Annotated in this window: 50 protein-coding genes (1 of these 50 cut by a window edge); 23 read left to right on the top strand and 27 right to left on the bottom strand. The window is 68.0% G+C overall.

Going from position 1 to position 57,258, the window contains the following annotated elements; translation table 11 throughout:
• From ABZ345_RS25375 to ABZ345_RS25355, 5 genes are all read right to left on the bottom strand, one after another.
• Positions 1–350, bottom strand: partial view of an MFS transporter gene (locus ABZ345_RS25375; RefSeq protein ID WP_359853421.1) — the 5' end (the start) only. The gene continues 856 nt to the left of window position 1, outside the view; 350 of the gene's 1,206 nt are visible here — the first part of the coding sequence; its start codon is at positions 348–350; its stop codon lies beyond the left edge, outside the window.
• A gap of 28 nt (positions 351–378) precedes the next feature.
• On the bottom strand, positions 379–957 hold the full coding sequence (locus ABZ345_RS25370) for a Pr6Pr family membrane protein (RefSeq protein WP_359853418.1): 579 nt from the start codon (positions 955–957) through the stop codon (positions 379–381).
• A 7-nt stretch (positions 958–964) separates the two neighbouring features.
• Positions 965–2,083, bottom strand: a complete 1,119-nt coding sequence (locus ABZ345_RS25365; protein ID WP_359853416.1) for an FAD-dependent oxidoreductase — start codon at positions 2,081–2,083, stop codon at positions 965–967.
• 82 nt (positions 2,084–2,165) lie between these two features.
• On the bottom strand, positions 2,166–3,101 hold the full coding sequence (gene sigJ / locus ABZ345_RS25360) for an RNA polymerase sigma factor SigJ (protein WP_359853413.1): 936 nt from the start codon (positions 3,099–3,101) through the stop codon (positions 2,166–2,168).
• A 13-nt stretch (positions 3,102–3,114) separates the two neighbouring features.
• Positions 3,115–3,513, bottom strand: a complete 399-nt coding sequence (locus ABZ345_RS25355) for a DUF2000 domain-containing protein (RefSeq protein ID WP_359853410.1) — start codon at positions 3,511–3,513, stop codon at positions 3,115–3,117.
• A gap of 50 nt (positions 3,514–3,563) precedes the next feature.
• On the opposite strand from ABZ345_RS25355, the gene ABZ345_RS25350 reads away from it, so the two are divergent.
• Entirely contained in the window at positions 3,564–4,325 is a 762-nt protein-coding gene (locus tag ABZ345_RS25350) for an AraC family transcriptional regulator (RefSeq protein ID WP_359853407.1), read from the top strand.
• 4 nt (positions 4,326–4,329) lie between these two features.
• The gene (locus tag ABZ345_RS25345; RefSeq protein ID WP_359853404.1) at positions 4,330–6,927 is read left to right on the top strand and encodes a BTAD domain-containing putative transcriptional regulator; all 2,598 of its coding nucleotides are present in this window, start codon (positions 4,330–4,332) and stop codon (positions 6,925–6,927) included.
• Here ABZ345_RS25345 and ABZ345_RS25340 read toward each other — a convergent pair.
• Genes ABZ345_RS25340 through ABZ345_RS25330 form a run of 3 tightly spaced genes read right to left on the bottom strand, consistent with a single transcriptional unit; the run spans position 6,896 to position 9,281 of the window.
• The gene (locus ABZ345_RS25340) at positions 6,896–7,918 is read right to left on the bottom strand and encodes an FAD-dependent monooxygenase (protein ID WP_359853401.1); all 1,023 of its coding nucleotides are present in this window, start codon (positions 7,916–7,918) and stop codon (positions 6,896–6,898) included. The two genes, ABZ345_RS25345 and ABZ345_RS25340, sit on opposite strands and share 32 nt — an antisense overlap.
• A 36-nt stretch (positions 7,919–7,954) precedes the next feature.
• The gene (locus ABZ345_RS25335; protein ID WP_359853398.1) at positions 7,955–8,557 is read right to left on the bottom strand and encodes a DUF305 domain-containing protein; all 603 of its coding nucleotides are present in this window, start codon (positions 8,555–8,557) and stop codon (positions 7,955–7,957) included.
• A gap of 4 nt (positions 8,558–8,561) precedes the next feature.
• Positions 8,562–9,281: a lytic polysaccharide monooxygenase gene (locus tag ABZ345_RS25330; protein ID WP_359853395.1), complete on the bottom strand. Its 720-nt coding sequence runs from the start codon at positions 9,279–9,281 to the stop codon at positions 8,562–8,564.
• A gap of 280 nt (positions 9,282–9,561) precedes the next feature.
• Between ABZ345_RS25330 and ABZ345_RS25325 the strand changes: the two genes are divergently transcribed.
• The 3 genes from ABZ345_RS25325 (at position 9,562) to pip (ending at position 11,709) form a co-directional block, all read left to right on the top strand.
• Positions 9,562–10,023: a hypothetical protein gene (locus tag ABZ345_RS25325; RefSeq protein ID WP_359853392.1), complete on the top strand. Its 462-nt coding sequence runs from the start codon at positions 9,562–9,564 to the stop codon at positions 10,021–10,023.
• A gap of 89 nt (positions 10,024–10,112) precedes the next feature.
• Positions 10,113–10,655: a DUF305 domain-containing protein gene (locus tag ABZ345_RS25320; protein ID WP_359853389.1), complete on the top strand. Its 543-nt coding sequence runs from the start codon at positions 10,113–10,115 to the stop codon at positions 10,653–10,655.
• A 106-nt stretch (positions 10,656–10,761) separates the two neighbouring features.
• Complete coding sequence (gene pip / locus ABZ345_RS25315; protein ID WP_359853386.1) at positions 10,762–11,709, top strand: prolyl aminopeptidase; 948 nt, start codon at positions 10,762–10,764, stop codon at positions 11,707–11,709.
• Here pip and ABZ345_RS25310 read toward each other — a convergent pair.
• From ABZ345_RS25310 to ABZ345_RS25290, 5 genes are all read right to left on the bottom strand, one after another.
• Positions 11,706–13,139: a tannase/feruloyl esterase family alpha/beta hydrolase gene (locus ABZ345_RS25310; protein WP_359853384.1), complete on the bottom strand. Its 1,434-nt coding sequence runs from the start codon at positions 13,137–13,139 to the stop codon at positions 11,706–11,708. The genes pip and ABZ345_RS25310 overlap by 4 nt on opposite strands.
• Before the next feature lie 154 nt (positions 13,140–13,293).
• Positions 13,294–15,267, bottom strand: coding sequence for an amino acid transporter (locus ABZ345_RS25305; protein WP_359853381.1), 1,974 nt, complete (start codon positions 15,265–15,267; stop codon positions 13,294–13,296).
• A 27-nt stretch (positions 15,268–15,294) separates the two neighbouring features.
• Complete coding sequence (locus ABZ345_RS25300; RefSeq protein WP_359853378.1) at positions 15,295–17,424, bottom strand: diguanylate cyclase; 2,130 nt, start codon at positions 17,422–17,424, stop codon at positions 15,295–15,297.
• Positions 17,425–17,554: 130 nt separating this feature from the next.
• Positions 17,555–19,366, bottom strand: coding sequence for a molybdopterin cofactor-binding domain-containing protein (locus tag ABZ345_RS25295; protein WP_359853375.1), 1,812 nt, complete (start codon positions 19,364–19,366; stop codon positions 17,555–17,557).
• The gene (locus ABZ345_RS25290) at positions 19,363–19,818 is read right to left on the bottom strand and encodes a (2Fe-2S)-binding protein (RefSeq protein ID WP_359853645.1); all 456 of its coding nucleotides are present in this window, start codon (positions 19,816–19,818) and stop codon (positions 19,363–19,365) included. Before ABZ345_RS25290 ends, ABZ345_RS25295 begins: the two co-directional genes overlap by 4 nt.
• A 58-nt stretch (positions 19,819–19,876) precedes the next feature.
• Between ABZ345_RS25290 and ABZ345_RS25285 the strand changes: the two genes are divergently transcribed.
• Positions 19,877–22,549, top strand: coding sequence for a BTAD domain-containing putative transcriptional regulator (locus ABZ345_RS25285; RefSeq protein ID WP_359853372.1), 2,673 nt, complete (start codon positions 19,877–19,879; stop codon positions 22,547–22,549).
• 3 nt (positions 22,550–22,552) lie between these two features.
• On the opposite strand, the gene ABZ345_RS25280 is transcribed toward ABZ345_RS25285, so the two are convergent.
• The 3 genes from ABZ345_RS25280 to ABZ345_RS25270 all read right to left on the bottom strand — a co-directional run bounded on the left by ABZ345_RS25280 (position 22,553) and on the right by ABZ345_RS25270 (position 24,443).
• Entirely contained in the window at positions 22,553–23,419 is an 867-nt protein-coding gene (locus ABZ345_RS25280) for a M23 family metallopeptidase (RefSeq protein ID WP_359853369.1), read from the bottom strand.
• A 79-nt stretch (positions 23,420–23,498) separates the two neighbouring features.
• On the bottom strand, positions 23,499–23,930 hold the full coding sequence (locus ABZ345_RS25275) for a hypothetical protein (RefSeq protein ID WP_359853366.1): 432 nt from the start codon (positions 23,928–23,930) through the stop codon (positions 23,499–23,501).
• A gap of 84 nt (positions 23,931–24,014) precedes the next feature.
• Positions 24,015–24,443: a DUF2690 domain-containing protein gene (locus ABZ345_RS25270; RefSeq protein ID WP_359853363.1), complete on the bottom strand. Its 429-nt coding sequence runs from the start codon at positions 24,441–24,443 to the stop codon at positions 24,015–24,017.
• Between the two features lie 101 nt (positions 24,444–24,544).
• On the opposite strand from ABZ345_RS25270, the gene ABZ345_RS25265 reads away from it, so the two are divergent.
• Complete coding sequence (locus tag ABZ345_RS25265) at positions 24,545–26,317, top strand: tetratricopeptide repeat protein (RefSeq protein ID WP_359853360.1); 1,773 nt, start codon at positions 24,545–24,547, stop codon at positions 26,315–26,317.
• Here ABZ345_RS25265 and ABZ345_RS25260 read toward each other — a convergent pair.
• Positions 26,292–27,842, bottom strand: coding sequence for a hypothetical protein (locus ABZ345_RS25260; RefSeq protein ID WP_359853357.1), 1,551 nt, complete (start codon positions 27,840–27,842; stop codon positions 26,292–26,294). The two genes, ABZ345_RS25265 and ABZ345_RS25260, sit on opposite strands and share 26 nt — an antisense overlap.
• Before the next feature lie 55 nt (positions 27,843–27,897).
• Entirely contained in the window at positions 27,898–29,520 is a 1,623-nt protein-coding gene (locus ABZ345_RS25255) for a hypothetical protein (protein ID WP_359853354.1), read from the bottom strand.
• Positions 29,521–29,735: 215 nt separating this feature from the next.
• On the opposite strand from ABZ345_RS25255, the gene ABZ345_RS25250 reads away from it, so the two are divergent.
• Together ABZ345_RS25250 and ABZ345_RS25245 are read left to right on the top strand one after the other, a co-directional pair.
• Complete coding sequence (locus tag ABZ345_RS25250) at positions 29,736–30,401, top strand: DUF2306 domain-containing protein (protein WP_359853351.1); 666 nt, start codon at positions 29,736–29,738, stop codon at positions 30,399–30,401.
• A gap of 56 nt (positions 30,402–30,457) precedes the next feature.
• Positions 30,458–31,093, top strand: coding sequence for a peptidylprolyl isomerase (locus ABZ345_RS25245; protein ID WP_359853349.1), 636 nt, complete (start codon positions 30,458–30,460; stop codon positions 31,091–31,093).
• On the opposite strand, the gene ABZ345_RS25240 is transcribed toward ABZ345_RS25245, so the two are convergent.
• Positions 31,065–32,006, bottom strand: coding sequence for a hypothetical protein (locus ABZ345_RS25240; RefSeq protein WP_359853346.1), 942 nt, complete (start codon positions 32,004–32,006; stop codon positions 31,065–31,067). The two genes, ABZ345_RS25245 and ABZ345_RS25240, sit on opposite strands and share 29 nt — an antisense overlap.
• 439 nt (positions 32,007–32,445) lie before the next feature.
• On the opposite strand from ABZ345_RS25240, the gene ABZ345_RS25235 reads away from it, so the two are divergent.
• The 6 genes from ABZ345_RS25235 to cobF are packed head-to-tail and all read left to right on the top strand — an operon-like array spanning position 32,446 to position 40,320.
• On the top strand, positions 32,446–33,573 hold the full coding sequence (locus tag ABZ345_RS25235; protein WP_359853343.1) for a GNAT family N-acetyltransferase: 1,128 nt from the start codon (positions 32,446–32,448) through the stop codon (positions 33,571–33,573).
• Complete coding sequence (locus ABZ345_RS25230) at positions 33,570–34,706, top strand: hypothetical protein (protein WP_359853340.1); 1,137 nt, start codon at positions 33,570–33,572, stop codon at positions 34,704–34,706. The genes ABZ345_RS25235 and ABZ345_RS25230 overlap by 4 nt, the downstream gene beginning before the upstream one ends.
• Positions 34,706–37,177 (top strand): acyl-CoA reductase, encoded by a 2,472-nt coding sequence (locus ABZ345_RS25225; protein WP_359853337.1) that lies wholly within the window; start codon positions 34,706–34,708, stop codon positions 37,175–37,177. The genes ABZ345_RS25230 and ABZ345_RS25225 overlap by 1 nt, the downstream gene beginning before the upstream one ends.
• Positions 37,174–38,400 carry a phenylacetate--CoA ligase family protein gene (locus ABZ345_RS25220; RefSeq protein ID WP_359853334.1) on the top strand — a complete coding sequence of 409 codons (1,227 nt, stop codon included), beginning with the start codon at positions 37,174–37,176 and terminating at the stop codon, positions 38,398–38,400. Before ABZ345_RS25225 ends, ABZ345_RS25220 begins: the two co-directional genes overlap by 4 nt.
• Positions 38,394–39,557, top strand: coding sequence for an MFS transporter (locus tag ABZ345_RS25215; RefSeq protein ID WP_359853331.1), 1,164 nt, complete (start codon positions 38,394–38,396; stop codon positions 39,555–39,557). Before ABZ345_RS25220 ends, ABZ345_RS25215 begins: the two co-directional genes overlap by 7 nt.
• 4 nt (positions 39,558–39,561) lie before the next feature.
• The gene (cobF, locus tag ABZ345_RS25210) at positions 39,562–40,320 is read left to right on the top strand and encodes a precorrin-6A synthase (deacetylating) (RefSeq protein ID WP_359853328.1); all 759 of its coding nucleotides are present in this window, start codon (positions 39,562–39,564) and stop codon (positions 40,318–40,320) included.
• On the opposite strand, the gene ABZ345_RS25205 is transcribed toward cobF, so the two are convergent.
• The 3 genes from ABZ345_RS25205 to ABZ345_RS25195 are packed head-to-tail and all read right to left on the bottom strand — an operon-like array spanning position 40,284 to position 41,974.
• Positions 40,284–41,186 carry a 2OG-Fe(II) oxygenase gene (locus ABZ345_RS25205; RefSeq protein ID WP_359853326.1) on the bottom strand — a complete coding sequence of 301 codons (903 nt, stop codon included), beginning with the start codon at positions 41,184–41,186 and terminating at the stop codon, positions 40,284–40,286. The two genes, cobF and ABZ345_RS25205, sit on opposite strands and share 37 nt — an antisense overlap.
• Entirely contained in the window at positions 41,186–41,416 is a 231-nt protein-coding gene (locus tag ABZ345_RS25200; protein ID WP_359853323.1) for a hypothetical protein, read from the bottom strand. Before ABZ345_RS25200 ends, ABZ345_RS25205 begins: the two co-directional genes overlap by 1 nt.
• Before the next feature lie 33 nt (positions 41,417–41,449).
• Entirely contained in the window at positions 41,450–41,974 is a 525-nt protein-coding gene (locus ABZ345_RS25195; RefSeq protein WP_359853320.1) for a TetR family transcriptional regulator, read from the bottom strand.
• Between the two features lie 139 nt (positions 41,975–42,113).
• Here ABZ345_RS25195 and ABZ345_RS25190 point away from each other — a divergent pair, with 139 nt between their 5' ends.
• The 3 genes from ABZ345_RS25190 (at position 42,114) to ABZ345_RS25180 (ending at position 45,819) form a co-directional block, all read left to right on the top strand.
• Complete coding sequence (locus tag ABZ345_RS25190; RefSeq protein ID WP_359853317.1) at positions 42,114–42,935, top strand: oxidoreductase; 822 nt, start codon at positions 42,114–42,116, stop codon at positions 42,933–42,935.
• A gap of 37 nt (positions 42,936–42,972) precedes the next feature.
• Positions 42,973–43,863 carry a helix-turn-helix domain-containing protein gene (locus tag ABZ345_RS25185; RefSeq protein WP_359853314.1) on the top strand — a complete coding sequence of 297 codons (891 nt, stop codon included), beginning with the start codon at positions 42,973–42,975 and terminating at the stop codon, positions 43,861–43,863.
• A 177-nt stretch (positions 43,864–44,040) separates the two neighbouring features.
• A complete protein-coding gene (locus tag ABZ345_RS25180) occupies positions 44,041–45,819 on the top strand; it encodes an alpha/beta hydrolase (protein ID WP_359853313.1) in 1,779 nt (592 codons plus the stop codon).
• A gap of 64 nt (positions 45,820–45,883) precedes the next feature.
• Here ABZ345_RS25180 and ABZ345_RS25175 read toward each other — a convergent pair whose 3' ends face one another.
• Positions 45,884–46,579, bottom strand: coding sequence for a protein phosphatase 2C domain-containing protein (locus tag ABZ345_RS25175; protein ID WP_359853310.1), 696 nt, complete (start codon positions 46,577–46,579; stop codon positions 45,884–45,886).
• A 53-nt stretch (positions 46,580–46,632) separates the two neighbouring features.
• Between ABZ345_RS25175 and ABZ345_RS25170 the strand changes: the two genes are divergently transcribed.
• Both ABZ345_RS25170 and ABZ345_RS25165 read left to right on the top strand, forming a co-directional pair.
• Positions 46,633–48,015 (top strand): N-6 DNA methylase, encoded by a 1,383-nt coding sequence (locus ABZ345_RS25170; protein WP_359853307.1) that lies wholly within the window; start codon positions 46,633–46,635, stop codon positions 48,013–48,015.
• Between the two features lie 301 nt (positions 48,016–48,316).
• On the top strand, positions 48,317–49,288 hold the full coding sequence (locus ABZ345_RS25165; protein ID WP_359853305.1) for a serine/threonine-protein kinase: 972 nt from the start codon (positions 48,317–48,319) through the stop codon (positions 49,286–49,288).
• Here the strand turns inward: ABZ345_RS25165 and ABZ345_RS25160 are convergent.
• Together ABZ345_RS25160 and ABZ345_RS25155 are read right to left on the bottom strand one after the other, a co-directional pair.
• Entirely contained in the window at positions 49,194–50,054 is an 861-nt protein-coding gene (locus ABZ345_RS25160) for a DNA-3-methyladenine glycosylase (RefSeq protein ID WP_359853302.1), read from the bottom strand. The two genes, ABZ345_RS25165 and ABZ345_RS25160, sit on opposite strands and share 95 nt — an antisense overlap.
• 138 nt (positions 50,055–50,192) lie before the next feature.
• Positions 50,193–50,906 carry a response regulator transcription factor gene (locus ABZ345_RS25155; protein ID WP_359853300.1) on the bottom strand — a complete coding sequence of 238 codons (714 nt, stop codon included), beginning with the start codon at positions 50,904–50,906 and terminating at the stop codon, positions 50,193–50,195.
• Positions 50,907–51,110: 204 nt separating this feature from the next.
• Between ABZ345_RS25155 and ABZ345_RS25150 the strand changes: the two genes are divergently transcribed.
• On the top strand, positions 51,111–53,519 hold the full coding sequence (locus ABZ345_RS25150; protein ID WP_359853297.1) for a tetratricopeptide repeat protein: 2,409 nt from the start codon (positions 51,111–51,113) through the stop codon (positions 53,517–53,519).
• A 29-nt stretch (positions 53,520–53,548) separates the two neighbouring features.
• Here ABZ345_RS25150 and ABZ345_RS25145 read toward each other — a convergent pair whose 3' ends face one another.
• Positions 53,549–54,325 carry an NAD(P)H-dependent oxidoreductase gene (locus ABZ345_RS25145; protein ID WP_359853295.1) on the bottom strand — a complete coding sequence of 259 codons (777 nt, stop codon included), beginning with the start codon at positions 54,323–54,325 and terminating at the stop codon, positions 53,549–53,551.
• Between the two features lie 123 nt (positions 54,326–54,448).
• On the opposite strand from ABZ345_RS25145, the gene ABZ345_RS25140 reads away from it, so the two are divergent.
• Together ABZ345_RS25140 and ABZ345_RS25135 are read left to right on the top strand one after the other, a co-directional pair.
• Complete coding sequence (locus ABZ345_RS25140; RefSeq protein ID WP_359853293.1) at positions 54,449–55,273, top strand: helix-turn-helix transcriptional regulator; 825 nt, start codon at positions 54,449–54,451, stop codon at positions 55,271–55,273.
• A 173-nt stretch (positions 55,274–55,446) separates the two neighbouring features.
• The gene (locus ABZ345_RS25135; RefSeq protein ID WP_359853290.1) at positions 55,447–57,057 is read left to right on the top strand and encodes a glycosyl hydrolase family 18 protein; all 1,611 of its coding nucleotides are present in this window, start codon (positions 55,447–55,449) and stop codon (positions 57,055–57,057) included.
• 51 nt (positions 57,058–57,108) lie between these two features.
• On the opposite strand, the gene ABZ345_RS25130 is transcribed toward ABZ345_RS25135, so the two are convergent.
• The gene (locus ABZ345_RS25130; protein WP_359853287.1) at positions 57,109–57,258 is read right to left on the bottom strand and encodes a hypothetical protein; all 150 of its coding nucleotides are present in this window, start codon (positions 57,256–57,258) and stop codon (positions 57,109–57,111) included.

Here is a 57,258-nt window from a genome sequence, read left to right as displayed (position 1 = left end):
AGGCCCGCGAGAAGTGCCTGCCTGGACGCCTGCAGGCCGCTCTGGAAGCTCGCGTACAGGCACATGACCAGGACGAACGCGCCGAAGTTCCTGGTGAAGAGCAGGATCGCGATGCTGGTGGCCGTCGCGGCGGCGAGCACGACCGCGGTGGTGCGCGGGCCGAGCCGGTCGGCGACGTGGCCCAGCGCGACGCCCGCGACGGCTCCGACGCCCCACGCGAGAGTCAGCGCGAGACCGACCCGCGCCGCGCTCAGGCCGACGATCTGGGTGAAGTACAGGGCGGAGACGACGAGAAAGCCGCCGTCGCCGATCGAGTTCGTCAGCTGTGCGTACGCGAGTCGCCTGGTCATGTCTTAGACCGTAGGGCGGCGATTGGCCCTAGTCGTGGGACAAGACCGCGCTGCTTCTTTGGGCCAATTTTGTGCCGACCCACGACACGACGAACGCCAGCGCGCCGAGGATCACCGCCACGGACACGCAGGTCAGCGCGACGTCGCCATACCCGTGGGGACGCGGGTCGAGGAACGGGTACGGGTACCAGTTCACGATCGGCCCGCGGATCAGCGTGTAGACGAGATAGGCGGCGGGGAACGAGAGCCAGGTCCACGCGCGGGTGGTCCGTTCCGGTGCGAGCAACCACTCCACGACGACCAGGATCGGCACGACGACGTGGAGCACCCAGTTCGCGTACGCGGGGGTCTGCACGTCGACGCCTCGCAGCAGCACTGCGTACACGATGCCGGTCGTCGCCATGTAGAGCACGGCGGCGCCCCTGATCTGCGCGGAGACCGGCCCCCACACCCCCAGCAGCGCCACACAGGCCGCGAACACGTTCGAGAGCACCGTGAAGTAGCTGAAGTGGTTGACGAAGCGGAACCGGTCCCCGAGCACGACCACGAGGTACACCTCTGCCGAAAGAACCAGCAGGAACACGGCCATCCGGAGCAGCTTGATCACGCACGAATTAGAGCGCGGTTTCGAGCGTCGCGCTGGCCGTGGTGATGTGCCGGCGACGCGAAGGCATCAGCACCGTCGGGTGCGAAATGCTCCAGGCCGCGGACTTGCAGATGAGCTCCTTCAGGCGAACGGCCGCCTTGCCGGTGAGGGCGGACGGCTTGGGCTTGTCGTCGGGAGTCACCCACTGCATGACGGCGTCGTTGCGGCCGAGGCTGATGCACTGGCCGTTGTAACCGATCTTGTTCTGCGGGATCTCACGGCCCGTGAGGCGCGCGGCGATGGCGTCGGCCGCGAGGTGGCCCGTCGGAACGCCTGAGGCACAAGACATCCGCAACGTCGAGCCGCTTCCGCCTTGGGCGAGCGCGGCGTCACCGATGGCGTACACGTCCGGGTGCGAGACCGAACGCATCGTCTCGTCGACGACGATCTGGCCCGAAGGCGAGACCTCCAGGGTCGTGGCCGCGGCGATGGGGTGCACGGCGAAACCGGTGGTCCACACCGTCACCTCGGCGTCGAGCGTGCGGCCGTCGACGCCTTCGTGCACGGTGATGCCGAGCCGGTCGACCGCCCCGCGCAGGTGCTGGCGAGCCTTGTCGCTCAACCAGTCCCCGAGTTCACCGCGGACGGCGAGGGAGACGTCGAGGTCGGGCCGGGCCTCGGCGATCTCGGTGACCGCTTCGATGCCGGTCAGACCACCGCCGACGACGAGGACGGTGCCACCGGCGCCGAGGTCTTGCAGCCGCGCGTGAAGTCGTTGCGCGGCCTGCTTGCCGGCGATGTTGTGAGCGTTCTCGGGAACGCCGGTGGCGGTGCTGCCGAGTGCGTAGACCAAGGTGTCGTACGCGATCTCGCCATCGTCGGTGTCCACGATCTTGCGTTCGGCGTCGACCGCGACGACCCGTGCGATCCGCACCTGCACGCCCGTGTTCGCGAAGACGTCGGTCAGCTTGCGGACCTTCAGGTCCTGGCCGACCGCGAGCTGGTGCATGCGCACGCGCTCGACGAACTCGGGATCGGCGTTGACGAGGATGATCTCGGTGTCGGCGGGGTGCAGTCGCTTGGCGAGGCGGCCTGCCGCGTTGGCTCCGGCGTATCCGGCTCCGAGAACGACGATGCGGTGGGTCATGGTTTCGCTCCTGTCTGGTTCGTGGTCGCTTCCTGAACCGGACAGCGACGCGAAACCTGACAGGAGCTGACTGTGATCCGGGTCACCAGCCTTCGACGACGGGTTCTCCCCCGGTCCAGTGCGCGGTCGCGCGGTCGAGCTTCGCGGGGTTGGCCTGGGTGTGGACGGCCGTGATGCCCTCGGTGGTGACCTCCAGGGAGATGACGGCGAACACCCGGTCGCCGCCCACCAGGACCACCGCGGGAACGCCGTTGACGACCTCGGCGAAGAGGTCGAGACGGCCGCCGACCAACTCGTGCTTGGCCTCGTCGGGGGTGAACAGGGTGCGCAGGAACCTCGCCACCCTGAGGGCGCCAGTGATCGGCTTCGGCAGGCTGATGAACACGCCGCCGGCGTCGCCCGCGCTGATCGCGTCGTCGGCGAGCAGCTTCACCAGCGAGTCGGTGTTGCCGCTGAGCGCCGCCGCGAGGAACTCCTCGACGATCTTGCGCGCGCCGGCCGCGTCGACCTCCACGCGGGTCCGGCCGGTGGCGAGGTGCTGCTTGGCACGCCGGTAGATCTGCTGGCAGTTCGCCTCGGTGAGGTCGAGGATCTCCGCGATCTCACCGTGCGAATAGCCGAACGCCTCCCGCAGCACGTATACGACCCGTTCGTTGGCCGAGAGCCGTTCCATCAGGGTCAGCATCGCGATCGAGACCGACTCGCGCTGCTCGGCCGTCTCGGACGGACCGAGCATCCGGTCACCGGTGAAGACCGGCTCCGGCAGCCATTGGCCCACGTAGGTCTCGCGCCTGGCCCGCGCCGAGGTGAGGCGGTTGAGGCAGAGGTTGGAGAGCACCTTCGTCAGCCACGCCTCGGGCGTCTCGATCTCCGCGTGGCCGGCGGACTGCCAGCGCAGGTACGTGTCCTGCACCGCGTCCTCGGCGTCGCTCGCCGACCCCAGCAGCCGGTACGCGATCGCCTCCAGCCGCGGCCTGGCCTTCTCGAACACCTCGAGCTCACGAGTCCCCACCAGCATGGTTCAAAGTCAATCACGGATGCATGCGGGCGCCCTTGAAGATCTTGTCGACGGCGTTCTTCTGGCCGTGCACGGCGATCCCGACCAGGTCGAGGTCCTGTGTGTGGACCTTGCGCACGGCAGCCCGGTTGTCCTCGTCGTTGCCCGTCGCGAACAGGTCCGCGGTGAAGACGGCCATGGGCTGGTTGCGGCTCAACGCGCGCTCGTGGGCCTTCGTGAGGAGATCTTTGCCGCCCTGCAGGACCACGACGGGCTGGCCGAACATCGGCAGGTAGTTGACGTCGTCGGCGTCCACGTAGGGCTCGCCGCGGAGTTCGGCGGGCAGGCCGCTCACGAGGAAGGCGGTGACGTTCAGGGCCTGCCAGCCCTCCAGGTCGTCCCGGAGCAGCACAGCGATCTTGGTGTCGAACATGGGACCCACGATCGCGGGCACCCGGCGTTGGCGTCTTGTACGTTTTTGACATGAGCGTCGCGGCCTGGAAACCGGACGTGGAAGGCATCCGAGAGGTCTTCCACGCCTCGTTCACCACGCACGCCTATCCGACGCACACGCACGACGCGTGGACGTTGATGCTGGTCGACACGGGTGCCGTGCGGTACGAACTGGACCGTCACGAGCACGGCGCTCTCGTCTCCGGCGTCACGCTGTTGCCGCCGCACGTGCCGCACGACGGGCGATCCGCCTACCCGACCGGCTTCCGCAAGCGCGTCCTGTACCTGGACGGCCCGGTGCTGCCGCAGGAGCTGATCGGCAAGTCTGTTGACACCCCGATGCTGACCGACCCCCTGCTGCGGCAGCGGCTGCACCAGCTGCACCTGTCGCTGGACGACCCGTTCGAGGCGTCGAGCCGGCTGGCCCTGATCACCGAACGGATCACGCACGACTTCGCGGGCACTTTGGCCACCGTGTACGCGGATCCGACGCTCGCCGACCGGTTGCGGCAGCTGCTCGACGCCTCGTTGCCCGCCGGGATCACGCTCGCGCAGGCGGCGGCCGAGCTGCAGGCCAGCCCCACGCACCTGGTGCGGGCGTTCCGCAAGCGGTTCGGGCTGCCTCCGCACCAGTACCTCACCGGGCGCCGTGTCGATCTCGCGCGCCGCTACCTGGTGGACGGGAATCCGGCGGCGGAGGCGGCGGTGCTGGCCGGTTTCCACGACCAGTCCCATCTCACGCGGCATTTTCGCCGTGTCCTGGGTACGAGTCCCGGCCGGTTCGTACGCTGACACCGTGCACGTCGCCATTCTCGGTCCAGTTGAGGCGCACTCCCCGGACGGCAAGATCGCGGTGGGTGGCCCACGGCCGCGCACCCTGCTCGCGATGCTGGCGCTCCGGGTGGGTGAAATCGTCCCGCTTGACCGTTTGGTCGACGAGCTCTACGGCTCCGAGCCGCCGTCCGACGCCGCCAATGCGTTGCAGGGCCAGGTGTCTCGGCTGCGTCGGGCGCTCGGGAACGCCTCGCTGATCGAGTTCCACCCGGCGGGGTACCGGTTGGTGCTGGCGGCTTCCCACGTCGATGCGCATCGGTTCGCCTCGCTGGCAACGGAAGGTCAGCAGGCACTGGAACACGGCGATCCGCAGGGTGCGGAATCCCTTTTGTCCGAAGCACTTCAGCTGTGGCGCGGGCCCGCGCTGGCGGACGTCGACGCGCCGGACCACACGACGCGCCTCGAACAGCAACGGTCGGCCGCCACCAGCGCGTTGATCGCCGCACGGATCCGGCTCGGCAAAGCAGATGTGCAGGAGATCTCCAGCCTCGTCCAGCAGCATCCCCTGGACGAACGCCTGCGCGGTTACCTGATGCAGGCGTTGAACCAGCAGGGCCGCCAAGCAGAGGCGTTGCAGGCGTTCGAGGACGCACGAGCGCTGCTGGCCGACGAGCTCGGCACCGATCCGTCGCCGGAGCTGCGCGCGATCCACCTGCAGATCCTGCGCGGCCAGACCCATCGGGAACTTCCGGCGCAGCTCACCAGTTTCGTTGGAAGACAAGAGGAACTGCAGCGGATCGCCTCGCTGACGTCACGGCTGATCACGCTGACCGGGCCTGGTGGCGCCGGCAAGACCCGGCTCGCCCTGCAGAGCGCCGGTCCTGGGGCGATCTTCGTCGACCTGGCGCCGGTGAAGGACGTCTCGGCGGCGACCCTGCAGGCGCTGGGACTCAAGGAAACCGTGCTGGCGCCTGAGGACCGGCTCACGCTGGCGCTGCGCGAGCGCGACACGTTGCTGATCCTCGACAACTGCGAGCACGTGATCGTCCAGGCTGCCCAACTGGCGCAGCACCTGCTCAGCACGTGCCCGGCGTTGCGCATCCTGGCCACGAGCCGGGAAGCGCTGGGCATCACCGGCGAGATGCTCTGCCCGGTGCCGCCGCTGAAGCCCGAGCAGAGCGTGGCGTTGTTCGTCGACCGCGCCCGCCTGGTGAACCCCGCGTTCGTGCAGGACCGGCACACCGTCGACATCTGCCGCGAGCTCGACGGCCTGCCGCTGGCCATCGAGCTCGCCGCGGCGCGCACCAGAACGTTGACGACCGACGAGATCTCCTCGCGGCTGGGCGACCGATTCCGCTTGCTCACCAAGGGAAATCGCGCCGCCGCACCTCGCCACCAGACCCTGCGCGCCGTCGTGGAGTGGAGCTGGGAGCTGCTCGACGAGGACGAACGCGACCTCGCGGCCTCTCTCGCCACCTTCAGCGGCGGGGCGTCGCTGGAGGCCGTGGAACAGGTCTGCCGGCACGACATCGAGGTGCTGGAAGCGTTGGTGGACAAGTCTTTGGTGGAAGCCAACGACGGCCGCTACCGCATGCTGGTGACCATCCGCGAGTTCTGCTCCCAGCACAAGCGCGTCGACGCGGAGCACGCCCGGTATTTCCTCGACCTCGCCCGGCGCGCGGATCCCGAGCTGCGCGCACGAGACCAGGTGCGGTGGTTCGCCCGGCTGACCGCCGAGCACGCGAACCTGCTGCAGGCCGTGGAGTGGGCCACCGAGCACGAACCGGACCTGGCGCTGCAGCTGGTGGCCGCGCTGTCCTGGTACTGGTACGTGAAGGGCAGCCGCACGGAAGTCCAGGGCCTGGCGGAGAAACTCCTCAACCGGCTGCCTGATCAGTCCACTGAGGAGTACGCCATCCTGCTGGCGCTGGCCGCCCCGGCACGCGTGCAGAACGTGCTGGACGGTCTGTCCGGCCCGATCAAGCAGCCGTTCGTGCTCATCGCGTGGGCCATGCTCACCGGACCGCCCGACCCCGACGCCCCGCGCACCGAACTGCAGGACGAGATCGAGCGCAGCGACGACCCGTGGATCCAGGGCCTGGTCGGCTTCAGCAACTCCTATCTCATGTGGGCGACGACCGGCGACCGGGCAGCGGCGATCTCCAGCGCCCGCAAGGCGCTCCGGCAGTTCCAGGACCTGGGCGAACGCTGGGGCGCGGCCCAGGTCCTGGACGTGCTGGCCAACCTCACCGAGGACCCGCGTGAGGCCTTGGCGCTGACCGACGAGGCGTTGCGGGCCATGGGAGAGCTCGGTGCCAAGGAAGAGCTCGCCGAGATACGGGGACGGCGCGCGGACCGGTTGCTCGACATCGACCAGGACGAGGCCGAGCGCGACTACCTGCGGGCGCTGGAGATGGCGACGCAGGCAGGTCTGTCCGCGACCAGGGCCCTCGCGAACGCCGGCCTGGCCAGGATCGCCCAGCGCAGGGGAGATCCGGCCAGGGCCGAACAGCTGCTGCTGGAGGCGCAGCGGGAGCTCGGGTTCGGGTGGATGCACATCGCGGCCAGGCAACAGGTGGAAGAGCAGCTCAGCGAACTGGTGCGTGCTCGGGAAGCTTGATCGCGGTGGCCGCCCGCATGTCCATCCGCGCGACCATCGGCATCCGGGGCAGCAACCCGAACATCCTGTCCCGCACCCACATGCCGAGCCTCGTGGCGGGTGCGAGGAACGGTCCCGGATTGCCCTGGCTGCCCCGCGCGTACGGCCCGATCAGCGCCTCGTACCGGGCGAAGGCGTCCCCTCCCGCCGCCATCTCCCCCGCCAGCACGTAGGCCGAGACGACCGCGAGCCCGGTGCCCATGCCGCCCAGCGTGGATCCGAACCCGGCGTCACCGATCAACGTGACCCGGCCGGAGCTCACCGTCGGCATCCGGACCTGGCTGATCGAGTCGAAGTAGACACCCGGCGAGATCAGCTCTTCCGGCATGCGCTCGGGCGGAACCGACGACTTGTACATGAGCCATCCGGGCGCGGTCAGGACTCCCGGCGAACACGTCAGGTCCCTGTCGTCGCCGTCCGCGTCCCAGATCGCGAAGTAGTAGCCCTGGAACTTGGGCCGGTACGAGGGGAAGACCAGCCGCCTCACCCCGGAGCGCATCCCGTCGGCGCCGATCACGAAGTCGAACCTGCGGGACGGTCCGTGCGCGAACGTCACGTCCACACCGGCGCCGTCGTCGTGCAGCGAGGTGATCCAGTCGCCGAACACGTACTCGGCGTCGGCCGCGCTCGCCTCGTACAGGACCCGTGACAGGTCGCCGCGCCGGATCTCCACCTCCCCGGCGGTGAACGACGCGGGCAGCCGAGCCCGTTCACGCCCGTCAGCGTCGCGGAACACCATGTCGCGCGGGGTGGTCTGCGCGGCCATGACGGCATCGAGCACACCCATCCGCCGAAGAACGGACAGGTGCACCTCGCCGCGGAAGTCCACGGCCTGACCGCCGGTGCGCAGCCCCGGCGCCCGCTCCACCACGGTGGGCGAGAAACCGGAGCGTGCCAGCCAGTAGGCGAGCGCGGGCCCGGCGATGCCTGCTCCCGAGATCAAAACGTCCATGACCGGGAAGGGAACGCCGGACCGCTGACCAAACGCCTACTGTTCGCTGATGGCCTTCAGCATCTGCTGGATCTGGCCCTGCCGGGTGTTCGCCACCCGCTCCGCGTAGGCGGTGACCTCCGGGTTCATGCCGTCCTTCTTCTCCGCGAGCGCCATCTCCACGGCGGCCCCCTGGTGCCCGGCCATCAGGTTCAGGAACGTCAGGTCGAACTCGGCACCGCTCTTCTCCTTGGTCTCGCCGATGACCTTGTCGTCGAGCAACGGCTGGCCGCCGTGAGCGGCGTGCAGGTTCGCGCCGCCCTCCTCGGGCTTGCCCCAGAGCTTCAACCACGACTTGAGCGTGGAGAGCTCTTCCCGCTGGGTCGTGTTGATCGCCCCCGCGAGATCCTTCGCCTCCTGCTTCGTGGCCTTCGCCATCGCGACCTGCGAGAGGCTGATGCCCAGTTGCAGGTGGTCGACCATCATCTGCACGAACATGACGTCGGCGTCGTTGAACCTCGCGCTGGCGGTGGGAACGGGTGGTGCGGCGGAGTCGGCACCGTGTCCGTGGGCTCCTTGGCCCTCCGGCACGATCGCCTCTCCGCCGCACCCCGCCAGCGCCAGGACCGCGGCCGCAATCGCGATCACCAGGCGCTTCATCGGATCAGATCTTCTGCCACAGGGAAGCCGCGTTCGGCGGCTCCCAGCCGGTCAGCGAGGTGTGGGCTTGCAGGCACTTGTAGCTGGACCCGCCGTAGGTCACCTGCGCGCCGGTGGCGTAGTACGTGTTCGCCGCCCACGTGCCACCCACAGGAGGTGGCGTCGGGTTGGTGGTGGTCGGCGGCGGTGTCGGGTTGCCGCCACCACCGTTGATGTTGATGTCGATGCAGGAGTAGAACGCCTTCACCGTGTCGGCGATGTTCCAGACCGCGCGGAGCTTCTGTCGACCGGAGAATCCGCTCAGGTTGATGGTGTGCCGCACTGGGTCCACCGGTGCCGCGTTGCCGCCGTCGACGAAGCCCACGCGCGTGCCGCCGATGTAGTACTCGTAGTCACGCGTGCGGTGCCGGGCGGTGAACGTCCAGGTCATCGTCAGGCTGGTGCCGGTGCTGGTCGCCTGCCAGGGCAGGCTGTCGTTGTCCAGCACGTTGAAGTCGGAGCGATCTCCGCCGGCACAGGTCGTCTTGCCCTTGTCGCCTTCGTTGCTCTGCGGCTCCCATTCAGGACCACCGCAGTTCTTCACGACTCCTGAAGCACATTGCGCCTGCCGGCTGGGCGGTGACGACACGTAGCCGTGCGCGCTCGCCGTGCCGACAGGGGTGATGAACAGGAAAACAGGGATCGCGGCGAACAGGAACGCCGCTTTTCGAGCATGTTTGATCATCCGAACTCCTTGGATCGTTCCCAGGCGGGATGGACCCGTGGCAGGGGGCGGGAACCGGGAGCGACTAGATCGCTCGCCGATCCAGTTTCGGTGTGGTCTAGACCATAAACCTGGGCTCGGAAAGTGGTCAAGCACTCACCGGCTGTGGTCCAGAAATCGGTGGCTGTCAACAAGTCCACGCACTCGACTGGTCCTACTACCGCCGAACGGGCCACCGAACCAGACCAATCGCACCACTGGTATCGGGTGCAAACCTGGGCCGCACTGGGTAGCCCTGGTCATGCGCGATTTCACCCAGCCCGCCAGGGCGACCGGTCCCGGCGTGGTGGCCGACGGCCCGGCCGGAGCGGCCACGATCCTCGTGATCGATCCAGCAGGCGAAGCCCTGCACGACGAGATCCCCGCGACCTGGCGCCCGCTGGCCGAGACTCTCCGCATCGTGTGGCTGCGCGTCCCCGCCGCCCCGTCCTGGAAGTCCACAGTGGACAAAGTCCTGACCATGCACCGCGACGACACCTCGACCTTGCTCGACGTGGTGACCAGCGGCCCGCTGGCGGCCGACGTGATCGACCTCGTGCGCGACCACTCCGACCTGGTGCGCTCCGTCCTGCTGGTGGACCCCGAAGCCGACTTCCCGTCCGCCCGCGTGATCGCCCGCAGCCAGAGCTCCCCGGCCCCGCTCCCCCTCGGCCACCCGGACGTGGTCGCCGGACTGCTCGACGCCCTCAACGACCTCGGCTGACCCCGAACCACTTAGGTTGCGGAAGTTTCACTGAACCGGACACATCGGCCACCCGTATGCCTCGTCAGGGAACCGTGACGGGAGGCTTCATGCGTGCGCGTCTGCTCATCATCGTGCTGGCTCTGCTGGCGCTGACGGGCTGTTCGACCATCGGCGGAGGCAGCTCCAGTGGGCCGGCTGCCAACGAGGACGATGCGACATTCTCGCTGAGGATGATCCCCCACCACCGTCAGACCATCGAGATCTCCAAGATCGCGATCGAACGCTCCAAGGACCAGTTCGTCATCGACGTGGCCGACAAGATCTCCACCGCCGAGGCGGGCGAGATCGAGCAGATGGCCACCTACCTGCGCTCCTGGAACATCCCCGTCCCGGGCGACGACGCCGCCGCCACCCACAAGATGGCGGGCATGATGACCGCCAAGGACGTCGACGGCCTCAAAGCCGCGCAGGGCAAGCAGTTCGACGACCTCTTCCTGGCCGCCCTGTCCCGCCACCTCCGCAGCGGCGTGGACATGGCCAAGGACGCCCAGACCAAGGGCGAGCACGTGGGCTCCAAAGCTCTCGCCGGGAAGATCGTGGTCTCGCAGTCCGAAGTGATCGACCAGATCGCGGCCAAGAAGAAGGCCTGACGCACCAACAACACGCCGACACGCCCTTCGCGCCGCAGCGGAGGGCGTGTCGGCGTGTTGGAAACTGACGCGCGTCCGAAGACCCGTTCTCAATAACCTCCACCCCATGTACCCACAGGTGGAGCCCTACGACCAGGGCATGCTCGACGTAGGCGACGGCCAGCTCATCCACTGGGAGGTGAGCGGCAACCCCGGCGGCAAGCCTGCCGTCGTCTTCCACGGCGGCCCGGGGTCCGGCTCCCACCCGCGATGGCGCGAGGACTTCGACCCCGAGCACTGGAAACTGGTCCTGTGGGATCAGCGCGGCGCGGGCAGGAGCACCCCGCCGGCCAGCGACCCGGCCACCAGCATGGAGCACAACACCACCCAGCACCTGATCGACGACGCCGAGAAGCTCCGTGACCATCTCGGCATCGACAAATGGCTGCTGATCGGCGGTTCCTGGGGCTCGACCCTGATCCTCGCCTACGCCATCCAGCACCCGCACAGGGTCAGCGAGATCATCATCCCCGCCGTGACCGCCTCCCGCCCCGAGGAGCACGCCTGGATCACCAGGGGTCTCGGCATGTTCTTCCCGGACCACTTCGAAGCCCTCCTGAACGGCCTGCCGGAAGAAGACCGCGACGGCAACCTGGCCCTGGCGTACAACAGGCTCCTCAACTCCCCGGACCAGAAGACCCGCGACAGGGCGGCCTGGGACTGGTGCAAGTGGGACATGGCCACGATCACGGGCGGGGACAACGACTTCGAGGGCACCCGCTGGAACGACCCGCTCATGCGCTACCAGCTGGCACGGACCGTCACGCACTACTGGGGCAACGAAGCGTTTCTCGAAGAGGACTACATCTTCGGCAACCTCGACCGGCTCGAGGGCATCCCGGGCGTGCTCATCTACGGCCGCAACGACTTCGGCGGACCGCTGCACACCGTGTGGGAGATCGCGAAGAGGTGGCCCGACGCCGAACTGGTCATCCTGAACGACGCCGGCCACGTCATCATGGAGGGCAACAGCATGGACAAGGCCATCGCCGCTGCCGTTACGAAGTTTCGCTAGGGCGCAACGGGTCCGGGCCGGTGGTAGAGGTCCTCACCGGCCCACCGGATCCGATCCGAGAAGCCGAACCCCGGTGCCGCAACGAAGTTCGCCGCGTCGTCCACCGAACCCGAGCCGACATAGCGTGCCCGCAACGGATACGGGAACACGGGACGCGTCCGCACCACGTTGCCGGCCTGATCGCGACCAGTGGCGATCACCCGAGAAGGCGCGGCACCACCCTCGACCCAGGAAACGAGAGAGTGGAACGGGTCGAACTCGGTCAGCGTGTCGCCTCCGCCGCAGTGCCACATCGACGGGACGACGAACAACCGTGCCCAGTCCTGGGAACGGCCGCCGGTGAGGCGCTGCCAGTAGTCGAGGGTGCCCTCGAACGGGATGGCCTGGTCGTCGGCGCCGTGCCAGATGATCAGCTTGCCGCCCGCACGCCGGAACTCGCGCAGGTCCAGCGACAACGAGTTCGCCTTCACGGTCTCCGGCACCAGCCGCCGGAACTCGCTGAGCGTGAACGAGAACGAGTCGAGCGACGAGTGCGGCCGGCCGATCGGGTACACGAGGTGCTTCAGCGCGTTGTCAGCCAGCTCGGCGGCGAAGCCCCTGCCGAACTCCGGCGACGGGTTGAGCCAGAACGTCCACGAGATCTCCGACCCGTAGGGCTGACCGCCGGGGTAGAGCCGCACACCGCGGTCGGACGGGCCGGCGTAGAGCCGGCGGACGCGGACGATCTCGTCGGCGGTCAGCTGACCGGACAACGAGCCCGCGTCGAACTTGCACAGTCGCGGATCCTCGATCTGCCCGTCCACCAAGCCGTCCACACCGTCGCACGCCTTCATCACCGCGCTGTGCAACAGGAAGATCTTGTCGTTCGGGATGGAGTTCCGCGCGATCCACGCCTGGTAGCCGATCAGCGCGGTGTAGTACGCCGCCGGTGCCGCCGCGATGATTCCGTCGAAGTCGTGCGGGTAGCGCTGAGCCAGCAGCAGGCCCTCACGACCGCCGTTGGAGCAGCCGTTGAAGTACGACTTGGCAGGCGCCTTGCCGTAGAAGGCTTTGATGACCGCCTTCGACACCTTCGACAACGCGTGCGGTGCGCGGTAGAAGAGGTCGTCGCGGGCCTGCTGGTCGTTCGCCGCCCAGGTCGTGTCGAACCTGTTCTCCGGGGACTGGTGCCCGTCGTCGGTCGCGGCCACGGCGGCGTCACCGAACGCCGGTCCGCAGCCCTGCGGAAAGGCCGGATCGTCGATCGCACCACAGAATCCGCCACAACCGTACTGGAGATAGCGGCCCTGGTAGGTGCGGGTCGGCAGCTTCAGCTGGAACCCGATGTTCGGCTCGATCGTGCCCCGGACGTCGCAGAACTCGGTCGCGCCACCGACCACCGCGGCCGATGCCACCCGAGTCCGGGCGCCCGGAACGTCGAACGTGCGCACCAGGTCGACACACGAACGAACCGGGCGGGAACCAGACGCGGCAGCAGGAACGATCCCCGCTGCCGCAAGAACAACAGAAAGCCCGAATACGAAAAGTTTGCGATGCATAGCGTCCTTCCCCCTGTAGTCGGACGTACAGGGGGAAGTCTTGCAGCTATCCGACGTGCACGCGTGGCCGTCGGGACGGATCCTTCTCCGCCGAGCGGATGATCTCGCGTACGACCGGAGGCGTATCCCCGCGGCCGAGAATCAGGTAGCGGAACAGGTGCCCCAGCGGATTGCCCTCGGACCACTCGAAGTGCGCGTGCGGGATCACGCCGGTCGAGTCGCGCAACGCCAGCAGGATCGCCGCGATCGCGTTCGGCGCGGCGGGTGCGGACGCGCGCAGGATGCGATGGCCGTCGACCTCGACGCCCTGCACGCACAGCACGTTGCTGAACGCCGACGGGTCGACGATGTCGATCTCGAGGAAGATCACGTCCGCGCTGCCCGGCACCGGATTGATGCCTCGCTGCTCGGTCTCCTTCTCGTCGTACTCCGCCTTGTCACCGTCCTGGCGGCGGTTCGCGATCAGCGTGATCCGGCCGTCGTTCGCGATCGTGTAGGTGATGAAGTCGCGCGCCTTCTCGTCGAACTTGATCTTGTCGACGCGCAGCTCGGTGGTGCGGGACACGCGCGACACCAACGAGATCGCCACGATGCCGAGGATGAAGAAGAAGGAGATCGTGATGCCGTCCGGCTTCTCGATCACGTTCTCCACCAGCGCGTACAGCAGCACCAGCGTCAGCACGGTGAAGCCGATCGTCGCGCCGCGCTGCTTCTTGCGCCACGCCGAAACGGTGACCGCGAACGAACCGGACACCATCATCGCCAGGATTCCCGTGGCGTACGCGCCGGCCTGCGCGTTCACATCGGCCTTGAAGATGATCGTGATGATGATGCAGATGACCGTGTAGACGATCACCACGGGACGGACCGCGCGGCCCCATTCCGGTGCCATGCCGTAGGAAGGCAGGTACCGCGGCACGATGTTGATCAGGCCCGCCATCGCGGACGCACCGGCGAACCACAGGATCAGGATGCTGCTGATGTCGTAGACGGTGCCGAACGCCTCGCCGAGCAGCTCGTGCGCCAGGTACGCCAGCGCGCGGCCGTTCGCCGGTCCTCCCGGAGCGAACTTCTCCTGCGGCACCAGCACGGTCGTGATGAACGACGTCGCGATCAGGTACACCGACATGATCAACGCGGCGGTGGTCAGCAGCTTGCGGGTGTTGCGCACCCGGCTCTCCAGCCGCTCCTCCGGCGTCTTCCCGTCCGCCGCCACGAGCGGCATCATCGACACACCGGTCTCGAAGCCGGACAAACCGAGCACCAGCAACGGAAACGCCAGAATCGCCGGCCCGATCACACCGAAGACGCCGTTGCCGTGCGCCCCCAGAGCGGAAATCCAGCGGTCAAGAGCATCAGGTGTCGCGAATACGTCCACGAGGCCCACCACGGCCACCACGGCGTTCAGGACCAGGAACACCGCGACCAACGGGATCGCGACGCCCACGGCCTCGCTGAAGCCCATCAGGAACACGCCGCCGAGAATCAGCAGCAGCACGATCGTCAGAGCCATCTCGTAGCCGTGCAGCGACTCGGGAACGTTCGGGTTCTCCAGCGCGTGCACCGAGGCGTCGGCCGCGGACAGCGTGATGGTGATGATCCACGACGTCGCCACGAACCCGAGCAGCACCAGCACGAAGACCTTGCCGCGCCAGAACGGCAGCAGGTCCTCGAGCATCGCCACCGAGCCCTGGCCGTTCGGGCTCTCCCGCGCCACCCGCCGGTACATCGGCAGCATGCCCAGCAGCGTCAGCGCCACGATGAGCAGCGTCGCCAGCGGTGACAGCGCCCCGGCCGCCAGCGCCGCGATACCCGGCAGGTACGACAGCGTGGAGAAGTAGTCGACGCCGGTCAGCGTCATGACCTTCCACCACGCGTGCGGCTTGGCGTGCGACTCGGCGCTCTCCGGACCAGACGGTGCCACTCGGTCGGCGAGCAGCCACTTCCCCAGCGGCCCTCCCGGTGGCGCCGGACGTTCCGGGCTCGGCACCTCGGCGGGGATGGCGTACTCCGTGCTCATGGCGCAGAGCATGCCATCACCAGATGATCACGGTCTGAAGTCCGCCGGAAAACCAGCCTCCTGAACGGACAATCCGGACGGACGCAACGTTCCGATGCTGCCCTGGGTGTGCAGATCCAGGAAGAGGTCCACGACGTCCGGATCGAACTGCTCACCTCGGCCCGACCACAGTTCGCGCCGCGCCCGGTTCTCGTCCAGCGCCGTCTGGTGTGGACGATTCGACCGCATCGCGGCCCAGGCCACGCACACGGACAAGATGCGCGCCTCCGCCCGGATGTCCGCGCCGCGCAGCCCGTCCGGGTAGCCGGCACCGTCGTAGCGCTCGTGCTGCTGCCTGATCACGTGCGCCACGCCCGCGAACCCCGGCACCATCCGCGCGAGCCGGTAGCCGAAGTCGGGGTGCTGACGCAGCAGCCGCCACTCCTCCTCCGACAGCGCGCCCGGCTTGGTCAGCACCACCTCGGGGATGATGACCTTGCCGATGTCGTGCAGGCGTCCGGCGAGCTGCGTGATCCTGATCGTCGGCGCGTCGAGCCCGAACTCCCCCGCCGCCACGCCGGCCCAGCGCGACACCGAGCGGCTGTGGTCGTAGCGGTGCAGCCACCCGTCCACCCGGTCCGCGACCTGGCAGAGGAACTCCGCCATCGCGCCGTCGGTGTCCGGGTCGACCGCGGGCAACGGCTCGGGGCCGACCGCGATCCGGTTCCGCCCTGCCGCCTTCGCCGCGTACAGCGCGCGGTCGGCGATCACCACGACCTCGTCGGGACCGTCGCCGTGCGTCGGGAAGCTCGCCGAACCCACGGACACCGTGACGGACAACGGAATGTCGTCGTTGCCCGCGTTGACCGGAATCGGCTTCTCCGCCACCCGTTCGCGCAGCCGGTTCGCGATCACGGACAACCGGCCGGGACCGGCGTCCGGGACGAGCAGCGCGAACTCCTCGCCGCCGTAGCGCGCGAGGACCTCGCCCGCCCGGGATGCCGCGCGCAGCCGTGCCGCGACCTCCATCAGCACGTCGTCGCCCGCCGGGTGGCCGTAGTTGTCGTTGATCGACTTGAAGCGGTCGACGTCGATGATGAACACCGCCACCGAGCCCTGGTTGCGGCGCGCGCGAGCGATCTCCAACGGCAGCTGGGCTTCGAAGAACCTGCGGGTGTGCAACCCGGTGAGGCTGTCGGTGATCGCGAGCTTGCGCTGGTCCGCCACGAGCCCCGCCAGCCGGGCGATGATCAGCAACGACAGCAGCGCGCTGCCCGCCGCGATCACCAGGACGTCCTGCGACGACTGGCCGACGTCGTGGATCAGCATCAGCACCGGCGCGGCGAGGGCGGCCGACGACAGCGCGATGATCCGCCCGCGGGACAACCCCACGTCCTGGACGTGCGCGCGGTCGACGAGCCGCGCCATCGTCGGGTGCAAAGCCGCCGCGCCCATGCACAGGTTGGCGGACAACCAGATCGCGTCGAGGAAGTTGCCCGCGTGGTAGCTGCTGTCGAGGCGCTGCAGCACGTAGATCGTGTCCGCGGTGAGGATTCCCAGCAGGTTCGCCGTCAGCAGTACGAACGCGCGGGGCCGCGGCCCGGCGCCGAAGATCAAACGAAGTGCCACCACGAAGAGGGCGAGATCCATCATCGGATAGCCGAGCGACGCGATCTTCACCAGGACGGGCGACATGAGCCGCGCCTGCGGGCCGATCACGTAGAGCCAGGACGCCATGCCCGCGACCATCGCGAGCACCGCGGCGTCGAGCAGGCTCGGCAGGTCGAGTCCCGGAGTGCGGCGGCGGATCAGCAGGATCACGCCCGCCACCATCAACGGGTAATGCCCCAGGTAGAAGATGTCGGCCAAGGACGGGTAAACCGTGTACTTGAAGACGTAGTGCGATGTGTAGAACGTGAGGTCCGCGATCGCGTAAACGACCTGGCTGAGTGCGAGCAACACCCACGGCCGCCTCCATTGGGGACGGTTGCGCTTCACACCGCTGAATGTCGCGACGGCGGCCGAGGCGCTGATCGTGCAGTAGAGCACCACACGCACCGTTTGTCCCGTTGTTCCCGCAGGGCTGACCGGAATCAGGTAGTAGACACCCAGCAGCAGGTGACCTGCCACCAGGTACATCCACCACGCTCCGGTCCGGCCGGCACGGAAGATGGTCACACGAGACCCCTCGTTCTACGACTTGGTCGAGCCAGGTGATGATGCCCGACTTGGGATGATCGCGGCACCGCCGTTACTCCAATGAGGTGACCCACTAATACGGACGCTACCGCAAATCCCTGTTCTGTTTTCAGCGTGAAAGAAATCCGAGTGCCGCTGCGGCAGCCGGGTACGCCAGCTCACCCAATCCGCCCACGGGTGCGTCCGAAGCCACCACGACGACGTTGATCTCGGGTGTGTCGCCGATGCGCGCCCACGGGTAGTCCCCGAACGATTTTTGCACGACTTTTCCCTGCTTGACCGTGATTCGCGCACCTCGTGTCACCGAGATCGCGTCCATGATCGCGCCTTCGACCTGTTGGCGGACACCCGACGGGTGCAATGCGGTGCCGACGTCCACCGCGGCGGTGATTTTCGTGCGGCCGTCACGTGTTGTCTCAGCGATCACCGAGATGACCGAACCGTAGTCGCGATGACAGGCAACGGCTTGCGGTTCTCCGTCGTGCGCTTCCGCCGCGACTTCCAGAACTTTTCTGACTCGCCCGTCAGTCACCAGCTTCAACCGGCGTTCGAGCTGGTTGTGAGCCATGTCCAGGCCACTCAGGAACATCTCGTCCGCATAAACCAACGGACCTGCGTAGACGCTGCGCCAGAAGCCGGTTCTGATCGGCGGCGGCACGATGCCGAAGTGGACCTCTCCGTCCACGTCGTACGGATACTTGCCAGCCGACATCATCCGCAAGATCTGGGGGTTGCTCGTGACGTCGAGCATCGACGAGAGAGGCCATGTGGAAACGGCGTGATCCCGCCAGACGGGTAGTCCTTCGTCGTTGACCGTTGCTCGTATGCGATGGACTGACAATGGACGGTAGGAGTCGTGCTGGATGTCGTCGTCTCTCGTCCACAGCACTTTCACCGTCTTGCCGGTGTTCCGTGCGAGTTGGACTGCTTCCAAGATGAAGTCGACCTCGAACTTCCGCCCGAACGCGCCACCGGCACGGGTCGGGATCACCCGGACGCTCCCGAACTCCTCCTCCAGAAGTTTGCGCACCCGGTCAGGTGCTTGCGTGGGAGCCCACAGCGTGACCTCGTCGCCGGTGACTTTCGCCGTTGCCGTCGGCGGTTCCATCGGCGCGTGCGCGAGCATCGGCGCGACGTAGATCTTTTCGACGAACTCACCCGATGGCGTATTTCCTTCTGGCAAAGCGGCTTCGAGGTCCGCCAGCCACCGATCGCTGTCGGCGTCCGGAAAACCGCCCTGCCAGGACGTTTCCAGTTTCTCGCGTGCCTTGATCGCTGTGTAGGTGTCCCCGGCCAGCAACGCGAACCCGTTGTCCAGCTGCACGACCTCGGCGTTGCGGACTCCGGTGGCGTCGAAACTCGTTGGCGTGGCGCCGATCCACGGTGGCCTGGCGACGACCGCGACCAGGTCCGCCGGCTGGTCGATGGCGTAGGTGAGCTTGCCGGTGACGATCGCGTCCTGGTCCACTCGTTTGATCGCCGGATTTCCGAGGACTCGCCATTCGGTCTGTGGCGTCAGTTCGACCTCGCCCGGGGTGAGCGCCGAGGCTTCTTCGGCGAGCTCCTGATAGCTGAGCCGGGAGTCTCCGTGCTGGACGAAGCCGTCAGCAGCACGGCAGTCGGCCTCTGAGACCTGCCAGCGCCGGGCGGCTGCCTTGACCAGCAGGTGCCGGATGGTCGCCGCGGCCGTGCGGATCGGCTCGTGGAGGCGTTGCATCGTGTTGGAGTTGGCGGACATCTGCGAGCCGTAGGTGTCCGGATCGCCCTCCGCCTGGTCGATCACGAGGCTCTCGACGGGGACCTTCAGCTCCTCCGCGACCATCATGGCGACGGCGGTGCGCACGCCCTGTCCCGTGTCCGGAACCGGGACGGTGACCGTGATCCGGCCGGATTCCGCGTCGATGCGCACGAATGGATTCATGATTCAGCCTTCATGCGTGCCACGGCGTTCCTGATCGCCTTGCGGATCCTCGGGTACGTGCCGCAACGGCAGACGTTGTCCCGCAACGCCTCGTCGATGTCCTCGTCGGTCGGGTCGGGGTGCTTGGCCAGCAACGCGATGGTGGCCATGATCTGGCCGGGCTGGCAGTAGCCGCACTGCGTGACGTCCTCGTCCAGCCACGCCCGTTGCACCGGGTGGTCCTCGACACCTTCGATGGTGAGGACGTCCTGTTCGGTCATGCTCGCCACGGTGTGCTGGCACGGGCGGAACGCCTGTCCGTCCACTATGGACGTACAGGCGCCGCAGGCACCGACGCCGCAGCCGTACTTGGTACCGGTCAGACCGAGGTGGTCGCGCAGAACCCAGATCAGCGGGGTTTCCGGCTCCGCCTCGACAACGCGGATCTCGCCGTTGACTCGCAGCCTGTGCATGGTCACCTCACCGACAGTAGCGGCCGCAACACCGTTGCAGACCGGATATCGTGAGCCCGTGGACGGCGTTCGGTTCGGAGTGCTTGGGCCGCTGCTCGTCACCCACGGGCAGCGGGACGTGCGCATCTCCGCAGGTCAGCCGCGCCAGGTCCTGGTACTGCTCCTGCTGCACGCCGGGCAGACCGTCAGCGTCGACCACCTCATGTCGATCTTGTGGGACGGCGACCCGCCCGCCAGCGCGCGCAAGGCCGTCCAGGTGCATGTTTCGCAGCTCAGACGGGCTCTCAAGGACCTGCCCGGCGTCTCGCTGGAGTGGTCGCGGCAGGGGTACCGGCTCGACGTCCCGGACCGCTCGCTCGACCTGCAGTTGTTCCGCGAGGCCGAGGACCCGGACGAAGCGCTGAGTCACTGGCGCGGTCCGGCGCTGGCCGAACTGACCACGAACACTCAGCTTGCGAACCAGTTGGAAGAAGAACGGCTCTCCGCGATCGAGCGACGTGTCGACAAAGCGATCAAGGAAGGCCGCCACCACGAGGTCGTCGGCGAGCTGACCGGACTCGTCACCGAGCATCCCACCAGGGAACGGCTGCGGGGCGCGCTCATGGTGGCGTTGCACCACGGCGGGCGGCAGGCGGACGCGCTGCGGGTGTACGACGAGGGCAGGCGGCACCTGGCCGACGAGCTCGGGCTCGATCCGGGACAGGAGCTCAAGGACCTGCACGCGGCGATCCTGCAGGGCGACATCCCCGCCGTGCCGCGGGAGCTGCCCGCGCGGCCGGAACCGTTCGTCGGGCGCCACGAGGAGATCGCGCTGATCACGGACGCGTCCGACACGGTGATCGCCGTTCACGGGCCGGGCGGGCAGGGCAAGAGCGCTCTCGCCACGGCGGCGGCGCACGCGATGGCCGAACGCTTCCCGGACGGTCAGCTGTACGTGGACCTGCACGGTGCCACGCCAGGACGTTCGCCGCTGTCGTCGGCGGAGGTGCTCAGGAGGTTCCTGCGCGCTTTGGGCACACCGCCCCTCGCCGTGCCCACGGACACGTCCGAGGCCGCCGCGCTCTACCGGTCGACGCTGGCCCGGCGCAAAGTGCTGATCCTGCTGGACAACGCCGTGGACGCCGCGCAGGTCGGCCCGTTGCTGCCGGGTGAGGCCGGTTCCACCGTGCTGATCACGAGCCGCCGGATGCTCGCGACGCTCGGCGCGCGGCACGTCCGGCTCGACCCGCTGACCGAGGACGACGCGGTCAAGCTCCTCGGTGACTCCGGCGACGCGGCGAAGCAGGTCGCGAAAGCCTGCGACTACCTGCCACTCGCTCTGACGATCGCGGCCGCGCGGCTGCGGTCCCGGCCGGACTGGACGACGCGGACGCTGGCGAAGAGGCTCGCGGACCAGCGGCATCGGCTGGACGAGCTGAACTTCGACGACCTCGGCGTGCGGACGAGCTTCCAGCTGAGCTTCGAGGGGCTGAGCTCCTCGGCCACCAGGGCGTTCATCCTGTTGTGCTGCCTCAACGTGCCTTCCGTGAGCGAGCAGACCGCGCAGGCGTTGCTCGGGCAGGACGACGTCGACCGCGTGCTGGACCCGTTGGTGGACGCCAAGCTCGTGGAGCCGTGCGGGCCGGAGCGGTATCGGGTGCACGACCTTCTGCGACTGTTCGGGGCCGAGCACCCCAACGACGAGAAGCACGACGCTCTCGCGCGCGCTTTGACCCACTACCGCGAGACTTTGACCGCCGCGCTGAAGAAGCTGCGGCCGCACGCGTACGGCGCTTTGACGAACTCGGCCACACAGCAGGATCTCGACGAGCCGTTGCAGTGGCTGACGGACGAGGCCGAGAACCTGCTGGCGGCAGCGCGATCCACGATGACCGAGCCGGCATTGGCCGAGCACGCCCTGGCCATCGCGCACATGCTGTACCCGCATCTGTTCAAACAGGACAGAGTCGCCGACCTGATCGAGCTCGGCCAGATCGCTCTTCAGGCGGCACGGACGATCGGCACCTCGGCCGCGTTGCAGACCGCGCTTCTCGTGCAGTCCGCCGCGAACCGCCGGATCGGCTCGTTCGAGACCGCCCGCGCGCAGCTGGAAGAAGTGCTGGAGGCGCGGGCTGACGACCCGTTCGGGCAGGGCCGTGCGCTCGCGGGTATCGGCACGATCCAACGGGAGATGGGCGAGCTCGACCAGGCGTCGGTGACCCTCGCGCAGGCCGTCAAGCTCATCGAGGAGCACGGACCTGCTGGTGCGCAACGGGTTCCGCTCTCCGCGCTGGCCCAGGTGCACCAGGTCGCTGGCCGATACGAGCAAGCATTGGACGCGGCCACCGAGAGCCTGAAGTTCGCTCGTGCGGATCAGGATGCCGCTGGAACAGCCTATGCGCTGGCCTCGCAGGGCCAGGCGCTGTTCAAGCTCGGCCGGTTGGACGAGGCGTCGTTCGCGCTGGACGAGTGCATCGAGCTGTGCCGGGCGACGGGCGAGCACAACGACGAGTGGCAGGCCCTGCTGTGCCGCGCCGAAGTGCTGCTGGCGGCCGGGAAGACCGCAGAGGCCACAAAGGACGCCGAGCGCTGCCTGGAGATCACCAGTGCTCGCGGGGACCGGTACGGCGAGGGTGTCGCACGGCGCATGCTCGTCAAGGCAGGACTGGAAAAGCACGCGGACCGGGCGGCCGAACTGCTCGGCACACCCGGTCTGCGCAGGGACAACCTGTTGGACAGCGTGATCAGCTAGAACCTAGCTGCAGTGCTCGAACGGGCTGGTGTAGGTGGACGAACCGACCATGCCACCCCACTTGACGCACTTGTCGGCCGCCTTCTTCTTGACCGGACCGGCGTAGTAGCCGTACTCGTCGCGGTCGGTGGTGCGGGCCGAACCCTGCACCTCGAGGAACGCACCGACGTCGGTCGCCGTGCCGATCTTGGTGGTCTTGATCGCGACGACGCAGTTGTAGCCGTTGGACGCGTTGTACAGCAGCGAGACGCGGGCACCGGTGACGTTCGCGCCGTCGATGACCTTGTAGCCGTCGCCGCACGCCTCTTCCGGCGTGTACGGGTTGGTGGAGCCACCGCCGCCGCAGTTGTTGCTCTTGTAGTTCTTCGAGCCGTAGTACAGCGCCGTCGAGCCGTTCATGACGACGCGCTTCGGGTCACCGTTCAGCAGCTGCTCGAAGTGCAGGTGCGGACCGGTCGACCCGCCGGTGCTGCCGACGTTGCCGATCTTCTGGCCCTGCGAGACGCTCTGGCCGACCGAGACGCTCTGCACGGACAGGTGGGCGTACCGGGTGGTCCAGCCGCTGCCGTGGCTGATCTCGATCCACTTGCCGTAGCTGGTGCTGCCGGTGTTCTCCACGCGCTTCACGGTGCCCGCCGCGGACGCGACGACCACGTCGCCCTGGGCGTCCGCGCGGCTGAAGTCGATGGCCTCGTACGGGTTGTGCGGGTGAGCGTCGTTCGGGCCGCGGGTCTGGCCCTCCCACGTCTGTCCACACGGGAACGGCATCTGCCAGTTGGTGGCGGCGTTGGCCTGCGGGCCACCGATCACCAGCACGCCCAGACCGATCGCGAGACCCGCGACGGCGGACAGCACTCTCTTGACGTTCATGGACTTCCCCTCACTCACCCGAAGATCCTGCGGACCTCGGAGTACGGCGTGCCATGGCTGTTCAGCTCGCTGATCCGGATCAGCAGCGGGTGCTCGTGCGCGCCATCGGCTCGTTGGAGCCCCACTGGATGTTGCCGACCGCGTGCGTGCAGTCGGAGAGCGTGTTCGCGCCGGAGGACCAGTTGTCGGCCTTGTTGCTGGTGCAGTTCAGGTCGACGAGATCGTCGTTGCCCGGCTTCTCCTTGGCCACGGAGGTGCAGACGTACCAGCTGTTGTGCGAGCTGCGGAAGCCCTCCCACACGTAGGTGTAGGCCCAGTTCTTGCCACAACCCTTGAACTGCTTGACGGAGCCGATGTTGGTGCCGCCGCTCGTGATGTACGCGGTGGAACCGATCTGCGTCACCGGGCCGCAACCAGGCGCCGACTCGGCGTGCGCGGGCGCGGTGATGCCGAGCATCGCACCACCGACGACGACAGCTGCACCGAGCGTGCTGGCGATCTTGCTGAACATGCTTCTCCCTCAATGGTTTCTTGCGAAGGCTTGGGTGCCGGGGTGCGAATCAGTCAGTGATGTAGCCGGTCATGGCGCGCCCCCTCAGCAGTCGCTCGACTGGAGCCGGGCGGTGTGGTGGGCGCCGTCGGAGTCGACGTAGAGCACCTCGCCACGGGCGCAGCCGGGCGCGTGAACCATGTTTCCCCAGTGGTTTCCGGGCGTTCCCGGCGAGACGAAGCCAACGTGGTCGCTGCTCGTCCACACGGTGATGCGCAGCGCCGAGGAGCCGCCGGAGTAGTTCGAGACGCGCACCCAGTTCGTCCTGCACGACGGCGACCAGCGCAGCTCGGCCGTACCGGACGCGAACAACCCCGCGGTGTCCGCGACCGTGGAACCGGCGCTGCACCCGGTGTCGGCCGGGTCCTTGCCGTTGCAGCCACGTCCGCTGCAGGGCGCGGCCTGGGCGTCCGGCGCCACGAGGCAGCTCAAGAGCGCCAGTGCCGCCGCGGCGATCAGGCTTGTCGACTTCATGGCGCTGACACTGCTGAGCCGCACTCACAGCGATCTGACAGGTACACCCGGTCAGGTGTCAGCGAGGTGTCAGAACCGCAGCACACGCTACGTTCGACCCCGTGCCGAAGTACCCGGTGGACACGTCCGGCAGCAACTTCTCCTCCCTGCCAGAGCCGACGCCCGGCTCGTTGCGGCAGCTCGACCCCGACCCGGTGGTGCACGGCCGTGCCGCCGAGCTGGCCGCGTTGCGGGAGAACCTGGAGCGAGACGGGGTCGCGCTGCTCTGCGGGCCGCCGGGAACGGGCAAGACCACGCTGGCGTTGCGGCTCGCGCACTCGGTGGCCGACCGGTTCCGGGGTGGTCAGCTCTGCGCCGACCTCTCCGCGCTCTCGATGGACGACGTCCTGGCGTCGTTCATCAGGGCGCTCACCCATGACCGCGTTCAGCTCTGGGCCTCGCGGCGGGCGCAGCTGCGTGAGGTGCTCGGGACCCGTCGGGTGCTGTTCGTGCTGGACAACGTGAGCAAGGGGCACGACCTCGCGTTGTTCCGGAACGTGATCGCGACCAGCCGTGAGCGGCTCGGCGGGGTGGTGCTGGGGCCGATGAGCCCCGAGGACTCGCTGACGTTGCTGCGGACGCACCTCGGGTCGCGCGTCGACTTCGAACCCGAGGCCGCGCGTGCTTTCGTGAAGGCGTGCCACGGTCTGCCGCTGGCGCTGGTGGTCGCCGCCGGGTTCGCCCGCCTGCGCACGACGGCGACCCTGACCGCGCTGGTCGAGGAGATTCCCGCCGAACGCGGCGATGTGCACGACGCGTTCGCGTGGGCGTACCAGCAGCTCTCGCCCGACGACCGCCGGGTGTTCCGGCTGCTCGGGGACGGGTTCGAGCGCGAGTTCTCGATCACCGCGCTCAACGCGCTGGCGGGCGGCGACGTGCGGCCGTCACGCAACAGACTGCTGGCGTTGCACCTGCTGGAGAACGCGCCGGGCGACCGGATCACGATGCACTCGTTGCTGCGGGAGTACGCGCAGTCGTTGACGCCGCGCGAACCCGAGGCGCTCGGGCGGCTGCTCGACCACTACCTGTCGGTCGCCGACGTGGAGACCGAGAACGCGGTCGCGGCCGTGTTCGTGGCTGATGACGAGCGCCGGCTCGCGTTGGCCTCGGCGCTCGTCGACGAGATGTCGGTGCGGGTGCAGGAAGCCGCGGTCGAGGCGGCCAGGGCAAGGGAGAACCGTGCGGCGGAGGCGGTGGCGCTCGCGCATCTCGGGCACGCGTGGTTCGACCGCGGCAACCTCGAGGAGGCGGAGAGGTGCCACACGGAGGCGTTGGAGTTCCACCGGGAGCCGCGGGCGCTGACCGGGCTCGCCAACGTGTACCTGGAGAGCGGAGGCCTCGAGGAGGCGGAGGCCCTCTTCAAGGAGGTGCTGGCCGTCCGGATCGCTTCGGGTGACGCGGCGGGCGAGGCACGGGCGTTGCTGAGCCTGGGGCGGACCACCGGCGACATCCGCTATTACGAGCAGGCGCGGGACATCTGCGAGCGGATCGGTGACGTGGTGCGACTCGGCCGGGCGTACAACGGCATGGGCAACGTCCACCAGTCGGCAGGCTCGTACGAAGACGCGATCAACTGCTATGCGCTGGCGTTGCAGGCCTTTGTGGACGGTCTGTGCCTGGTGAACATGGGGCACGCCCAACTGGCGGCGTTCGGCTCGTCGGCGGCCTTCACCTGGTACGAGCGGGCAGCGGAGCACGCGGTTCGGTTGCGGGACAAGGGGCTGCTCGCCGACGCCGCGCGGTCGCTGAACGCCGCCGGGTTCGTCGAGGAGGCGTTGCGGCGGATGCGGCAGGCCGAGCAGTTGTACCTCACTGCAGAGGACGAGTCACCGTGACGACCGGGACGCCTCCCTCGCTGTCGAGCGCCAGGGCGTCGTGCTTGAGGACGATGGACCCGTCGTCCTGCAACGTGAAGGTCGCGTCGGTGACCTTGCCGCTCGCGATCTGAATGTAGTGGGACGAGGTGGGCAGCAGGCGAACCGTCTGCTGCTTCGTGTAGCTGAAGGGAAGTCCCCAGACCTGGAGCACCAGCACGCCGATACCGCCGGCCGCCCGCGCGTCGACGTGCACCAGGTAGCCGACGAACTCCAGTGTGGACGTTCCGTTGCCGCGCGCATAGCCGAGCCGGGGGTCGAACAGCACGCGGCCGTCCCGGGTGACCTCGAACGACATGTTCACGATCTGACCGCTGCCCTGCTGCACGTAGTAGGGCTTGGCCGGGACCATGCGGACCTTCTTGCACATGATCCAGTCGCGACTGTCCGACGGGACGTGCGAGAGCAGCACGCCCGCACCCGGCGCGAGCCAGCGGGCGTCGATCGTGATGACCACGCCCTCGACTCTCAACGTCCGGGTTCCCTTGCCGGACAGGAATCCTTCGAGCTCGTCCGCATAGCTGATCGTGCCGTTCTGCTCGACCGTGAAGCTGAACGCCGCGGTCCCGCCGGCCTGGAATCCGTAGCCTCCCGGTGCGAGCTGGAGCGTTTGCACTGTGCGGGCGTCGAGCCAGCCGGTCTTGCTGGGCAGCACGAAGTGGCGGCCGGAGAGCGGTCTGGCGTCGATGTTGATACTGCCCTGCGCGGGATCCGGTGCTGATGGATCCATCCGTCCGGTGTCGTCGACGCACGGCGCGGCGCTCGGGTCCGGTGGCCTGATGTCGTACCTGGCCGCCGATGTGCCCGATTGGCCTTGGGGCGGCTGAGGACTGCTCGGGTCGGCCTGGCTGCTGCCGGGGACGCTGGAGCCGGATGTCGGTGCCGGCAGACCTTGCGACGGCGCGGGAACCTCGCCACCGGTGGCTTGAGCCGGGCCCACTTGTGCGACGTCGGTCGGCGAGGCTCCCTCGGCCGTGCTCGGGTGACTGGTCGGGGACACGGGTGCCGAGCTCGGCATCGCCAGCAGGAACACCACGAATCCCACGACGGCGGCCGCGACTCTGATGACCTGCGGGTCGGCGAGGACCGGGCCGGCCTTCGTCATGAGGTCGGTCAGCGCTTTGACCGGTTTGGTGACCACGTCGGACACCACCCGTGTCTGACCGCTCAGGAACGCGACCCAGCGGCGGTCCTCGTCCTCCGGGAGCGGCACCAGGCCCGGAGCCAAGTACTCGACGCGTTCACGCAGCCTGCGCGGGTTCCTCGGTTTGCAGGTGGGGCAGGCGAGCACGTGGTCGTGCAGCGCGGGCCAGTCCTGGCGGTCGATGGAGGCGAGCAGAGTGCAGGCCGACTTGTCCAGGGCGTTGAGCACCGCCACCCGCTGGGCGAGGAGCGTGAAGGTCTCCTCCGTTGCCTCACCGTCCGCGATGGCCTGCCGTTGCTCCGGCATGGTGTCGAGAGCGATGCGCAGCGACTTACGTATCACCACACCATCCTGGAGCCATTCGGGCGCACCCGGATACGGCCAAACAGTGGACAAATCATGGACTTCGCACGTAGGCCATGGCGAACGCGGAGTCGGCCGCCGCTCCCACCTGGTCGTAGCAGTGGACCTGCACGAGCACTCCCGGCGGACGGGAATAGCCGTTCCACGCCCAGACGCGGCAGTACCTCGGGTCGGGCCCGCTCGCGCTGACCAGTACCGCGTCGGCGGGATAGGTCTTCGGGTTGCCGATGCCCTGGTACTGGACGTCGTACCGGCCGACGGCCGTCCTGGTCACCGCGGGCGTCTCACCGTTGCTGCTCCACGACCTGTTCGCCCCGGTGACGAGGTAGGCGGCCGACGCGGACGGGTCGTGGTGGATCCCGGCGTTCTCGGTGTAGGTGAGGTTCCAGTCGGTCTCGGCGTCGCACGCGACCCTGATGCGCGCGGCTTCCACCGTTGTCCGGCAACGGGCCCGGTTCTGGCCGACCGGTGAGACCATCGCGAACCCGTTGCCGCCCAAGGTGGTCACCTCGTACTGGCCGGGTCCGGTGTGGGCGACTCCCGGCGCGCCACCGCGGTAGGCCACGGCCGGGCCCTCGCTCGCGAACACGATGACGAACGGGAGGTTCTTCCTCGTCCCGTCCGGGTTGAAGCAGGCGACGCCGACGAGCAGGTCACGTCCGTCGCTTCGCGTTCCCGAGGTCTGGCACGAGAACGGCTGGTAGTAGCCCCAGCCGTTGCTCAGCGCGGCGTGCACCGTGCCGCTGGTCGAGCCGAGCTCCGGCAGCCGCACCTCGTAGGCGCCCTCGCCCGTCCTGATCAGCGTGATGTAGCGCTCGACGCCGTTGCGGCGCCAGGTTCCCCACTGCCACTGCCGGTGCAGCTCGACCTGCTGCCCGACCGGTTTGTCGTACTGGTACTCGGGAGTGCTCGCGTAGGCCCACGCGACCGGGCCCTGCGTCCGGTTCGACGGGTCCTGTGTGGACGTTCCGCCCGGTTGTCCGGTCGACGTCGTTCCCGGCGGGGCGGGCACGATGATCGTCTGGCCCGAAGTGATCGTGGGACCCGCGGTGGGCGGCGGTACCGACGGGCCCGCGACCGGTGGCGTGCTGACCGGAGGATCGTCGGGATCGCCTGGCGCTTCCTGGTTCGGCGCGGCCTGGCTGTCCTGCAGCGGCTCCACCCGTTCCGAGCTCGGCATCGCCAGCAGGAACACCACGAATCCCACGACGGCGGCCGCGACTCTGATGACCTGCGGGTCGGCGAGGACCGGGCCGGCCTTCGTCATGAGGTCGGTCAGCGCCTTGACCGGTTTGGTGACCACGTCGGACACCACGCGCGTCTGACTGCTCAGGAACGCGACCCAGCGGCGGTCGTCGTCCTCCGGGAGAGCGACGAAGCCGGGCGCGAGGTACTCGACACGTGCCTTGAGCCCCTTCGGATCCGCCGGCTTGCAGATCGCGCACGTGATCACGTGCTGCTGCAACGCGGTCCAGTCCTCGCCCATCTCGGCGAGTTCGGGGCAGCCCTTGGCCCGCGCTTCGAAGACCGCCACCCGCAGGGCCACCGCCTCGAAGGTCTCCGAAGTGGCCTCGCCGTCGGCGATGGTCTGCCGCTCCTCCGGCATCGTGCCGAGGACGGCGGCCAGCGACTCGGCGTCCAACGGCTCGGCAGTCACCGCGCCAGTTTGGAGCCGGCCGGGCGTTCGCGAAACGACCAATCAGTGGACAGATCATGGTCACGCCTGCGGGTCCACCCGGCCTGGAATCGTCAGCGCGCTGACGCCGCCGACCACGACCGGACAGAACACCACCGGCCAGGCGAACAGTGGTCGGTACCGGGACGTCAGCGAGCGGTGCGCGATCGGTAAGCGGCATTGGCGATCGTCATGCCATGACGTGGTTGCGCAAGCCTTGGGTGGGGCCGTTGGCCTTCGTGGTGGTGGCGTTCGTGGCGTTCTCGTTGCCGCCCTATCTGACCGGAGACCGCGCATCGGCGCGTGTGCAGTCGGACTGGGGACCGCACTATCCCCTGCTGGTGGTGCACGTCGTCTGCGCGTCGATCGCCATCATCACTTGCGTCGTGCAGATCTGGCCGTGGTTCCGCAGCCGCTTCCCCGCGTGGCACCGGCGCATCGGCCGCGTCTACGTGCTGGCCGGCGTGCTCCCGGCCGGACTGGCCGGCCTGGTCGTCGGCTGGATGACGCCGTTCGGACCGGTCGCGATGGTCAGCAACGTGCTGCTGGCGGTCCTGTGGCTGACCTTCACGGTGCTGGCGTGGCGCGCGGCGCGGCAGCGGCAGTTCCGCGACCACCGCAAGTGGATGATCCGCAGCTTCGCCCTGACCGTCTCGATCATCACCAATCGGATCTGGGGCGTGGTCGCGTTCCTTCTGCTGGCCGACCGCGTGCCCGAGGCGCAGCTGCCGTTCCTGGTCGCGGGGATCTCGACGTGGACGGGGTGGGTGGTGCCGCTGCTGATCTCGCAGTGGTGGCTGGAGCGCAAGCCGCGCCGCAAGGCTCGCACCCAGGTCGAACAGCGCGAGCCGGTCACCGCGTGAGTTCCCTGGGGTAAGTGGGCTGACAAGGCGTTATGGCGCGGCTACGGTCAGTCCACATGAGGCTACTGCTCGCTGTGTTGATGGCGGTCGTGCTCGCGCCCGCCACCGCCCACGCCGCACCTCCGACCGCGAAGTGCGAGTTCACCCCCACCCCGGAGAATCCCGCCGCCCGCCCGGTCCAGCCGCCGCCCGCGACGGTTCCGGCGAAGGGCACCGTGAAGGTCACCATCGTGACCAACTACGGCGTGGTGGTCGCGAAACTCGACCGCGCCAACGCGCCGTGCGGAGTGGAGAACTTCGCGCACCTGGCCCGCAGCTGGTTCTACACGTTGTCCCAGTGCTGGCGCCTGACGGACACCGCGCGCCTGGGAGTGCTGCAGTGCGGTGACATCTACCGCGCTGAAGAGGGCGGGCCCGGCTACAAGTTCGCCGACGAGGTGACCGGCAAGGAGACGTACCCGCGCGGCACCATCGCGTACGGCAACCAGGGGCCGGGCACGAACGGCAGCGAGTTCTTCATCGTGCACTCGTTCGCCAACATCAAGCCCGTGTACACGGTGATCGGCCACGTCACGCACGGAATGGACACGCTCGACCGGATCGTGAAGGCCGGGATCGTGCCGCAGCCGGACGGAACGCTGGACGGCGCGCCGAAGAAGCCGGTCAGGATCCTGCACGTTCTCGCAGGGTAGCCAGGACCTTCGACACCATCCCGAACGGCAGCATGCCGAGGCCGTTCAGCAGTTCGGGGCCGCGCTCGCCCGCCAGGATGCGCCGGAACACGTGCACCACCGGTGCCGCACCGGGGTTCTCCTCCATGCCGGCGAGCTCGGCCGTCAGTTGCGAGGCGTACTGAGTGTCGCCCTCCGCCTGCAGCACCACGGCGGTCATCAGCGGCGACCAGTCCCGCATGGTCTCGTGCGCTCGTTCCATCGCGCGGGCGACCAACTGCTGCAGGTCGTCCGCGGTGCCCTGCGAGAGGCTCTCCAGCAGCTCACCCAGCCGCACGCCCTCGACCTCCTGGGCGAGCGCGATGATGTCGTCGTTCAACGAGATCTGTTCCGGCAGGCCGAACGCGAAGGCGAACATCGCCAGCATCTCGATCTCGGCGCGCAGGGTCGGGGCGTCCGTCCTGATGGCGATGGCCGCCGCCGCGAAGTAGTGCGCGAGCACCCGCGGGGATCCGGTGTCCACGCGGGCGATCAGCACCGCGTAATCGTGGTGCTGATTGCTGATCACGTGCGGATCGCCTGCCGCGTAAGCGAGTCCGAGCGCCTCGGCCTTGAAGGCGAGCGCGCGGTCGTACCGCCCCTGCTGATCCTCGATGGCCGCCAGCTGGTCGGCCACGTGGAACCTGCTGTCCGCCAGTTCGGCCATCGCCCGGCCGGCCTCGACGGCGCCGGGGTGCAGGCTCAGCCGCCCGTCCTCGATCTCGATCAGGCCGTGTTCGGACAGGACCGCAAGCTCCTCGTCGGCCTCCCCGACCGCGTACGTGTAGAGATCGTCTTCCGTGATGCAGCACAGGGTGAGGAACAGCCGCCGCGCCGGTTCCGGCAACGACCGCACGGCATCGGCCGGGTCCTCATCACGTAAGAAGGGCTCCACGCGCACAAGCCTCGCACCGCGGTCAACACCCTCGTTCCCGTTTCTCCCTCCACTCAGGAGCGAAATAGGAGCGCCTGTCAACTCGTTGCGTTGGCACGGAAATAGCGCGGCGAGAAGCCTGCGTGTTGACATGTGACAGAAAGGAACAGCTCCTCGAGAAACCGAGAAAGCGATCCCGCTCACAGCGGTGATCAAGCCTTCAACCAGTCAAAACTCACCCGGAAGGACCAACGAGAGCATTTCAAGTTAAGGCGGACTTGATAATACATGTGATCCCGCTCGCCACCGGGAATCAATTTCGCTGCTCATGCGCTTCCCTCACCTGAACGGCGGTTGTACCAGCCAGTAGCCTGGATTTAGGTCAACCCCTCGCATTCACCAGAAGCCGTCACGGCTTATTTCGTGTGCGCCCGAAACGGGAGACGAAGGAGGCACGGCAGTGGCACCCGAGTTCGAGCCGGCTCGACTCGACGACATCGACGACCTGCTCAGGCTGTACCGGCGGGCGCACGGCGCGAACTACCCCATCGCGATGGGCACCGACCCCGACGTCATGGCGGCGGAGATCGAGGCCGCCGGCACGACGTGGCTGGTGTGGCGCAACGACAACAGGGTCGTCGCGTCGATCACCGGGCACGTCGAGCACGAGGACCGCCTGGGCAAGATCGCCGGGCTGGTCGTCGATCCGGACGCGCAGGGCGGCGGCATCGCCCACCACGCGGTCGGTCAGATCACCGACCGGATGCTCGCGACCGGTGACGTCGACTCGGTCTACGGCACGGCTCGCACCATCCACATCGCGCCGCAGAGGGTGTGTCTGCGCAACGGGTTCCACGCGCTCGGACTCGTCCCGAACCTCTTCAAGCACGCCAAGCGGGAGACCATGGCGTTGCTGGCCAGGCACCGCGACGGCGTGCTCGACCAGCGGGCCGAGGTGCACAAGGCACCCAAGAGCCTCGAGAAGCTCGTCACGGCAACGCATCGGACGATCGGCCTGCCGCATCTGCCGGAGTTCATCGAAGGCACGGACCTCCCGCAAGCCGAACCGTCACGGCTCGAGATCATCGAGGCGCCGCAGTTCGTGCAACGGCACTTCGAGCACAACATCAACGACCCCGCGCGCCGGTTCTACCCGCTGCACAAGCCGAACGTGCTGCTGGCGGACGAGCAGGGCGCGTACCAGATCTACGGTCACCTCAACCGGCACGACGGCTACTGCACGATCTTCGGTGCCACGCCGAACCCTCAGACGATCATCCCGCACCTCAACGGCGTGATCGACACGCTCACGGGCATGGGCGCGCCGCACGTCGAGACGCTGGTGCCGTTGCGCGAGTTCGACGAGCTGAATGCGTTGCTGGCCTTCGGTTTCCTCCCCGTGGCTCTGTATCCGGCGATGCGCAGGGACGGCGACCGCTACCACGACTACGTGGTCATGGTGCACACGCCGCAACCGCCCGACTTCCGCGGGCTCACGATCGACGAGGCGTTCCGGCCCTTCACCGAGCAGTACATCGAGCTGTGGACGCAGAAGTTCCTCAACACCAACGGAGTGTTTCGCGCATGAACCCGCACCTCGGTCCGGCATCGGTGCCGGACTCCTCTCTCGGTGCCGTCCAGCAGCTGTGCGACATCGCGGCGCCGTACGACCACAGCGACCAGGAGCTGTTCCTGGAGGCCATGAACGAGTCGAACAGGTGGCACGCGTCCCGCAACGAGTTCTTTCGCAGCCTGTGGAACGGCAAGCCCCTCAAGGACATCACCGAGCAGCCGTACGTGCACGCCAACTTCTTCAAGATGCACGAGGTGCTGTCGGTGCCGCGCGACGAGGTCGTCGTGCACGCGACGTCGTCCGGCACCACCGGGCAGAAGTCGCAGATGTTCTGGGACGCCTGGACGGTGCGCGCCGGGCAGCGGATGGTCGCGCGGATCTACGACCACAACGGGTTCATCGACGACAGCGAGCCCGTGCACTACCTGATCAACCTCAACCAGCCGACCGCGAACGTCAAGCTCGGCAGCTCGTTCACCGGGCAGTTCATGACCGACTTCGCGCCCGTGCGGTCGGTGGACTACGGCCTCGCGCACACCGGCACCGGCCACGAGTTCGACGCGTTCGGCAACATCCGCGCGCTGCGGCGGTTCGCGGACAGCGGGTTGCCGGTGCGGATCTTCGGCTTTCCCGCGTTCCTCAGCTTCACCCTCGATCGCATGCGCGCCATGGGAGTCGAGCCGCTGCGGTTGAACGAGCGCTCGCTGGTGTGGTTCGGCGGCGGCTGGAAGGGCAACGCCGACAAGCAGATCTCCAAGTCCGAGCTGCGCGCCAAGGTCACCGAGATGCTCGGCGTCCCGGACGAGCGGATCCGCGACAGCTACGGCTCGGTCGAGCACTCGGTGCCGTACGTCGAGTGCTCCCAGCACAACCTGCACGTGCCGACCTGGTCACGTGCGATCGTCAGGGACGTCCGGACACTGGAACCGTTGCCGTACGGCGAATCCGGCTACATCCAGTTCGTCTCCCCGTACATCACCTCGGCACCCGCGCAGAGCGTGCTGATGGGTGATCTCGCCGCGCTGCACGCACCTGAGAAGTGCGGTTGCGGCAACGAGACCCCGTGGTTCGAGATCCTCGGCCGCGCCGGCGTCTCCCGCAACCGTTCGTGCGCCATCGCGGCCGCAGAGCTTTTGAAGGGTAAGTGATGAGGCACTTTTGGCAGGGTGAGTGGGTCGACGACGACTCGGTCGCGCACCGGCTCGACACCCTGGAGGACCGCACCCAGCAGGTCATCACGGGCCCGCGGCTGAGCCCGCTCGTAGTGCTCGCCGCGGCGGAGAAGCTCGTGCTCGACGACCACCGCGCCGCGCTGGCGTCGTGGGGTCTCGACGAGACGGAGATCGAGGAGACGCTCGACGCGTTGCGGCACGCCCTGAGCCGCTCCGAGCTGGAACGCAAGCTCAAGCGCGAGCTCGGCAACCTCGACCCGGCGCGGATGGTCCGTTTCGACTTCCGCACGCCCACGTACGAGGCCTGGGTGCCGCTCGGGCTGCTCGCGCACGTGACGGCGGGCAACGCGCCCGCCGCGGGCGTTCTGAGCGCCGTCGAGGGCCTGCTGTCGGGCAACCTGAACGTCATCAAGGTCGCGTCGGACGACTCCGGTTTCACCGCCGAGGTGCTCGCCGCACTGGCCTCGCACGACCACACCGGCCAGATCGCCGCGCGCCTGATCGTGCTGGGCTTCTCGTCGTCGAACACCGACTGGATGACCCGCATGCTCGGTGCTGCCGACGCCGTCGCCGTCTGGGGTGGCGAGGAAGCGATCAACGGGGTCACCGATCTGGTGCGGCCCGGCACGCGGGTGATCGACTGGGGCCCGAAGCTGTCATTCGCCTACCTCACGCGCGACTCGTGGTCCGATGTGGACACCCTGCACGCGCTGGCGGCGGACATCTGCGCGTTGGAGCAGCAGGCGTGCTCCAGCCCGCAGGTGATCTACCTCGACACCGAGGACCCCGCGCAGGTGTTCGCGTTCGCCGAGCGGTTCGCTTCGGTGCTGGAGCTGACCGGGCCGCTGACCCGCGAGCCGTCGCAGGCGGAGTGGGCCGAGATCACGAACACCGTGGTCGTGGCCCGGCTGGAAGAACACCTCGGGCTCACCAAGGTGCACAGCGGCGACCGCTGGCGCGTGCTGGCGGACGTCCGACCGGCGTTGCGCACCTCGCCGCTGTACCGGACGGTGTGGGTGAAGCCGCTGCCGCGCAAGGAGATCACCTCCGTGTTGCGGCCGATGCGCCGTTACCTGCAGACCGTCGGGCTGGCTGCGGAACGACCCGACGTCGCTCTGCTGGCGCGGTCGTTCGTTTCCGTCGGCGTGCAGCGGATCACCACGCCCGGTTCGATGCTCGGCGGTTACAGCGGTGAGCCGCACGACGGCGTGTACGCGTTGCAGCGCTACAGCAACCGGGTGTCCGTGCAGCTCGACGACAGGTTCGCGTCCGACGCGTCGCTGGACGACCTGGCCGAGTCGCGCCAGCTCCCCGTTCCCGCGGTGCCGGTGACCTCGAAGTCCGACTTCGAGACTTTGCAGGACCGTCCGGCGGACGTGTACTTCCGCAGCGGTGGCAGCTCCGGCGCGCCCAAGCTGTCGGCCTACACGTGGGCGGACTGGGACGAGCAGATGTGGGTCGGCGCCGAGGCGTTGCTGGCCACCGGGCTCGACCCGCGGCACGACCGGATCATGAACCTGTTCTTCAACGGGCACATGTACGCGAGCTTCGTCAGCTTCTTCTCCGCGCTGGAGCGGATGAACGCCGTGCAGTTCCCGATGGGCGGCGAGTGGGGCCAGCTCGACGCGATCGCACAGGCCATCGTGGACAATCGCGTCGACACGCTGCTGACCGCGCCGTCGTTCGTGCAGCGGCTCTTCGCCGAACACGGCGAGATGCTCAGGGAGTACGGCGGCATCCGCAAGATCTTCTACGCGGGCGAGCACTTCGGCGCGCAGGCCATCGCGCGGCTGCGGGACGAGTTCGGCATCGAGACGATCCGCTCGGCCGCGTACGCGACGGTCGACGCGGGCCCGGTCGGCTACCAGTGCCAGGAGTCGTCCGGCAAGGTGCACCACCTGTTCACCGGCCTGCACACGCTCGAGATCCTGGACCCCGACTCGGATCGCCCGGTCTCCGGTTCTGATCCGGGCCGGCTCGTCTTCACCACGCACACGCGGCGTGGGCAGCGGCTGGAACGGTACGAGATCGGCGATCTCGGCCGCTGGGTTCCCGGCGAGTGCGCGTGCGGTCGTCGCACGCCGCGGTTCGAGCTGCTGGGGCGCACCGGTGACGTGTTCCGGGCGGCCGCTCAGACGTTGAACTACCGCCGGTTCCTCACGATTCTGGAGGACGAGTACAGCTACGCCGGCGCGTTGCAGATCGAGCTGAACGAGGACTCCTCCGGCGAGGAGCTGGTCGTGCGGATGGAACGCGGCCGCGCGCCGGAGCCCGCCGCCAGCCAGATCACGCTGCTGTCGCGGTATGCCGAGGTCGCGGAGGCGGTCGAGCAGGACGCGCTGCTGACCGTGCGGGTCGAGAACGTGCCCCTCGCGGACTTCTTGCGCACTCGCAGCAGTGGAAAGTTGATCTCGGTCGTCGACCAGCGCAGCAGCAGGAGTGTGTGAACGTGTCCGTGCTCGACCTCATCTGCTACGCCCGTACGCACTCCCCGTTCTACAAGGAGCTGTACGACGGCGTTGAAGGCTCTTCGCTCGCGGATCTCCCGGTGATCGACCAGGCCGCGTTCTGGGCCGCGAACACCATCCGCGACAACCAGGTGCTGACCCGCGCGCACACCGAAGGGCTGATCTTCAAGACCGGCGGCACGACCAAGGCTCCCAGGGTGTCCTTCTACACCAACGAGGAGTGGGACGCGATGTGCCGCACGTACGCGGAAACGCTTCCCGCGGCGGGGTTGCGGCACGGCGACCGGATCGCGAACCTGTTCGCGGCCGGGGAGCTGTACTCCAGCTTCATCTTCGCGCTGAACTCGCTGCAGCGCTCGCCGATCGACCTGGTGCAGCTGCCGATCACCGGCAGCGCGCCCGTCGAGTTCACGCTCACCACGATGCAGGACTTCGACGCGACCGTCGTGGCCGGCTTCCCGACGACGTTGTGCCGCCTGGCCTCGCACGTGGTCGCCGAGGCTGGGTCGCTGCCGTCGGTGCGGTTGATCCTCTTCAGCGGCGAGGCGTTGTACGACGACCAGCGCGCGCTGCTGTCCTCGGCGTTTCCTCAGGCCGAGTTCCGGTCGTTCGTCTACGGCAGTGTGGACGGCGGGATCATCGGGACGGCGGTGCTGGGCTCGGACGACCCGCGGGTGTTCCGGGCCTTTGTGGACAGTTCGGTGCTGGAGATCGTCGATGTCGAGACCGGTCGCCCGATCACCTCGCCGGGCCGGCCGGGGCGGTTGCTGCAGACGGATCTCACGCGGCGCTTGCAGCCGATGATCCGGTACCCCGTCGGTGACCTGGCCGAGTGGGTCGACGTCGAGGACGGGATCTTCCGGTTGCTCGGACGGGCGGACGAGGGTGCCCGGGTCGGGCCTGTCACCTTGCATCTCGATCACCTGCGTGCCGCTGTCGACCGTGCCGGTGTGGTGCACAACGGGGTTCAGGTCGTGATCCGGCGGGTGGACGCGCGGGATCAGCTGGTGTTGCGGATCGCTGGTGCTCAGCAGGATCTGCTCGGCGCTGTTCGCGATGAGGTCTACGTGATCAGCCCGCGGTTCGAGCTGCAGGTCGGGCGCGGGACCGTCGCTCCCCTGGCGGTGGAGTGGGTTTCGGCTGTGGAGGTCAATCCCCGCAGCGGCAAGACCGTGCGGCTGATCGACGAACGCCCGTGCTGACCCGCTCGTTCCGGCTGGTGTGGCTGGGCCAGGTGCTCTCGCAGGGTGGCACCCGGCTGTACCAGATCGCGCTGCTGTGGTGGTTGCTGGAACAGATGCCCGCGTCGTCGCGCGGGCTCGCGGCCGGGGCGTTCCTCGTGGTCGGCGTGCTGCCGTCGCTGACGCTGGTCGGGTACATCGGGCGGGTCATCTCGCAGGTGCCGTCGCGGACCGTGATGCTGCGGGCGGAGGCGGTGGCGTTCCTCGCGGTGTCGTCGCTGGTTCTGGTCGGCGACCCTCCTGTGTGGAGTGTTTACGTCGTCGGGCTGGTGCTGGCGACCTGTCAGGCGTTCTTCGACCCGACCCTGATGAAGGCGCTGCCGGAGCTGGTTCCTGCTTCGGACGTGCCGCGGGCGGTCAGTTACGGCTCGTCGACGCAGCCCGTCGCCAACTTCGCCGGCGCGGCGTTCGGTGCAGTGCTGCTCGCTTCCTTCGGGTTCTCCGGCGCCGTGGTGGTCAACGCTCTGACGTACCTGATCTCGGTGCTCTGCTTGCTGATGGCACGGTTCGCGACTACTCCAGCGGCGGGTACCGGTGAGCGCGGCACGTGGGCGTTCCTGGGCACCTTGCCCGGCGTGAAGCCGATCATGCTGGTGTTCGCCGGGGTCAACTTCTTCTCGACGCCGACCGTGCTGGTGTTGCCGCTGTACACGAAGTCCGTGCTGGGCGGCGATGCCGTGTCGCTGGCGTTGCTGGAGTCGGCCGTGTGGCTCGTGCTGGTCTGCGGTGCCCTGCTGGCGCCGCGGATCCCGGTGCGCGGTTCGGTGACCTCGTTCGGCGCTGTGTGCGTGGCGTTGTTCGGGGTCTTCCTGGCGGTGCCCGGAGTCGTGGTGTCGCTGCCGGTCTACCTGGTGGCGCTGGTGTTCAGCGGGTTCTGCCTCGGGGTGTGCAACGTCAAGTTCCTGACGTTGTTCCAGCAGATCGTGCCCGCGGCGGCCAAAGGACGTTTCTTCGCGGCGCTGACGGCAGTGTTGAGCGTCACTTATCCAGTGGCGTTCCTCGGCTTCGGCGTGTTCGGTGACCTGCTGGGCGCCCAGGTGCTCGTGCTGGTGCAGGGTGCCGGACTGGTCGCGCTCGGGGTGGTCTTGGCGCGGCTGAAAGCACCTGCCTTAGTGTGAGCCGGTGCGAAAGATCCTGGTCATCGGTATCGGCGCGGGCAACCCCGACCACCTGACGGTGCAGGCCGTCAAGGCGTTGCAGACGGTCGACGTGTTCTTCGTGCTGGACAAGGGATCGGTGAAGCAGGAGCTCGTCGACCTGCGCGCGTCGATCCTGGCCGAGCACGTGACGCGGCCGTACCGCTGGGTCGAGGGCCGGGATCCGGACCGCGACCGCTCACCGTCCAACTACGCGGCGGAGATCGACAAGTGGCGGCGGGCACGCGCGGACGTGGTCCTCTCGCTGCTGTCGGAGCTGGGTGAGGACGAGGTCGGGGCGTTCCTGGTGTGGGGCGACCCATCCCTGTACGACTCGACGCTGGCGATCCTCGACGACCTGCTCTCCCGCGGTGAGTCGTTCGAGGTCTCGGTGATTCCGGGCGTGACGTCAGTGGCGGCCTTGACGGCCGGACATCGCGTGTCACTGAACCAGGTCGGCAAGCCCGTGCAGATCACGACCGGACGGCGGCTGGCGGCCGGGTGGCCGTCCGATGTGGACGATGTCGCCGTGATGCTGGACGCGAAGTACTCGTTCGAGGGCGTCGACCCCGACACCTGGATCTACTGGGGTGCCTACCTGGGCATGCCGGACGAGATCCTGATCTCCGGCCGGGTCGGGGACGTGGCCGCCGAGATCCGCTCGACGCGCGAGGAAGCCCGTGCGCGCAAGGGGTGGATCATGGACACCTACCTGCTGCGCAGGGCTTCCGCCGCCTCGTCGTAGAGGAACGGCAGGGTGCAGTAGCGGTTGCCTCTTTCGACCGGTGTGACCTCGTGCAGCAGTGAGCAGGAGAACACCAGGGCGTCGCCTGGCCCGGCCCGGTAGGTGCGGCGGCCGTACTCCGGGAATCTCAGTTCGCCGCCCGCGAAGTCGTCGTTGAGGTTGATCGTGACGGCGAACCGGCGGTGCGCGGTGGCCTTCGTGGTGTTGTCGCGGTGGACTTGGAAGTGGCCGCCGGTCTCGGCTTCGTAGCAGGCGATGATCCAGCGCTCGACCCTCGTGACCTGGAACTGGAACGCCCGGTGGATCTCCGGGACCAGCCTGCGTTCGACCCTGGCCTTGAGAGCGTCCATGAGCTGGCCTTCGAGGGTCAGGTCCTGGCGGCGTTTGTGGGTGTGGTCGTGGACGGCGACCGTGCGGCCCTGGGCGTCGTCGCGCATGAAGCCGGTGTCGTGGCCGCCTTCTCGCAGGTAGTGCGCGACCAGTTCCGCGCACAGTTCCGGTTCCAGCACTCGCGGCACAACCAGCACCGGCGCCGGCAGATCTGGTGCCGGCGGGTCCGGGATCGGGTGGCCCCGCGGGATGACGGCCACCGCGCGCAGGTTCTCGTCGAGGAGGACCGAGGCGTTGCCGATGCCGTAGAGGTTCGCGATCTGGCCGTCGTCGACGATGACCGTCACGCCGTCCGGTGGGTCGCGCGGGTCGGCTACTACCCACACCACGCCCAGCTTCTGCGCGGTGTCGTGCAGGTGCTGGTCCAGTTCGTCCGCGAAGGTCACGACGATCGGGTGGCCGGCTTCGGCGCTCAGGTAGTAGTCGGTGTCGCCCCTGACGGCGAACAACGGTGCCCGGTCGCCTGGAGTGAGCATCAGAGCGTGTCGTTGCCGTCCGGCGCGATCAGGCTGTCATTGCCCTGCGGCGCGACCAGGCTGTCATTGCCTTGCGGAACGACCAGCGAGTCGTTGCCTTGCGGTGCGATGAGAATGTCGTTGCCCTGCGGCACGACCAGCGTGTCGTTGCCGTCGGTCGACGCCTCTGCGACACCGCCGGTCACGGCCGTCGCGACGATCACCGAACCCGCGATCAGGATCTTGCGCACGTTCCCACCCCAGTAGTGGTCTCGTTCCCGAGGTTACTCGGCGATCAGCCGGCGCACGGACTTCTCGACGAGCGCACGGGTGGCGTTCGGCGTGCTGAAACCCAGTATCGACATGTGCACCACCAGGTCCAGCAGGTCGGTGGCGTCGTACGCGGCCGTGAGCTTGCCTTCGAGCTGGGCCTGCGCGATGGCCTCGATCTTGTGGCGGTAGGCCTCGGCTTCCGCCGCGGGGACGACGTCGAAGCCGTTCTCGAGCCGGTGGTACGCGGCAAGCCTCAGGATCTGGGGCTGCTCGACGTAGGAGTCGAACAGGCGGCCCGCGTAGCCGGGCAGGTCGTCGGGCGTGATCGGGACCGACTGGATCATGCGGTCGATCTGGATCTTCAGCAGCTCCTCGAACAGGCCCTCCTTGCTGCCGAAGTAGGCGTAGATCATCGCTTTGTTGCAGCCGGCCTTGGCTGCGATGCGGTCGACCCGCGCGCCGGCGATCCCGTACTCGGCGAACTCGTCGAGGCCGGCCTCCAGCAACTTGGCCTTCGTCGCTTCCCTGTCCCTCACCACACTCCGCATTCTAACCAACCGGTTGGTAGAAGCAACCAACTAGTTGGTTGACACGCGGGTGCGGTCGTGGTTGACTGGCTTTAACAACCAAACAGTTAGTTAGTTCAGCCAACCGGTTAGTGGGGAGTGGAGCGTCATGAAGGTCGCACTGGTCACGGGAGCCTCGTCGGGGATCGGCGAGTCGACGGCCGTTGAGCTGCAGAAAGCTGGATACACCGTGTATGCGGCGGCGCGGCGGGTGCAGCGGATGGAAGGGCTGGCGACCTGGGGCATTCGGGTGCTGGAGATGGACGTCACCGACGACGAGTCGATGGTCGCGGGCGTCGAGCAGATCATCGCGGACGCGGGCCGGATCGACCTGCTCGTCAACAACGCCGGCTACGGGTCGTACGGGGCGTTCGAGGACGTGCCGCTGAGCGAGGGCAAGTACCAGTTCGAAGTCAACGTCTTCGGGCTGGCGCGGCTCGTGCAGCTGGTCGTGCCGCACATGCGAAGGCAGAAGAGCGGCCGCATCGTGAACGTGTCGTCGATCGGCGGCAAGATCTACGAGCCGCTCGGCGGCTGGTACCACTCGACGAAGTTCGCGGTGGAGGGGCTCAGCGACTCGCTGCGGCTCGAGCTGAAGCCGTTCGGCATCGACGTCGTGGTGATCCAGCCCGGCGCGATCAAGACCGAGTGGAGCGGCATCGCGGTCGACAACCTGCGCAAGCGGTCCGGCGAGGGCGCGTACTCCGAGCAGGTGCGTCAGCTGTCGGCGTTCTTCAGCCAGGCCGACCGAGGCTCGGACCCGAAGGTCATCGCGGACGTGATCGTGAAGGCCGCGCAGGCACGCCGGCCGAGGACGAGGTACGCCGCCGGGTTCGGCGCGGGGCCGATCCTGTTGGCGCGCAGGGTGTTGTCGGACCGGGCGTTCGACGCGATGTTCCTCGGGGCGATGCGGCGCGCCGCCAAAGCCTGAGCCGGTAGGTTCGGTGCCAACCACCGAGGGGAGTCGTGTGCACGAGGGGCTGTCGCAGGAAGCCGAGCAGCTGTACCTGGCGATGCTGCGAGGCGCGATGAGCAAACCCGGTGCGGCGCACGAAGAGCTCGAACGGCTGGGGCTGGTCCGCAACGACGACGTGCGCCCGCCGCGGTCGGCGCTGGCGGCCATCGCGTCGAGCCACGAGGCCGCGGCCGTCCGGGCCAGGGAGACGGCCGAGATGCTGGCGCGGGCCTACGCCGAGCACCAGACGAAAGAGGTCGACTTCGTCGAGGTGCTCAAGGATGCCGACGAGGTGATCAGCGCCTTCGAGGAGATGCAGAACCAGGCCAAGACCGAGATCCGGGCGCTCGACCCCGGTTCGTACCTCAGCCCGCAGCCGGAGGCGAGTCCCGCACAGCCTCCGGCGCTGGCCCGCGGTGTCGGGTACCGGGTGGTCTACGAGTCGGCGCTGCTGCAGACCGAACTCGGGTTCGCGTCGGTGCAGGAGAGCATCGCGGCGGGCGAGCAGGCGCGGACGTTTCCCGGCGTGCCGCTCAAGCTCGTGATCGCCGACTCGGACCGGGCGCTGATCGCGGTGCCGACGGTCACGGGCGGGAACGTCGTGGCACTTCTCATTCACCCGTCCGTGCTGCTGAGCGCCCTCATCGAGCTGTTCGAGGCGTTCTGGCGGATGGCCGTGTCGATCACCCCAGGCAGTCAGCAGGACACCCACGAGGAACCGACGACAGCCACGCGCCGGCTGATGGCCCTGCTCAGCGCCGGCCTGACGGACGAAGCGATCGCGCGCGAACTGGGCGTCAGCGAACGCACGGTGCACCGCAGGGTCAGCCGGTTGCAGCAGCTGCTCGGCGCGCAGACCCGGTTCCAGCTCGGAGTCCAGGCGTCACGGCGCGGATGGCTCTAGTCACGCAAGGTCACGAACATGAGCATCCTTCATCACTCTGTGAACATCTTTCGTGACAGTTTTCAGACATGGCGACTTTCTGCCACCGTCCGCGAGTGTCAAACGCGGGAAATCCCCTTCCTCCCCTGATGCAAGCGCGGCCTCACCCGGCCGTGCGGGGGCAGGAAGGGATCCACCGTGAGGAAGTACTTCAGAGGCGGGCTGGCCGCACTGACAGGGGTGTTGATCGCCACGAGCGTCGTGCTCGTGCCGACGGCGAACGCGGCGGCGAACCAGGACCCGGACACGGGCAAGCTCGCGGGCGCGCTGACCTCGCAGAAGATCACGTGGGAGGAGTGCGCCTTCCCCGGTGTGGCCGAGGAGACGGTCAAGAAGTTCAAGACCGTCAAGGGGCTGGCCTGCGCGACCGTCCAGGTCCCGCGCGACTGGCACAACCCGGCCGACGGCAACACGATCGGCATCCGGGTCTCCAAGACCGAGACCGCCTACAAGGGCACCAGCCGTCAGGGCATTGCGCTGGTCAACCCCGGTGGCCCCGGCGGTTCCGGCCTGCCGTGGGGCGCGGCGATGGCCCTGCGCACACCGGTCCTCGCCGGCCAGTACGACTTCATCGGTTTCGACCCGCGCGGTGTCGGCCTCTCCACGCCTCTCACGTGCAGCTACACCGTCCCGAACAGCACCGACGTCAACGTGCTGAACAAGGCGAAGGTCGACGGCTGCCTCGAGAACCCGCTCACCCAGTTCATCACCACCGAGCAGACCACCTACGACATGGACTTCATCCGTGTCCTGCTCGGCGAGAAGAAGACGAGCTACATCGGTTACTCCTACGGCACGTGGCTCGGCACCTGGTACGCCGCCACGTTCCCGAACAAGGTCCACCGCATGCTGCTCGACTCGGCCGTCGACGCCTCGCAGTCGACGCTCGAGAACACCTGGGACCTGCAGCCGCGCACGCGCGACCGCCAGTTCCAGGAGGCGCTGCTCCCGTACATGGCGCGTGACAACGCCACGTACGCCCAGGGCACCGACCCGATGGAGATCCGTCGCAACTGGGAGAAGGCCGGCGGCACCCGCGAGTTCATCGGCCAGCTCTTCGTCGCGTGGTTCGTGATCCCGGCCATGTACGACACGACTCAGTACCCGACGGCCGGGTCCGCGGTCGCCGCGGTCATCGACGCCTCGAAGACGCCGAGCACCGCGAGTGACTCCGAGAAGGTCGAGCAGCTCGTCTCGAAGATGCTGGCCACCAAGGGCCTCACCGACGAGAACAAGGCGTTCATCGCCAAGGGCAAGCAGAACGCGCTCGCCGCGATCGCCAAGAAGGAGCGCGTCGCGGTGAAGGCCACGACCGCCGCCGCCGAGGTCGAGACCTGGGACGCGACGTTCGAGGCGATCCGCTGCCAGGACGGTCAGTGGAACCAGAACCTGCACTACTGGAACTACTGGCTGGCCGACCTGACCGTGAACGCGCCGTTCATCGCGCCGTTCATGAGCACGCCGCTGTGCGCCTACTGGCAGACCAAGAACTCGATGCCGAAGCCGGACAAGAAGACGTTCCCGCGCATCCTCATGGCGCAGGCCGAGCTCGACGCCGCCACCGCGTACGAGGGTGGTCTGGCCACGGCGAAGGCACTTCCGGGCGCGAAGCTGATCAGCGTCGACAACGAGGGCTCGCACGGCCTGTTCCCGTACAACACGGACTGCGTCGACGACCCGATCGTCTTCTACTTCCAGACCGGTGCGACCCCGCGCAAGCAGTTCACCGGTTGCCAGGCGCTGCCGTTGCCGCACGAGGACAAGACCTACGACGTCGGCGGCAAGCTCACCGACGGCAAGGTGAAGATCAAGATGATCACGCCGGCCGTCAAGGAGGCCAACAAGATCGTCAAGGACCTGCTCAGCGGTTCCTCGACGGCGGCCGCCGACGAGTCGGGCATGCCGGCCAACCTGTAACACCCGTTTAGAGCTGCGGCCCTCGGCACGGTGTGCCGGGGGCCGTTTCCATTCGCGGGAAAACCTAGCGCTGCCACCACTTCTTCTTGGCCACGTCGATGATCACGCACGTGATGTTGTCCGGGCCGCCGTTCCCGTTCGCCAGCGCGACCAGCTGCCACGCGGCTTCGGTTCCGTCCTCAGTGGACAGCAGGATGTCGTGGACGTCCTCGAGGTTCGCGTAGTCCGTGAGGCCGTCGCTGCAGAGCAGGTAGCGGTCCTCGACCATGGCCTGGTGCCACGACAGATCGGGATCGTGCGAGTTGCCGGACTGCAAGGCGCGCAACACGTACGCGCGGCGCGGGTGGTTCGCGGCCTCTTCCAGCGTCATCCGGCCGGCGTCGACGAGCGCCTGCACCATGGTGTGGTCGTGCGAGATCTGCCGGAGCTCACCCTCGCGCAGCACGTACGCGCGGGAGTCGCCGATGTGCGCGAGCTGGAACGCGAGGCCCTCCCAGCGCATCGCGGTCAGCGTGGTGCCGGCGCCCTGCGGGGCCTCGGCGTCGAGCCTGCGCGCGATCTCGGACACCGCCGGGCCGAGGTCGCCCTGCCATCCGGCGAGGACGTTCACGGCGATGGCACTGGCCAGCTCGCCGTGCTCGTGGCCGCCCATGCCGTCGGCCACGGCCTGCAGATCCGGCCGGACGTAGACCGAGTCCTCGTTGTGCTCGCGCACAAGACCAGGATCGGTCGCCACGGCGATGCGCAGCTCGTGTGTCATAGGATCAGTACACCAGTTGTGAAGTGAGTTCACAAGCAATACGGTTGTGAACCATGGATGAGACGGTCAACGCCGGGGACATCGCTCGCCTCGCCGACGTGGGGCGGGCGGCCGTGTCCAACTGGCGGCGGCGGTTCGAGGACTTCCCGGCGCCGGTCGGCGGGACGGCCTCCAGTCCGTTGTACCTCCTGCGCGACGTCGAGGCATGGCTGCGGCGCAACGGAAAACCGTTCCGGGTGTCGCCGGCCGAACGGCTGTGGACGCAGCTGCGGACCGTCGACGACCTCAAGCTCGGTGAAGCGCTCGCAAACCTTCAAACGGACGCGAAGACGTTCGAGTTCCTGCACGAGCGCTACCTCGAGGCCCATTCACGACTGCTGAACCCCACACCGCCCGAGGTCGTCGAGATCGTCCTGGCCACGACCGACGGCGACACGGTGATCGATCCGGCGTGCGGAACCGGAAACCTGCTGAAGGCGTCGAAGGCGCGCAACAAGATCGGGCAGGAGCTCGACCCGGTCTCAGCCGTCATCGCGCGCCGCCGGATGCCCAAGGCGCAGATCATCACCGGAGACTCCTTGCGGCACAACGGGATCCACCAGAAGGCGGACGCGGTCCTGTGCGATCCGCCGTGGCACGACCGGACGTGGGGCCACGAGGAACTCGTCGGCGACGCCAGGTGGACCTACGGGCTGCCACCGCGCGGAGAGCCGGAACTGGCCTGGTTGCAGCACTGTCTCTCGCTCACCAGACCGGGCGGGCAGGTGGCGGTGCTGCTCCCGTCCGCCGCCGCGACCAGGCGCCCGGGCAAGCGGATCCGCGGGAACCTGTTGCGCGCCGGGGCGATCCGCGCGGTGATCACCGTGCAGCCAGGCCGCGACCTGTGGCTGCTCCGCAACCCGATCGGCCGCGTGCCCGAGCAGATCGCGCTGCTCGAGCAACCCGGCCCCATCGACCCGAACACGCGCGTCATCGACCTGCTCGACGACGACGTAGACCTCAGCCCCGGCCGCCACAGCCGCACCGACGCCACCGCCTACCTCGCGGCCCAGTCGACGTTCGGCGTCCCGAGCCTCCCGGAGCTGCGGGAACAAACCGCGCTGCCGATGACCACGATCGGCGAGCTGGTCCGCAACGCCCCCGGCATGCACGTCGTCACCTCCCCCACCGGCGCGAGGTACGAGATCGATCCGGACGTCCTCGACCCGGACTTCCTGGACGGCGTGCTGCGCGCGGCTTTCGCCCGCACCCCCACCGGCTCCACGCGGCTCGACGTGCGCCGGACGCAGGTGCCGTCGCTGCCGATCGCCGCTCAACGCCGCTATGGACAAGCATTCGTGCAGCTCAAGGCACTGGAAGCCGGCCTGGAAGACGCAGCCACGCTGGTACGTTTGGGCTACAATGGGTTGCTGAGCGGGCAGGTCGGACCGGCGTGAGCAGCCAGAATCACCCGATCGTGATGTCAACGAAACGCTGTTACCGTTCCCTCGCTAATGAGGAAGGGCGCGGGGCCGGCGGACGGCAAGCGTGCGGGGCCTGTGAGCGGGAAGCGCGCAGGGCCAGCGGACGGGAAGTGCGCGGCGCCGGCGGACGGCAAGCGTGCGGGGCCAGCGAGCGGGAAGCGCGCAGGGCCAGCGGACGGCAAGCGTGCGGGGGCGGTGGTCGGCAAGAGCGCCGGGCCGGCGGTCGGGAAGTGCGCGGGGCTGGCGGACGGTCGGTGGCAGTTAGGCTTCGCACGTGCTGATCGCCGACCGCTACGAGATCGACGACCTGCCGTTGGGGCGGGGCGGCATGGGTGCCGTGCACCAGGGCCGGGACCTGCGCCTCGACCGGCGCGTCGCGGTCAAGCTCCTGCGGTTGCCCGGCAGCGATGACGAGGTGCAGCACCGGTTCGCCCGCGAGGCGCGGATCGTGGCCAAGCTGGAGCACCCCGGAGTCCCGGTCCTGTACGACTTCGGGACGTACGAGCAGCGCCTGTTCCAGGTCATGCAGTTCGTGGACGGCGTCACCGTCGCCGATCTGGTGCACGAGTTCGGCCCGCTGCCCGAGGCGTGGGCGGCGACCATCGCGGCGCAGACGGCGGCCGTGCTCACCGAGGCTCACGAGAACGGCATCTGCCACCGGGATCTCAAGCCCACCAACCTGATGCTGTGCCCGGACGGCGCGGTGAAGGTGCTGGACTTCGGGCTCGCGCTGCTCAAGGAGAGCGACGTGGCACCGTTCAGCAGGGCCGGCCAGATCCTCGGGACGCCGTCCTACATGGCGCCCGAACAGATCCAGCGCGGTACCGCCGAACCGCGCAGCGACCTCTACGCGCTGGGCTGTGTGCTGCACGAGATGCTGACGGGCGAACAGCTCTTCACCGGGCCGACGGCGTACGCGGTGTTCGACAAGCACGTCAAGGAAGCCCCGGCGCGCACCAGAAGCGCGCTCGACCCGGTCGTGCAGCGGTTGCTGGCCAAGAATCCTGAGGACCGCCCGGCCACCGCGCTGGACGTTTTCGTTGATTTGCAACGGTTTGCCCAGGATCCGCCGCCGTTGCCCGGTTTCGTGCAGAACCCTTCCACCGCGGCGATGTACGCGAGCGTCCAGCTCAGGCCGGGAAGCGTCCAGCTCAGGCCGGGATCCGGTTCACCTCGTGATCACCGGTCGCCCACAGGTGCTGCACCGCGTACGAACGCCACGGCCGCCACGCCTCCGAGCGCCTGACCAGAGCCGCCGGCGTCGACGGCAGCCCCAAGGCCTGAGCTGCCAGGCGGATCCCGAGATCGGTCGGCAGGAACGCGTCCGGGTCGCCGAGCGACCGCATCGCAATCGATTCCACGGTCCACGGGCCGAAGCCGGGCAACGTCGCGAGCCACTCGCGCGCGGCCGCCCGATCCGCGGTGGGCGACAGGTCCAAACCGGACTGAAGCGCTTCCAGCAGAGCCGACATCGTGCGGCGACGCGACTCCGGCATCGCGAGCGAAGCCACGTCGAACTCCAGCGGGAACAGGAACAGGTCCCCGACCGGTGTGCCGTAACGCGATACGAGACGGGCGGCGTGCGTGCGCGCGGCCTTCGTCGAGACCTGTTGCCCCAGCACCGCTCGTATCGCGAACTCCGCGCCGTCGACCGTGCGGGGAACACGGCGACCGGGTGCACTCATGACCAGTTGTGCCAGCAAAGGGTCTGAAGACAACGCACCGTCCACCTCGGCCGGGTCGGCGTCGAGATCGAGCAGGAACCGGCAAAGGTCTAGAGCTTTGGGGAGATCACGTTCGTCGGAAAGCTCCACAGTGCACGCGACGTGATCGGTCAAGGGCCTCAAAGCCGCGATCCCGCAACCGAAAGGGAGACGCAATGAGCGCCGGTACACGCCGTCCCGCCACTCCTCGACACCGGGAACGGCGGTGGCGATCAAGTGCCCGAACAGGTTGTCCGGGCAGAGAGGTGCCTTGAACGCCAAGCGTTCCGTGAACGTGTCCAACCGCATGCGCACCAGCATGACGCCATTCCAACCGAGACGCTGGCGGGAAAACGACATCACTCTGGACGGGGCCAACCGGGTGACCCGCTTCGCGACGAGAAGTGTCGTGGCTAGGCTGGCTGCTGCGCCGTTGCAGAAGTCAGGTCAGCAGGGAAGGGCGGCGTCGCGTGCGATGAGAGCGGCCTGGACGCGGTTGTCGCACCGCAGTTTCGTCAGCAGTCGGCTGACGTGGGCCTTGATCGCCCCTTCTGAGAGGTACATGAGCCTTGCGATGCGTGCGTTAGCCATGCCCTGCGCGAGGTACACCAGCACTTCCTGCTCCCGCCGAGTGAGCAGGCTGATGCGGCTGCGCGCGGCGTCACGACGTTCGGAGTCGGCGCCCGTGAAGTGGTCGACCAGCGCCCGTGTCGCGGACGGCGACAGGATCGCCTCTCCCGCGGCCACCACGCGCACGGCGTTGACCAGAGCGTCGGGTTCGCCGTTCTTGAACAGGAACCCCGCCGCGCCGGCACGCAACGCCGGGAACAACATCTCCTCGGTCTGCGTGGTGCACAGCATGATCACCTGTGTACCTGGCACGTGCCTGCGCACCATGCGGACCGCCCCGAGGCCTTCCATGCCGGGCATCGCGGCGTCCATCAGCAGCACCTGCGGACGGTGGCGCCGCGCGAGCTCGACAGCACCGCTGCCGTCACCCGCTTCGCCGACCACCACGACGTTGCCGGAACGTTCCAGCACGCCACGAACTCCAGTGCGGATCAATACCTCGTCGTCAGCGATGCCAACGGTGATCGTGCGCGGCTTGTCCACCAGTTGCAGACCTGTGCTCGCCCACGAGGTGCTGGTTGTCAACGTCATGCGCACTCCCTGTGAGACCGGACCAGTCACCAGTTTGTTCCCGAACGAGGGTCTCGGGAAGGTAGGCATAACGAGCAGAGTGCGAACCGTCTCGCGCGCACAGACGTGTAACGGGTTGCACACGGCAGGTCACCAGCCGCGACCTGTGCTTCTGCCGGACCGAGACAGGGACGGCGTGCCGTTACGGCTGGAGGAGAGGACCCCATGATCAGCACCGGACGTTGCGCCCTGTGCGACGGCACGCTGCCTCCCGCCACCTCCGAGCAGCGCAGGTCCTACTGCTCCAACGCCTGCCGCCAAAGGGCTTATCGCCGTCGCGCGACGGTTCCTACACCGACGCCGGTGAGCAGCAAGAACTTCAGAGTGCTCTCGAACCTGCCCGCGGCGCGCGACACGTTCATCGGACGCCAGCCGGAGTTGTCGAAACTCGACCAGCTCATGCGCAGGCACCGTCTCGTTACGCTCGTGGGCAGTGCGGGTGCGGGTAAGACCCGGCTGGCGCTCGAGGCCGCGGGCCGGTTGCGGCGCGGGAGAACGGACAGGGTGCTCCTCGTCGAACTCGGCGAGGTGTCCGCTTCTCAGGACGTCATGCCGACCGTCGCCGCCGCGCTGGGTGTCGTCGCGCAGCCGGACGAGCCGTTGCGCGACACAGTCTTGGAAACGCTCGTGAACATGAAAGTGGTCGTGGTCCTCGACAACTGCGAGCACCTTCTCGACACGTGCGCCGAGCTGACGGACCTCCTGCTGAACCGCTGCCCCGGTGTGCGGGTGCTGGCGACGTCGCGGGAAGCCCTGTGGATCACGGGTGAGGTGAGCTTTCAGGTCGAGGGACTACCGGTGCCGTCGACGGACCGGGACCTGGTCACCACGGCGGCACCACGTTCCGAGGCCGTGAAGCTGTTCGTGGACCGGGCGCGTGAGCGCAAGCCCGACTTCCGGTTGACTCCCTCGAACACCGCCGCGGTCGCGTTGCTGTGCGCGCGGCTGGAGGGGATGCCGCTGGCGATCGAGCTCGCGGCCCGGTGGGTGCAGCTGTTGCCCGTCGCGGACATCTGCGACCGGATGGACGAGCCGCTCGAACTGCTGACGCTGGGGTGCCGCAAGTCGCCGTCCCGTCAGCGTTCCCTGCGTGAGGCGATCGACTGGAGCTACCAGTTGCTGGCTCCGGACGAGCGGTTCGCGTTGCGCCGCCTGTCGGTCTTCGACGGTGGCTTCGACCTGACCGCGGCGACCGAGGTCTGCTCGTCCGAGCGTTCCGCGGAGCCCGTGCTGGACGTGTTGTCCCGGCTGCAGGCCAAGTCGTTGCTGACGGCGATCCCCGGCACGACGCGGTTCCGGCAGCTGGAGTCGGTTCGGTTGCACGCCAGGGAGAAGCTGGTCGCGGCAGGTGAGCTGGACGTCGCGTTCGAGGCTTTGGCGCGGTGGTTCACGGACCTGTCGGACGTGCTGATCACCCAGCCCCTGTCGGTGCCGTTCGAGGTGCAGGACAAGCTCGACAACCACGTCGACAGCTTGCTCGGGACGGTCGAGTGGGCTGCCGAACGTGATGACGAACGGTTGCTGCTGCTGACTTCCGCTCTGGCCGACTGCGCTGCTCGGCGTGGGCGTCTCGGGCAGGCTCGAGCGCTGCTGCGGGATGCCCTGCGACGTCCGTCCACACGGGACGATTACCGGTGCGTGGCGTTGAACCACGCCGCTCGTTTCGCCACCGAGCAGGGCGATCACGACGAGGCGATCGAACTGTCCGGCGAGGCTTCGCGACTGGTGCGTCCGCTGGGGCAGCCGGCGCTCGCGATGAGCTGTCGCAGCACGCTGGCCGCGGTGCAGCAGTCATCCGGCGAGTGGGAGGCGTCGGACGAGAACAACACCGAGTGCCTGCGGGTCGCCGAACTCCTGGGCGAGCCACTTGCCCGTGCGACCTGTCTGATCGACCTGGCCCGTACAGCGTTGTCTCTCGGTAAGCACGAACGCGCTGAGAAGGCCGTCATGAAGGCGTTGCCGATCTCGCGCGCGTCGGGCGTTCCCGCGCGCATCGCCTCTGCGTTGAACACACGCGGAGTCGTGGCGTTGGTGCAGGGTGATCTCGACGAGTCGACGCACGCCTTTCAGGAGGCGTTGCGGATGGACGGCATCAACCCGCTGACCGCGCCCGACGCCCTTGAAGGGCTGGCCGTGGTGGCGTTGATGCGTGGTCAGGCTGAGCGCGCGTTACGGCTCGAGGCGACGGGACGGGCGTTGCGGCGGTCGGTCGGTGTGGTGCCGGATCCGTTCTGGGCGGAGAAGGTGGCCGGGGCTATTCGCACCGCACGGCTGATGTTGCCTGTTGCGCGCGCAGAGGCCGCTTCTACGCCGCTGACTGCCACTGAGACCGAGGCATTCATTCAGGACGAGGTGTGGCTGGACCGCACGGAAGTGGCGCACGACTCGTTGGACGACCACGAGCGCCGCGTGATCGCCTTGCTGGCGACCGGCCTCACCAACCAGCAGATCGCCAACCGGCTGGGCGTGTCCGTGCGGACCGTGGCCTCCCGGCTGCTGCGGCTGCGCGAGAAACTGGGGCTGCAGAGCCGGGAGGACATCGCGGCCTGGGGCGCGGAGCGGGCAATCGGCTGACCGTGTAAAGGTTTACTCACACTTGACAGTCAGCGCACGTGCAGCCCGAAACCCGTGCGGCCCACGGGCTCCAGTCCTTCCTTCAGGTGCAGCGAGGGGATCTCGTAGTCGCCGAAGTTCTGCCGCCGGAACGCGATCGGCTCGGTTGAGTCCAGGGTGAGCAGGCGCTGTTCCCACGCCTTGGCGACGTCGGCGTAGTCCTCGCTGGTCATCCGGTCGACGCCGTACAGGACGAACGGCGGCAGCACCTCGATGCCGGGGTAGTAGAGGATGCCGTGGTGGATCGGGAACAGCAGATCCTCGATCGGTCCGTTGATCCCGCGAGCGGCGTAGTGCGACTCCGGGCCACCGGCCGTGACCGACAGCAGAGCCCTCCTGCCCGCGAGGGTGCCTTCGCCGAAGCGCTCGCCGTACCTGGTGTCGCTGTGCTCGCCGACGCCGTACGCGAAGTGGTAGGTGAACACCCGGTCCACCCAGCCCTTCAGGATCGCGGGCATCGTGTACCACCACAGCGGGAACTGGAAGATGATCGTGTCGGCCCACAGCAGCTTCTCCTGCTCGACCCGCACGTCCGCGGTGAGCGTCCCGGCGTCGAACGCCCTGCCGGAGTCCAGCGCGACCTTCAGCGGGCTCGAGGCGTTCGGCCCGTAGTCCGCGGCGCCGACGACCGCCTTCCAGTTCATCGCGTGCAGATCGCTCACCCGCACGTCGTGCCCCACACTCTCCAATGTGGACACAGCAAGGTCCTTCAGCGAGCCGTTGAGCGACTTCGGCTCGGGGTGGGCGTAGACGATGAGGGTCTTCACGGGAGCTCCTTCGGATCGGATGCCTTCGATCCTGGGCGTCGCGAAGCCCCGGCGTTCAGAGACTGGACTTCCTAGTACTGGCAGGACCAGGTTCGAACGCCGTGCGGCGGCCACACTGAAGAGGTGGACGATCTCGCGGGCTTCCTGCGCACCCGGCGTTCCCGCGTCGACCCGGCGTCCGTCGGCATTCCCACCGAGAGGTATCGCCGCGTCGCCGGGCTGCGCCGCGAGGAGATCGCGCACCTGTCCGGCGTGAGCGTCGACTACTACGTGCGCCTGGAACAGGGTCGCGCGACTCAGCCGTCCGAACAGGTTCTCGACGCCCTGGCCGGCGTCCTCGGCCTGGACGAGACCGAACGCGGGCACCTGCACCGGCTGTCCCGCAAGCGCCGCCGCACCGCGAAGGCGCCGGGAGGACGGGTCCGGCCGGAGCTGCTGCACGTCCTGGACCTGATCACCGGTGCACCCGCACTGATCATGAACCACCGCATGGACGTACTCGCGGGCAACCGCCTCGCGGAGCTCCTCTACGGACGGCCGCTGCGAGCCCTGAACACCGCCCGGCACATCTTCCTGGAGGAGACCGACCTCTACGCGGGCTGGGAGCAGTGCACGTTCGACGTGGTCGGGCACCTGCGCCTGGCAGCCGGCAAGTACCCGGACGATCCCCGGCTGGCCTCGCTCATCGGTGAGCTGGCGATGGGCAGCGAACGCTTCCGCCGCCTGTGGGCGCGCGCGGACGTGCGTGCCCGTGCGCATGGCCCCAAGACCTATCGGCACCCGTTGGTCGGACTGCTCGAACTGCACCAGGAGAACTTCTCGCTGCCGTCCGAGTCCGGAATGGAGCTGCTGGTGCTGTCCGCGACCCCCGGCAGCTCCTCCGCGGACGGACTGCGCCTCCTCGCGAGCTTCGCCGCGGAGAAACGCTTTGACACGGAACAAAGTTAGCGTTGCCGTCTCGCCGGCCCACCAATGGTTAACCGAGTAGACAGAGAACGGACATTCCGCGTCCCGCAACCGTTTTCGGACTACTCCATTCGAGTGACGGCAGAGGTCTAGACCTTGACCGTTCAGTGGTCTGGACCACATCGTTCCGGTACCCCCTGCGACTGAGGAGACCGATGTCCAAGTTCCGATGGCATCTAGCTGCTCTCTTCGCGGCAGTCGCCGCGTTGGTCCTCGGCCTCGCCGTCGTGCCCGCCGCGAGCGGTGCCGGTGGCGTGTCCGCCACGTTCTCCAAAGGTTCTGACTGGGGAACGGGCTTCGAGGGCAAGTACACGATCACGAACAACAGCACGGCGGCCCTGACGTCGTGGACTGTTGAGTTCACGATGCCGGCGAACCACCGCGTCACCTCGCTCTGGGACGGCTCGTACACCACGTCCGGCCAGGTCGTCACGGTCAAGAACACCTGGAACGGCAACGTCGGTGTCGGCCAGACGGTGAGCTTCGGGTTCAACGGCGCGTACTCCGGCACGTTCGCCGCGCCCACGAACTGCAAGCTGAACGGCGGCTCGTGCGAGTCGGGCGGGACCAACCCGACGACTACCACGACCACCACCACGACGACGACCACAACCACTACGACGACGACCACGACTGGTCCGCCGCTGCCCGCGGGCAAGACCACCCTCGGTTACTTCACCGAGTGGGGCACCTACCCCGCGACGAACTACCTGCCGAAGAACATCGACACGTCCGGTACCGCTTCGAAGATCTCGCACATCAACTACTCGTTCGGCAACGTCTCGAACGGGCAGTGCACGATCGGCGAGTCGTTCCCGGCGATCGAGAAGTCGTACACGGCGGCCGAGTCGGTCGACGGTGTCGCGGACGTGTGGGACGCGCCGGTGCGCGGTGCCTTCAACCAGCTGATCAAGCTGAAGAAGAAGTACCCGAACCTCAAGGTGCTGTACTCGTTCGGTGGCTGGACCTGGTCCGGCGGCTTCGGCCAGGCCGCGCAGAACCCGGCCGCGTTCGCCCAGTCCTGCTACAACCTGCTGAAGGACTCGCGCTGGAACGGCCTGTTCGACGGCATCGACATCGACTGGGAGTACCCCAACGCCTGTGGTCTGAGCTGCGACACCAGCGGGTCGGAAGCGTACGTGAACCTGATGAAGGCGCTGCGCGAGAAGTTCGGCCAGAGCTTCCTGGTGACCTCGGCCATCACGGCCGATGGCACGTCTGGCGGCAAGATCGACGCCGCGAACTACGGCGGCGCCGCGCAGTACGTGAACTGGTACAACGTCATGACGTACGACTACTTCGGCGCCTGGGCGGCCCAGGGTCCGACGGCTCCGCACTCGCCGCTGACCAACTACAGCGGCATCCCGACCGCGGGCTTCTACTCGGACAACGCGATCCAGAAGCTGAAGAGCAAGGGCGTTCCGTCGTCCAAGCTGTTGCTGGGCATCGGTTTCTACGGCCGCGGCTGGTCCGGCGTCACGCAGTCGGCACCGGGTGGCACGGCGACCGGCGCCGCGCCGGGCATCGAGCCGGGCATCCAGAACTACAAGGTGCTCAAGACGTCGTGCCCGGCCAACGGCACGGTCGCGGGCACGGCTTACGCCAAGTGCGGTGACCAGTGGTGGAGCTACGACACCCCGGCCACCATCGGCGGAAAGATGACCTACGCGAAGAACCAGGGTCTCGGCGGCGCCTTCTTCTGGGAGATGTCCGGAGACACCTCGAACGGTGAGTTGGTTTCTGCGATGAGGAACGGCCTCGGCTGATCTTCACAACGCCGGGAGGGGAGCTGGGACAACCCAGCTCCCCTTTTGCTTTCAGCAGAACACCTTCTCCAGCAAGCTGAACGCGGCGTCGCCAGGGGTGCCGCCGTTCGCGGCTTGCGAGATGGAGAGCGTCACACGCTTGTCCCGCGTGCCGACCATCATCGTCGCGTAGCCGTGGATCAAGCCGGCTACCGGTTTCAT

Origin of the sequence: Lentzea sp. NPDC005914, assembly GCF_040629405.1 — a bacterium.
Classification (GTDB): domain Bacteria; phylum Actinomycetota; class Actinomycetes; order Mycobacteriales; family Pseudonocardiaceae; genus Lentzea.
This window is presented reverse-complemented; position numbering and strand designations above follow the sequence as displayed.

What these genes read in the sequence shown, in the direction of transcription:
- ABZ345_RS25290 (WP_359853645.1), bottom strand. Translation starts at nt 19,818, where the DNA reads ATGCACAGGCTGCGAGTCAACGGCGAGATCCGCGTTGTCGAGGCGGAG.
- ABZ345_RS25155 (WP_359853300.1), bottom strand. Translation starts at nt 50,906, where the DNA reads ATGACGTTGACAACCAGCACCTCGTGGGCGAGCACAGGTCTGCAACTG.
- ABZ345_RS25330 (WP_359853395.1), bottom strand. Translation starts at nt 9,281, where the DNA reads ATGATCAAACATGCTCGAAAAGCGGCGTTCCTGTTCGCCGCGATCCCT.
- ABZ345_RS25150 (WP_359853297.1), top strand. Translation starts at nt 51,111, where the DNA reads ATGATCAGCACCGGACGTTGCGCCCTGTGCGACGGCACGCTGCCTCCC.
- ABZ345_RS25305 (WP_359853381.1), bottom strand. Translation starts at nt 15,267, where the DNA reads ATGAGCACGGAGTACGCCATCCCCGCCGAGGTGCCGAGCCCGGAACGT.
- ABZ345_RS25175 (WP_359853310.1), bottom strand. Translation starts at nt 46,579, where the DNA reads ATGACACACGAGCTGCGCATCGCCGTGGCGACCGATCCTGGTCTTGTG.
- ABZ345_RS25245 (WP_359853349.1), top strand. Translation starts at nt 30,458, where the DNA reads ATGAGGCTACTGCTCGCTGTGTTGATGGCGGTCGTGCTCGCGCCCGCC.
- ABZ345_RS25270 (WP_359853363.1), bottom strand. Translation starts at nt 24,443, where the DNA reads ATGAAGTCGACAAGCCTGATCGCCGCGGCGGCACTGGCGCTCTTGAGC.
- ABZ345_RS25275 (WP_359853366.1), bottom strand. Translation starts at nt 23,930, where the DNA reads ATGTTCAGCAAGATCGCCAGCACGCTCGGTGCAGCTGTCGTCGTCGGT.
- ABZ345_RS25250 (WP_359853351.1), top strand. Translation starts at nt 29,736, where the DNA reads ATGACGTGGTTGCGCAAGCCTTGGGTGGGGCCGTTGGCCTTCGTGGTG.
- ABZ345_RS25320 (WP_359853389.1), top strand. Translation starts at nt 10,113, where the DNA reads ATGCGTGCGCGTCTGCTCATCATCGTGCTGGCTCTGCTGGCGCTGACG.
- ABZ345_RS25225 (WP_359853337.1), top strand. Translation starts at nt 34,706, where the DNA reads ATGAGGCACTTTTGGCAGGGTGAGTGGGTCGACGACGACTCGGTCGCG.
- ABZ345_RS25280 (WP_359853369.1), bottom strand. Translation starts at nt 23,419, where the DNA reads ATGAACGTCAAGAGAGTGCTGTCCGCCGTCGCGGGTCTCGCGATCGGT.
- sigJ (WP_359853413.1), bottom strand. Translation starts at nt 3,101, where the DNA reads ATGCTGGTGGGGACTCGTGAGCTCGAGGTGTTCGAGAAGGCCAGGCCG.
- ABZ345_RS25170 (WP_359853307.1), top strand. Translation starts at nt 46,633, where the DNA reads ATGGATGAGACGGTCAACGCCGGGGACATCGCTCGCCTCGCCGACGTG.
- ABZ345_RS25335 (WP_359853398.1), bottom strand. Translation starts at nt 8,557, where the DNA reads ATGAAGCGCCTGGTGATCGCGATTGCGGCCGCGGTCCTGGCGCTGGCG.
- pip (WP_359853386.1), top strand. Translation starts at nt 10,762, where the DNA reads ATGTACCCACAGGTGGAGCCCTACGACCAGGGCATGCTCGACGTAGGC.
- ABZ345_RS25230 (WP_359853340.1), top strand. Translation starts at nt 33,570, where the DNA reads ATGAACCCGCACCTCGGTCCGGCATCGGTGCCGGACTCCTCTCTCGGT.
- ABZ345_RS25135 (WP_359853290.1), top strand. Translation starts at nt 55,447, where the DNA reads ATGTCCAAGTTCCGATGGCATCTAGCTGCTCTCTTCGCGGCAGTCGCC.
- ABZ345_RS25365 (WP_359853416.1), bottom strand. Translation starts at nt 2,083, where the DNA reads ATGACCCACCGCATCGTCGTTCTCGGAGCCGGATACGCCGGAGCCAAC.
- ABZ345_RS25130 (WP_359853287.1), bottom strand. Translation starts at nt 57,258, where the DNA reads ATGAAACCGGTAGCCGGCTTGATCCACGGCTACGCGACGATGATGGTC.
- ABZ345_RS25325 (WP_359853392.1), top strand. Translation starts at nt 9,562, where the DNA reads ATGCGCGATTTCACCCAGCCCGCCAGGGCGACCGGTCCCGGCGTGGTG.
- ABZ345_RS25355 (WP_359853410.1), bottom strand. Translation starts at nt 3,513, where the DNA reads ATGTTCGACACCAAGATCGCTGTGCTGCTCCGGGACGACCTGGAGGGC.
- ABZ345_RS25160 (WP_359853302.1), bottom strand. Translation starts at nt 50,054, where the DNA reads ATGCGGTTGGACACGTTCACGGAACGCTTGGCGTTCAAGGCACCTCTC.
- ABZ345_RS25340 (WP_359853401.1), bottom strand. Translation starts at nt 7,918, where the DNA reads ATGGACGTTTTGATCTCGGGAGCAGGCATCGCCGGGCCCGCGCTCGCC.
- ABZ345_RS25190 (WP_359853317.1), top strand. Translation starts at nt 42,114, where the DNA reads ATGAAGGTCGCACTGGTCACGGGAGCCTCGTCGGGGATCGGCGAGTCG.
- ABZ345_RS25350 (WP_359853407.1), top strand. Translation starts at nt 3,564, where the DNA reads ATGAGCGTCGCGGCCTGGAAACCGGACGTGGAAGGCATCCGAGAGGTC.
- ABZ345_RS25205 (WP_359853326.1), bottom strand. Translation starts at nt 41,186, where the DNA reads ATGCTCACTCCAGGCGACCGGGCACCGTTGTTCGCCGTCAGGGGCGAC.
- ABZ345_RS25295 (WP_359853375.1), bottom strand. Translation starts at nt 19,366, where the DNA reads ATGAATCCATTCGTGCGCATCGACGCGGAATCCGGCCGGATCACGGTC.